Here is a 57,671-nt window from a genome sequence, read left to right as displayed (position 1 = left end):
GCGCATCAGCTGATTGAAACCATGTACCAGTTGGTGACGCGTACAGATGCAGAGACCATGAATATTCTGCAGAATGATATTATCCTGCTGACACATGCAAACCCTGACGGACAGGAACTGGTGTCCAACTGGTATATGCGGACGACAGATCCGAAGAAAAGAGCATTGAATATTCCCCGTCTGTATGAGAAATATGTAGGCCATGATAATAACAGGGACTTCTACATGATGAACATGAAGGAGAGTCAGAATATCAGCCGGCAGTTATTTGTTGAGTGGATTCCGCAGATCATGTACAACCATCATCAGCGCGGCCCTGCGGGTTCTGTATTGGCAGGACCTCCTTACCGTGATCCTTTCAATCACATTTATGATCCTCTGATAGTAACAAGTATAGATGCTGTAGGCGCAGCCATGAATAACAGGCTGAATGCAGAGAATAAACCCGGTTATACACAACGGAACGGATCTACTTTTTCCACCTGGTGGAATGGAGGGCTGCGTACTACACCTTACTTTCATAACATGATTGGACTGCTGACAGAAATTATCGGCGGACCAACACCTGAGACGGTACCATTAGTACCTGACAGGTTGATTCCCAATGGTGCAACACCCAATCCGATTGTGCCGCAGGAATGGCATTTCCGTCAGTCGATAGATTATTCTGTATCCCTGAATTATGCTGTGTTAGATTACGCGGCACGTTACAGAAGTGAGCTGTTGTTTAATATTTACCGGATGGGTAAGAATGGTATCGAGCGTGGTAGCGCTGACCACTGGACCTTTTATCCCCGTTATGTAGACTCTATTCGTACAGCCTACAAATTTGATAAAAAGAATGATTCTACCACAGAGGGAGAGACAGGCGGCGGAGAGTTTTCTTTCGGAAGAGAAGATACCATCGCGACTAAATACTATGCAGGTGTATTGAAGAATCCTGATTATCGGGATGCACGCGCGTATATTATTTCCGCAGATCAGCCGGACTTTCCTACTGCTGTGAAATTCATCAATGCTCTGAGTCGTTCCGGTATTACTATTCACAAGGCAAACGCTACCTTCAGTGTAAATGGTAAACAGTATCCGGCGGGTTCTTATGTCGTAAAGACTGCGCAGGCTTTTCGTCCGCATGTAATCGATATGTTTGAACCACAGGATCATCCTAATGATTTCCAGTATGCAGGTGGACCGCCGATCCGTCCTTATGACGCTGCCGGATGGACCCTCGCTTATCAGATGGGGGTGCAGTTTGATCGTATACTGACCGCCTTTGACGGACCACTTACAGCATTGCCTTACGGACAGGTAGAATCACCTTTATCAACAACATTACCTGTTGTGAAGAAAGGTTATTTGATTGATCCTGCTGCCAATAATGCATTTATTGCGGTGAATGATCTGCTGAAAGCAGGTGTTAAAGTATCCCGTACTGATAAAGGTATTTTCTATGTGCCGGCGGGTGCAAAGAGTGAGAGTATTCTGAGTAAGGCAACAACGGAACTGGGTATTGTTGTGAGTGCGGCAGATATTGTGCCTGCTAAGCTGAAAGGAGTGTCGCCTTTGCGCATTGGTATATGGAATACGTATGGTGGTTCTATTCCTGCGGGATGGCTAAGCTGGTTGATGGAACAGTATCATTATTCTTATGACTTTCTTTATTCACAGGAGGTGGATAAAGGTAATCTGCGTAAGAAATATGACATGCTGATCTTTGTGACAGGAGCTATTCCTGATACGGGCAAACCTAAGAAGAGTGATTACTGGTTTGGTAAATTGCCAAAGCCTGAGGAGTTATCAGATGAATTTAAACCATGGCTGGGCAGGATCAACAAGGATACGTCTATCCCACAATTAAAACAATTTCTGGAAGCAGGTGGAAAGATCGTAACGATCGGTACCAGTACCAATCTGGCTTATCATCTGAAACTGCCTGTAGAAAACGCGTTGACAGAGAAGAATAAGAAAGGTGAACTGAAGCCATTACCGGGTACAAAATATTATATACCGGGTAGTCTGTTGATTGCAGATCTTGATACCACAGCAGCGGAGAACTGGGGTATGCCTGCGAAGAATGATGTATATTTTGACAGAAGTCCTGTATTCAGATTTACCAATGGGGCTGCTGGCGCAGGTATGCGTAAACTGATCTGGTTCTCTACGGCGACGCCATTACATAGTGGATGGGCCTGGGGACAACAATATCTGAAAGATGGTATTGCGGCATTCGCTGTGCCGGTAGGAGCGGGAACACTGTATGCATTTGGCCCGGAAATCACGTTCCGTGGTCAGTCGCACGGTACATTCAAATTACTGTTCAATCAACTGTATAAATGAGAAAACTGATCATTCCCTTATTAAGTTGTTTGCCTGTACTGGCAGTTGCGCAGGACAAGGACAAACAGGCGATCACCGCTTATCTTGATAAACAGTCCGCTACCTATGCAGACATCTCAAAAAAGATCTGGGGATATGCAGAAGTAGGTTATCAGGAGGAGAAGAGTTCCGCTTTACTGGAATCTGTGTTAGAAAAGGAAGGTTTTACGGTAAAGAAAGGGATTGCTGGTATTCCTACTGCTTTTGTAGCCAGTTATGGTAGTGGTCAGCCGGTGATAGGCATACTGGCTGAATATGATGCATTACCCGGTTTGTCGCAGACAGATGAGCCGCAGCAACATGCAATAGAGGAAGGAGGTGCCGGACATGGATGCGGTCATAATCTGTTTGGTACAGCATCTGTTGCCGCAGCAGTGAGTGTAAAGAACTGGTTGAAAGCACATAATGGAAAGGGTACGATCAGGGTATATGGTTGTCCGGCGGAAGAAGGCGGTTCAGGTAAGGTATACATGGTAAGAGCAGGATTATTTGATGATGTGAATGCTGTATTGCACTGGCATCCCGGCAATGATAATTCCGCTGCCACTTATCCATGGATGTCCAACAAGAATGCGAAGTTCCGTTTCTATGGAGCTGCGTCACATGCATCAGGTGCCCCTGAAAAAGGCAGGTCTGCGTTAGATGCAGTGGAAGCGATGGATTTCATGGTCAATATGATGAGAGAGCATGTACCTGATCATACGCGTATTCATTATGTGATCACGAAAGGAGGCGACGCGCCGAATGTGGTGCCAGCTTTTGCAGAAGTGTATTATTATGTACGGCATCCGGATATGCAGGTAGTGAAGGATGTGTGGGAAAGATTGGTGAAAGCCGCAGAAGGTGCAGCCATGGGAACGGGTACGACGATGAAGTATGAAGTGATTGGTGGTGTGTATAACATGTTGCCGAATGAGGCATTGTCCAGAATAATGGATACGAATCTCAGACAGGTGGGAGGATATGTTTACACCTCTGAAGAAAGAGCTTTCGCACAAAAGATACAATCCACTTTAGTAGATAAATCAAAATTGCCCGATCTGGATAAGACGACCAGTACTGTACAGCCTTTCGTCATTGAAACGGGTATCCGTGGCGGCGCCTCTTCAGATGTGGCGGATGTAAGCTGGGTAACACCGACTGCTGGTATTTCTACGGCTACCTTTGTACCGGGATCTTCCGGGCATAGCTGGCAGAATGTGGCAGCAGCCGGTACCAGTATTGGTGCGAAAGGGATGATGATTGCAGCCAAAACGATTGCCCTTACAGCTTATGATCTGTTCAATGATCCTGCTGTATTAACAACCGCTAAAGAGGAGCTGAAAACGAGACAGGGACCTGCTTTTAAATATGAAGCCATGCTGGGTAACAGAGAACCTGCACTGGATTACCGTAAAAAATAGAGACTATGAGATATACCTTAAAGGGTTGGTTGCTGATGGCTGGCATTGTTGCCCACTCAGCACTACAGGCCCAGACTGTGCCATCACCCAAACAGCATTTCGGTTTTAATATCGGAGATGACTATCAGCTGGCGACTTATACACAGACGGCTGCTTATTTTCAGAAACTGGCAGCATCTGACAGAGTGAAGCTGACAGATATCGGACTTACAGAAGAAGGCCGGCATCAATATATGTTGGTAATTTCTTCTCCGGCGAATATCAAACAACTGGAGCAGTATAAAAAGATATCGCAGCAGCTGGCCAGAGCAGAAGGTTTAACACCAGAGCAGGCAAAGGATTTATCTGAGAAGGGGAAGGCCGTTGTATGGATTGACGGAGGATTGCATGCGACGGAAGTCGTAGGTACACATCAGCTGATAGAAACAGCGTGGCAGCTGATCAGCAGGAATGACCCCGAAACAATGCGTATACTCGATAACGTCATTATACTCATGACGCATGCAAATCCTGACGGACAGGAACTTACCAGTAGCTGGTATATGCGGAATGCAGATACTCTGAAACGTTCGACAGATCAATTGCCGGTATTATATCAGAAGTATATAGGGCACGATAACAATCGTGATTTCTATATCATGAACATGAAAGAAAGCGCCAACATGGGAAAACAATTATTCCTTGAATGGATGCCGCAGATCATGTATAATCATCACCAACGCGGGCCGGAAGGTTCTGTTTTGGCAGGGCCTCCGTATCGCGATCCTTTCAACTATTTCTTTGATCCGCTGATGATCACTGGTATTGATGCACTGGGTGCTGCCATGTATAACCGGCTGAATGTGGAAGACAAGCCCGGTTATACAAGATTGAACGGGTCCAGTTTTTCTACCTGGTATAATGGTGGTCTCCGTACGACGACACAGTATCATAACATGATAGGTTTGCTGACGGAGATCATTGGTAATCCGACACCGGAGAAAATACCTGTAGTGCCGCAGCGTCTGATTCCTAATGGTGCGACGCCTAATCCGGTAAGACCGACAGGAGACTGGCGCTTCAGGACGTCCATTGATTATTCGGTATCACTGAACTATGCTGTACTGGACTATGCTGCCCGTCAGCGGGATGAGGTATTGTTCAATATTTATAAGATGGGTAAGAATGCCATTGATAAGGGTAACACGGATTCATGGACATTGTCTCCTAAACGGGCCGATGCTATTACTGCTGCCTATAAAAAGGCGCAGAATGATACGACCAAAGATGATGGCAGTGATCCCTATGGCTGGATGAGAAGAGGCAGTAGTATTGGTATGCAATATTATGATGCGGTGTATAAGAATCCTGCAGAAAGAGATCCACGGGGTTACGTCATCCCGGCTGATCAACCTGATTTCGCTACTGCTGTCAGGTTTGTGAATGCCCTGATCAAAGCGGGCATTGGTGTGCAGAAAGCGACTGCTGCTTTTACAGTGGCCGGTAAACAATATCCTGCGGGGTCTTATATCGTACGTACGAATCAGGCTTTTCGTCCGCATGTGCTGGATATGTTTGAACCACAGGATCATCCTAATGACTTCCAATATCCGGGAGGCCCCCCTGTCCGTCCTTATGATGCGGCAGGGTGGACCCTCGCTTTTCAGATGGGTGTAAAATATGATCGTGTGTTGGACGACTTCAGCGGACCGTTCGAGAAACTGCCTTACGGGGAGTTGCAATCACCCTCTGTTTTATCTTTTACACCGGCTACCAGCGGAGGTTATCTGTTAAGTGCGCAGGTGAATAATGCTTTTATTACTGTGAATGACCTCATGAAAGCGGGCGTAAAGGTTTATCGCCTTTCTGAGGGACAGGATGGGATTGCACCCGGTACTTTCTTTGTTCCGGCAGGTGCGCAGGCAGATAATATTCTGAAAACGGCTGCTGCGCAATGGGGTGTAGCCGCAAAAGTGGTGAAGAAACGTCCGAAAGGGGCTACTGAAGCTATGCCTTTACGCATCGCGTTGTGGGATAACTATGGTGGTTCAATGCCTTCAGGCTGGATCCGCTGGATGATGGAACAGTATCATTTCCCTTTCAGTCTGGTGTATCCGAAAGATATAGATGCCGGTACGCTAAAGGAGCATTATGATGTGATTGTATTTGTGACAAGGGCTATTCCGCCGGTGGGAGGTGAAGAGAATAACCGGTATGGTTATCGTCAGACGCAGCCAGAGGCAGCTGATATTCCGGAACAATACCGGAAAATGCTGGGGCGTATTTCGAAAGACACATCGATTCCTCAGCTGAAAGCATTTCTGGAAGCAGGCGGTACCGTTATAACGATTGGCAGCAGTACCAATCTGGCGTACCATCTGGGTTTGCCTGTACATAACGCATTGGTAGAGAAGGGAAAAGATGGTAAAGAACAGTCTTTGCCGGGAACGAAGTATTTCGTGCCGGGTAGTATTCTGCAGGTAGCGTTTGACAGTACACAACGGGCCGCCTGGGGTATGCCGGCTGTAGGTGATGTCAATTTTGATAATAGTCCGGTGTTCAGATTGGACAATGATGCCGCTTCCAAAGGAGTACATCCGATCGCCTGGTTTACCACAGATAAGCCTTTGCGTAGCGGCTGGGCCTGGGGACAGTCGTATCTGAAGGATGGTGTGGCTGCTTTTGAGGCATCCGTAGGCAAGGGGAAGCTGTATGCTTTTGGGCCGGAAATAACTTTCCGCGGACAGTCACATGGTACTTTTAAGTTATTGTTCAATGGGTTGTATGGACAAAAGTAACAGAATAACAGAGTGATGAAAAAGACCGTCTCATGTTATATGGGGCGGTTTTTTTATTTTAGTACCTTAGAAGAATAACAAGCGTTCACATGGAAGAATTTTATGATGCCGCCTCTGAGAAATACAAGAAGTATTTATTGCAGGTAGTGTATAACGACGAGACTTATTATACCGTGTCCGGTGCTGACCTGTCAGACAATGAGACCACCCGGTTATTGACTGATGCGGATGGCAAGATTTGCCTGTATGCCGACCTTCCTTCACTGAGAAAGGGGATAGAAGCGGGTGTTGTCACCTTTGACACGCCGAATCTGCAGGCCTGGGGAAAAGATATTAATGAAACAGATACCGCTTATACAGGCGTTGACTTCTTTTCGTTGAAATCGGAGCACCTTGAGGCGGATGATGATCCTTTGCTGTATGAGATTTATGGCGCATTGGGCGTAGTAAGGGATTATGCTGTACAGGAGAATTCCACGGAGTTGTTAACACTGCTGGACAGTCCGATTGTAAACGAATACATGGAAATCTGTGCAGATCTCTTCCTGTGGTCTTCGGATACGGATTCTTTCAGGGAAGATTTTGATTTTGATGCATTTGTGCCAGTGTTAGGTCAGATTTACACGCTGTTGGAGCCCCGTTTGAGAGTTGTTTAACGGAAAGGGACAAACTGAACTTGCATACCATCGCTTATCAGAAATTAACATCCGATTTTTATAATCGTCCTGATGTATTGACGATTGCCCGTGAATTGCTGGGAAAGATCATTGTTACCAGCTTCAACGGAGAGCTGACTGCTGCCCGTATTGTTGAAACGGAAGCTTATGCCGGTGTAACGGATAAGGCTTCCCATGCATACGGCGGCAGGCGTACAGCGCGCACGGAAATTATGTACCGGGAGGCCGGTACTGCTTATGTCTATCTATGCTATGGCATTCACCAGCTATTTAACATTGTTACCGACGAGACAGATATACCTCATGCTATTCTGATACGCGGAGCAGAACCCATTACAGGTGTACCTGTGATGCTACGTCGTACAGGGAAGAAAGTGGCAGATTTTACGCTGACCAGAGGGCCGGGTAATGTCTCTAAAGCATTGGGCATTACATTGGCGCATACGGGGGAATCTTTGCTGGAAGATGATTTCTACGTGGCCTCAGACGGTTTTGTACCCGTTGCCAAAGATATTATTGCCACACCCCGGATCGGCGTAGATTATGCCGGTGCGGATGCTTTATTGCCTTACCGTTTTATTATCCGTAACAATAAGTATGTCAGTGGGAAAGTAGTAAAAAGTGTATAGTTGAACAGGAATGAATTATCTTTAAATTATAATTTTTTTTAAGGGACAATCTCAATACCTATATTGTTATGCGCAAATTATTACCCCTGATCGTAGCATCCTTTTCGTTTACGGTTGTATCGGCTCAGAGCAGCAATCAGGAACAGGCGATCGCCAAAATGAAAGAGGCGGTTGAATTAATGGACAATGGTAAACTGGCTGAATCTATCACATTGCTGGATGAAGCGCGTAAACTTGATCCTGCTCAAATGGACATTGTTTATGAGCTGGCGCTGGCTAAATATCAGCAGAAAGATTTTAACGGGGCATTGAAGGATCTGAAATATCTGGTTAAACAGAATGCTGCCAACGGAAGAGTATACGCGATGATGGGGAATGTACAGGATGATATGGGGAAACCGGAAAAGGCGATTGATACATATGATGAGGGCCTGAAGAAGTTTCCGAAAGAGGGTGCATTGTATGTGGAAAGAGGGGTGATGGAATTAAAAAAAGGTAATAATGATGCCGGACTGAAATTTTTTGAAGACGGCATTAAGAATGCACCGATGCATTCATCCAACTATTACCGGGCTGCAAAATACTTTCTGGATTCGAAGAATGAGGTGTGGGGAATGATCTATGGAGAGATCTTTATGAATCTGGAAAGAGGGTCTAAGCGTACAGAGGAAATCAGTAAATTGTTATACTACACGTATAAAGGAGAGATAAAATTTGAGTCGGATACGGCTGCTTCTGTGAGTTTTGCCAGTAATAATATCGAACTGCGGTATGACCCTTCGAAGAAAAAGAAAGGAGAGACCGATCTGGCAATGATGTTATTGTCCTCCATTGGCGGACTTTCCTATGGTAACACGATCTATGAGAAGACGCTTGCGCTTGCGGTGATAGGAGAAAAAGCGATCAGTGTGGCATCATTACACCGCATACGTACAAAGTTCCTTGATCAGTATATTGCAGCAGGATATGACACCACTTATAATGTTGTCTTATTTGACTTTCAGAAAAAGGTAAAAGATGCCGGTCACTTTGAGGCTTATAACTACTGGGTATTGGGTCAGGGAGATGAAGATGTGTTGAGTGAGTGGGTGGGTGATCACAAGCAGCAGTGGGATGATTTTATCAAATGGTTTAAAGAAAACAGGATTCAGATAACAGACGAAAAGAGCTTTTCCCGGATAGGACTGAATGTCCGGGAGGCATCGGAAAAGGAATAGGAACAATGACAGAACTGGAATTGCTGGAAAAGACACTTAGCTCCTTTGCGGGGATGCCCGCAAAGGAGTTCGCTATGTCTTTACCTGACTGGCAGCTGAGAGAGTATAAGAAGGGAGAGTTTTACAATGAGTATAAGAATGTATGTAAGCACCTTGGATTTATTATCAGTGGTGTATTCAGAACATACCATGTCAACATAGAGACGGGAGAAGAGAAAAACCTGCTTTTTTTCAGTGAAAAGCAATTCGTAACGTCTTATAAAAGCTTTCTGACGCAGACGCCCTGTAACTATTACACAGAATCTTTAGTAGATTCGTCTATTCTGTATATCCATATCGATGACCTGAACAGGTTATATTCCGAATCGCATCAGTGGGAACGTTTTGGCAGATTTATAGCAGAACTTGCGTTTAATGAAGTGATGGACCACACAGAGGATATGATGTTTAAAACGCCTGAACAGCGTTATCAGCAGATGTTGGAGCGGCATCCCGGTATATTTAACAGTGTTCCGTTATATCATATCGCCTCTTACCTGGGTATTCAGGGGCCATCATTAAGCCGTATACGGAAACGTCTTTCCGGTAAATAAGCTATATACCATATCTCATATCTTATCATGAACAGACAACTATGCCTTGTCCTGCTATGCACAGCTTTCATTATCAGTTTATGCAGTCTTACGGGCTGTCATTATCAGGAGGCGCCTTCAGCCAAAGCTTACTTCAAGGGTACCGTCAGTCCCAGTGTGAATCAGCAGGTATTGGAAGGAAAGGTCAGGGACTTTTTTGACTGGTATACCAGTCATGTGGATGGGCTGGTTGACATTCAGCTGGTGGATAATTCCGGTATAGAAGACACCGGGTTATACAAGGTCAATTTTGACAGTACGGCTGCCTACCTGCATATATTATCTGAAGCAGGGATTTTCACCCACGATTATGTCGAAGACAAAAACGAGTATTTCCACCTCTGTGACAGCAGGATCCGTCAGGATAGTGTGCGTACAGAAACGCCTTATGGCTTTGATGCCGATCTGATTCTGCTGAATCAGGAGTATGAGGAAGATGTTTCCAATTTCAGTCAGGCAACGTTCAGCAATTACGTAGAAACAGAAAACGGGGCGTCTATTGATGTCACGATTGTGTATACCCTCCGGATCGATTTTGTCATTCAGGGGGATAGGCTGTTGATTGACAAGATTGACGTAGTGACTCCGGAAGAGGAGACAACGAGCGGGACGGGGCAACCCTGATACTGTTTTTGATGATCAGGCTGATGATTTATGTAGGGTTATATAATAGTCTTCCTATAGTCATCCTTCGTTAATGCTACGTTTTGAACGAAGGATTAACGAAGGATGACTATAGGAAGACTATTATATAAGCAATAAAATATGGGCTTGTCCTGAATGCCCCCTATTTGCTCAAAAGCAGGTGTTGACATGGTTTATATAGGGAGTATATACGACGAATCTATGCTTCATCACGTGGGAGAGCTGGCAAATGAGGGGTAGATTTACTTGATTAAGTAGGGGGAGATATTGGAGGTCTTTTTAAAGAAAATGAGCGAAAAGGGGATAACTATGCATGGATTTCATAATATTTTGATTTTCTCCTGCTTTAAAATACCTTTGGAACGCTTACAAAAGTTGAAAAGAGAAATCATATTGTGGTAAAGTTTTTCCGCTCAGGCAACCCCCTTACGGTAGTGTTGCTGTTGATGTATACAATCCTGGTAAAATTCTATTACCTGATCCATCCGTCCTCTTATCTGGCAGATGGGAATGAAGGGCTGTTATATGACCTGCTTGTAAAATGGATGGGGATGGTATTTGGTAAAAATCCTTTCCTTTTTACTTCGTTAGCAGTGCTGTTATTATTACTGCAGGCCTTGCTGGTGACTAAGATTGTCAATCACCAGCGACTTTTTGCCAAAACTAACTATCTGCCGGCGATGGCATATATGCTTTTTACCTCTTTATATCAGGGGTGGAATGTGTTTTCTCCGGGTTTGCTGGTAAATCTGGTGATGTTGTGGGTAATTTCCAGTATTACACTGTTATATACCCGTACTTCGGCCAGAGATGTGGTATTTAACATCGGGTTTGCTCTGGGGGTATGTGGTTTGTTTTATTTCCCTGCTACCATTTTTGTCTTCTCTTATGGTTAAGTCTTCTGATCATGCGTCCTTTCCGTCTGGCGGAATGGATTATTGCATTACTGGGGCTGATCTGTCCGATATATCTGCTGGGTACTTATTTATTCCTGACGGACCAGTGGGCTTTATTTGCCCGTATTCCACGAATTGGTCTGGAGGTACCTGTGATTGGTCATTATAAGGTATGGGGAGCCATGGCGATAAGCCTGTTCTTCTTTGCTGTGGGTTGGCTGTTATTGCAGCGTACCCTTAAAAAGATGCTGATTCAGGGACGTAAGATCTGGAGTGTGATGGCGGTATATGTATTTATTGCCATATTGATTCCTTTCTTCAATGTGCATTTTTCCCCGGCTTACTGGATACTGGCCATTCTGCCACTTTCTTTGTTTGTCGCAAATGCGTACTGGTCTATTGTTAATAACACTGTTGCCAATATTGTCCACATACTGACTTTGGCCTATGTAATCGTGATGCAGTACTTCAGCAGAAACTAGCTGTAATGCTGATGAGTTGTTAAAACCGGACGAGCGGCTATGGAAATGTGCGGACGGCGTAGTAATTTTGTGCCTTTCCGGTAATTTCGATCAATGGTTCAACAGCTATTAATTGCCGGATACAGGATAGATTAATATTTAGGACCGTAACTTTCAATAAATTAACATGAAATTTGGGGTTGTCACCTTTCCGGGCTCTAACTGCGATCACGATGTGATCGATGCCCTGCGCAAAGACCTTGGGCAGGAAGTGATAGAGTTATGGCATAAAGATTCTGACCTCAGCCAGTTCAGTACAACAGACTGTATTGTGCTGCCGGGCGGTTTTTCTTATGGCGACTATCTGCGTTGTGGTGCAATCGCGCGTTTTAGTCCGATGATGCAAAGCGTGATAGAATTTGCCGGAAAAGGTGGTCGTGTGATAGGTGTGTGTAATGGTTTCCAGATTCTTTGTGAAGCGGGATTGTTGCCGGGCGCTTTATTGCAGAACGGACATCAGCAGTTTGTATGTAAGAATGTATACCTGAAAAGTGATAATACATCAGCATCCCTGACGAAAGATGTTGCGGGCCGCGCATTAAAGATACCTGTAGCACATGGCGAAGGCCGCTACTATGCTGACGACGCCACGCTGGAAAGTCTGTTTGCCAATAACCAGGTATTGTTCCGTTATTGTGATGAATTTGGTAATGTTGTGGAGGACGCCAATCCGAATGGTGCGATGCGCAATATCGCCGGTATTTGTAATAAGGAGCGTAACGTATTTGGTCTGATGCCACATCCGGAGAGAGCAACCAGTACTATACTGGGTAATACGGATGGACAGCTCATTTTCCAGAGCCTTATCAATAATAACTGATTTACGAGTGAAAAGCACTCTCAATTTTTTTGAAATCAAGCCAACCAACCAGTTAAAAAAAATCTAAGTATGAGAAAATTACTGACAGCAGTTATTCTGTTTGCCCTGCCGATGCTGGCGAGTGCGCAGATAGAAAACCCGGTAAAATGGGATTTTACCGCTAAGAAAATCGACGCAACTACCTATGAACTGCACATGACAGCTACAGTAGAAAGCAACTGGCACCTGTACGCACAGGAGGCTGGCGAAGGTCCTGTTCCTACTTCCTTCAAGCTGACTAAAAATCCGCTTGTAACACCGGTAGGCAAGATCCGTGAAGTGGGCAAACTGCACAAGGCATTTGACAAGAACTTCGATTCCGAACTGAAATACTATGAAAACCAGGTTGATTTCGTACAGAAAGTGACCGTTAAGGGTAAGGCTGCCACTAAAGTAAAAGGTAGTGTAGAGTTCATGGTGTGTGATGATCACCAGTGTCTGCCACCAAAAGAAGTGGAATTCGCAATCAGCGTAGGAGGAAAATAAAGAAATTACGATACATGATGGCATCAACCGTCTGTTTGAGTGAATTGTAAACGAGTTCCCCAAGGAGCTCGTTTACTGTTTGGAATGGTTGAAAGTCTTTAAAGCCTATTAGTTATATGAAGCATTTGCTGACGTTCCTTATCCTTATCACCTCTGTATTTGCCGTAAAAGCACAAGACACCACTGCACAGGCATCTGTAGCAAAATGGGAATACACCGCGGAGAAGAAGGCCGACAAGGAATATATTTTACATCTGAAGGGTACTGTAGAGAAAGATTGGAAGTTGTTTTCCACTACCATGAAAGATGATGAACCTAATACCCGTGTAGTGGTGGACAGTATTGCAACCATTACTGGTATTACGGAGCAGGGCACGCTGAAGAAAGCGCCCGAAGCATTATTTGACAATCTTGAAATCAAATATTTCGAAGGTCAGGTTACACTGGATGTAGCGGTAAAACTGAACGGACCGGCGACAAAACTGGAAGGTGCTGTGAATTACATGGCATTGAAAGGAGATGAAGTAGTAGGACCGGAGGAAGTAAAATTCCGTTTTAATGTGGATGCTTCCGGTAATATCGTGAATGTGGCTGCCGGATTACAGGAATCAGCTGTTGCCGGACAAACGCTGAAGCGTGCTGCAATCGATATGGCGAATCCGCTGAGTAATTGTGGTGGTGCTGATCAGGAGGCAAAGAGTCTGTGGGGATTGTTCATACTGGGTATGGTCGGAGGTTTTATCGCATTGCTGACGCCTTGCGTATTCCCGATGATTCCATTGACAGTATCTTTCTTTACCAAGAAATCACAGGATAAGAAAACCGGTGTGCTGAACGCCACTATTTATGGTTTCTTCATCTTCCTGATTTATGTGTTACTGAGTCTGCCGTTCCACTTTCTGGATACGCTGGACCCTGAAATTCTGAATAACATTTCCACCAACGTATGGTTAAACCTGATCTTCTTTGTGATCTTCATTGTGTTTGCCATTTCGTTCTTTGGATATTTTGAAATCACTTTACCAAGTGGACTGGCCAGCAAAGTGGATGCAAAAACAAGTGTAGGAGGTATCATCGGTATCTTCTTCATGGCGCTGACACTGGCATTGGTATCTTTCTCCTGTACGGGTCCTATTCTGGGTTCATTGCTGGCAGGTTCTCTGTCTACCGACGGAGGTGCTATGCAGCTGACAGTCGGTATGGGTGGCTTCGGATTTGCACTGGCACTGCCATTTGCACTGTTCGCGATGTTCCCGAATCTGCTGAAATCACTGCCAAAATCCGGTGGCTGGTTGACTTCTGTAAAGGTCGTACTGGGTTTCATCGAGATTGCGATGGCGATCAAGTTCTTATCAAATGCTGACCTGGTAACACACTGGGGACTGGTGAAACGTGAGGTGTTCTTCGCAGTATGGATTATCTGTGGATTCCTGATCGTATTATACCTGTTGGGTAAGATCCGTTTCCCACACGATTCACCATTGAAGAAGATCAGCCCAACCCGTTGGATACTGGCGGCGATCTTCCTCGCGATGACCATTTATCTGTTGCCGGGCGTGACCAACACAAAATATGCAAACCGTCAGCTGATCAGTGGTTTCCCGCCACCATTGAGCTACAGTATTTATAAAAATGCGGCAAAAGGAGTGGAAGCAAACGTAGTGAATGACTATGAGGCAGCATTGAAACTGGCGAAAGAGCAGCATAAACCGATTTTGATTGACTTCACCGGATGGGCATGTGTGAACTGTCGTAAGATGGAAGAGAATGTATGGCCTGATGAGAAAGTGAAGACGCTGATAGAAGAAGATTATATTCTGGTATCATTGTATGTTGATGACAGGAAATTATTACCGGAAGATCAGCAGTTCCTTTTCACGACTAATACCGGCCGTAAGAAAGAGATCAAATCTATCGGTGATAAATATGCAACGATGCAGACTGAGAATTTTGTGAATAACTCTCAGCCTTATTATGTGTTGATTAGTCCGGATGAGAAGCTGCTCACCAAACCTGTAGGTTATACACCAGATGCAGGCGAGTATGCGAACTGGCTGAAATGCGGATTGGATGCATTTAAGAAGAATAAATAGTTAGTAAGTATATTTATTTTAAGTGGCTGCCTTGTAATGAGGCAGCCATTTTTTGTTTATATTAGTTCTACGTGTTTTTTGCACATTGTTAATCCATAAAACCATATCTATGATTGTTCTCTTTTAGGAGAATGTATAATTGTTAACCAACCATTTTAGCCAGAACCATTGATCTGAAAGTCATGCTGCAGGATGCGGCAGGGGGCTTCATTTGTTAATCTTAATCCAACCATTTTAATGAATCATTCACAGGACGTTTATAGCGTGCGGGGAGAAAGTATTCCCGAAGAAAAAGCGCTATTTTATTCTTTTGTCAGCAAGGGGAAAAAAGACATTACCAAGATCGTGTTTTATAATTATGTCAGGCAATTTAATAACCGGCCATTATTTAATATTGGTCTGGTTGATATTGACATTAAAACGGGTAAGATATCTGATGATGCCATCTCGGATAATGAAGACCAGTATCGGGTTTTTAACACCGTATTAAGTACAATTCCCAGATTGTTTGGCGTATATAAGGATGGTGTATTGATCGTTCAGGGAAGCGATAGCGGTCCTGAGTTTATTGAAAACTGTAAAAAAGTTGCACAAGGCATTGTGATACTAATAGGTGTCGTAAAGCACATCGAAGGATCAGTATTTATCGAAATTTTGTCAATAAACACTATGAAGTGTTCAACCAGCAGTTTTCATTTTATGGTACTGACGGAATTGAAGAAGATAGTCCGACAGAACCCTATAAAAAAGGCAGGGACTATAAGGGAATCATCATTGAAAAAAGATTAAATTAGTATTATGAGAATATTAGACATCCCAAAAGAATTATTGGTCACGGATGAAGAGATGAAGACAATGTCCGAATCAGAAATCCTTGACAGAGTTGGAAAAATAATTGCAACTGGAAAGGTGACTATTCCCAGACTTGTAGAGGAAGGAAATAAAATGGCTGATAAGCTGGAAGCAATGTGGCGTAAGCAAAACAATAATAATCTTTAAATTAAAAAAGGCGGATGTGCAATATGCACATCCGCCTTTTACATTTATCTCATGCAGATCAGAACTGATAATTTGCGAGTTCAGTCATTGCTATTTTTTCCTGTTGCCCTGTCACCATATTCTTGATACTCACCAATCCTTCTTTCACTTCACTTTCACCCATAATGATCACATAAGGAATGTTACGCTTATTCGCGTATTTCATCTGTTTATCCATTTTAGATGGTTCGTGGAAAAGTTCAGATGAAACACCTTTTGCACGCAGTTGCATTAACAGCTTGAATGCAGTGCCTGCGGTTGCCTGATCGAGGTTGATGAATAACACCTGTGTACCTTGTTGTGCGGTAGCCGGGAATAACTGGAGTTCTTCCAGTACATCATAGATACGATCTACACCGAAGGAGATACCAACACCGGAGAGGCCTGGCAGGCCAAACAGACCTGTAAGGTCATCATAGCGGCCACCACCACCGATGCTACCCATTTTAACGGAGGCAGGTGCTTTTACTTCTACGATCATACCGGTGTAGTAGTTCAGACCACGTGCCAGTGTAACGTCGAGGATAGGTGTTGTTTTGAACGCATCTGGTTGTGTGTGCAATACGTAAGACAGTTCTTCAATACCTTTCTGACCGGTAGGAGCGTCTTTGAACAATACACTCAGCTGTTGCAGTTTTTCTTCATTGGAGCCGCTGATATTGAGGAATGACTCGATTTTTGCAATTTCTTCATCAGCCAGACCACGTTCCTGCAATTCTTTCTTAACACCGTCCATGCCAATCTTATCCAGTTTGTCGATAGCGACAGTGATATCTGTCAGGAGTGCAGGCTGACCTACTACTTCTGCGAGGGCGCTTAATATTTTACGGTTGTTAATGCGTACTTCATATCCTTCCATACCGAGTTTGGTGAAAACGGTATCATATATCAGGAGTAATTCGATTTCATTGAGCAGGGAGTTGCTACCTACGACATCGGCGTCACATTGATAAAATTCACGGTAGCGTCCTTTCTGAGGTCTGTCAGCACGCCATACTGGCTGCATCTGGTAACGTTTGAAAGGCAGTGCCAGTTCATGTTGATTCATCACCACATATCTCGCAAAGGGAATAGTGAGGTCGTAACGCAGCGCTTTTTCGCACAGCAGGATACCAAGTTCGCGGCTGTCTTTTGCCTGTTGGGCGCGTCCGAGGATATCGCCGTTATCAAGGATTTTGAATATCAGTTTATCACCTTCTTCACCGTATTTACCAGTAAGCGTATCCATATTCTCCATCGTTGGTGTTTCCAATGGCTGGAAACCAAACAGTTCGAATGTTTCGCGGATGGTCTGGAAAATGTATTGCCGCTTTCTTACTACAACAGGTCCGAAGTCGCGGGTACCTTTTGGTATACTGGGTTTTATCATTATTAGTCAGTTATGCTTTGAGTAATTATTTTTTTCCTGCAACGATCTTTTCGCAGGCTTCATATATCATTTTGTATACCGGTTCGAACAGGGCATCATCGTACCATGGATCGGGTACCGGTTGCTGATCATCGAGCAGCAGTTGCACTTTTGCCTTGTCGTCTTCGGTATTGGCCTTCAGAATGATATCTCTGTAATTATTCAGGTCCATTGCAAAGATGCGGTCAAATTCGTCAAAATCAGTGGTCTGGAACTGACGCCCGCGCAGGCCGGATATGTCGATACCATGGCGCCGGGCTACTTTTACGGAGCGGTGGTCCGGCGGATCACCCACGTGCCAGTTGCCTGTACCGGCTGAATCTACTTCCCAGTTCAGTCCCTGCTGAACGGCAAGGTGCCTTAAAATACCTTCTGCCAGGGGCGAACGGCAAATATTGCCCAGGCATACCATCAATATTTTCATAATTTCCGCAAACCTACAAGATTTTAACATTATTTTATCGGGAGATCTGAATCTTGAAATATCGTGTGTTAGCCTTTATCCGCTTAAAATTCCCCAAAATGTTTCTTATGGAATTTTGTGCTTTTTGCATCTATATAGTAAGAATGAATAATACCATACTTTCTTTTTTATGCGTATGTATTCTTGTGATAATGTACGACATAGCTGGGAGAGGAGGCGTATTTAACATGCCTTTAACAAGTTCTTAAGTAATTAGATGTAGATTGAATATGAAAAAATGTGTGTATGCCCGACGTTTATAAAACCAGCCGCAGTGGCTGGTTTGCCAATATAAGTTCTGGCATGCAATCGGATTTTTTTAACAATCTTCTAAAAGAACAGGTATTTATTTGGAAATATTTTTTTGTATACTTGTAATTCGCTAACAATGCTAATGCAACAAGAAAGATCTGGAAACACGCGGACTGAGGTAAATTATCGTTCGCTCGGGGAATTAATCAGGGGTATATTTTTTGTACTCTTTGGACTGTATGCAATATTTGCGCAGAAATACGGCCTGGGTGAATTTCAAATTTCTCAAACTGTACTGAATATTTTGGGCGGTGTACTAATTGCGTATGGCCTTTTCCGTGTATATAGAGGAGTAAGGTATCTATTTCATCAAAAGGGTTAAATAAGAGACGAACATATGTTTACCAGATTAATCAGGCATGGCCGGATAGCAACTATCCTGTTAGCAGCGACAGCTTTACTGGCCTCTTGCGGACAGGCCAACACGTCCGGGGAAGAGCGGGATACGCCAACTTCAGGTACCATCAGAATAAGCGTGGATGAAACCTATCGTCCATTGATGGAAGCAGAGATCAAAGTTTTCGAATCTTTGTATAAGAAAGCGCATATCATTGCTGAATACAAACCTGAGGCAGATTGCTTCAAGGACCTGTTGAATGACAGTTCAAGGCTGATCTTTGTAACCAGAGATTTTAATGAAAAAGAGACTGGCTATATAAAAGAAAAGAAGATTGCTCCACAGAGCATGTTATTAGCATGGGACGGAGTTGCACTGATTACTAATCACAGTAATCCGGATACCATCCTCACGATGGACCAGGTGCGGAAAATTATGGACGGAACTGATTCCACGCAGAAACGTCAGATAGTTTTCGATAATCAGAATTCAAGCACGGTAAGATATGTCCTCGATTCAATCAACAAGGGGAAACCGTTGCCGTCTGGTGTGATGGCTGCGAAAACTAATCCTGAAGTGATTGATTATGTGGCAAAACTGAAAAATGCGATTGGCGTAGTAGGGGTGAGCTGGATCTCCGATCCGAATGACTCTGCCTCTATAGAGTTTACAAATAAAGTGACGGTGGTAAAGGTGAGAGCAGATTATGGTTCAGAATTTGTAAAACCATATCAGGCATACATCGCTCTTGGCTCCTATCCCCTCAAACGTGGTTTATTCTTTTGTCTGAAAGAACCATATGGAGGATTAGGATCAGGGTTCGCCACTTTCCTGGGGAGTTATGAAGGACAGATGATCATTTCAAAATTCAGACTGTTCCCTGCGAGGTTGAACGTGGTATTCAGGGAAGCGAACATTAGGTAAAAAAACTAACACAACTAAAATTTAAAACCGGATTGCTCATGAACAGACGGAAAAGTTTAATTGTTGCAATGCTGTGCGTCGCGAACGGCGCAATGGCTCAATCTGTGGAAGATGGATTGAAAGACCTGTATTATGGCAAGTATGAAACAGCCAAGCAGACGCTGGAAAAAGTTATTGCAGCTAAACCTACAGAAGACAAAGCATATTATTATCTGGGTATTGCACAGTTAGGAATGCATGATGACGCCGGTGCCGCTGCTACTTTTACAAAAGGGCTGCAGGCTGTACCGACTTCTTCGCTCCTGCAGGTAGGTATGGGTCGTCTTGACCTGAAGAAAGGTGATGCAGCTGCTGCAAAACAGAAATTTGATGCAGCCAGCACAGCAACTGAAGGCCGTGATGGCGATGTAGCACGTGCTATCGCTGATGCCAGCAGCGAAATCAAAGGTGGCGACCGTGGTTATGCATTGTCAGTAATGGAAAAACTGCTGAACAATGAAGGCCGTAAGAAAAAACAGATCTACAATCCAATTGCTGCCGATTATATCGAATTAGGTGATGCTTATCGTTACCTGGGTGGTGAAAATGGTGGTAAAGCCATCACTTCCTACGATAAAGCACTGGAACTGGATCAGAACAACGCAGAAGCGGTAATGAAACAAGGTCTGGTAAACTACAACGCAAAACTGTTACAGGATGCGGTAAACGACTGGACTAAGGCTACCAACATGGATCCTAACTATGCTCCTGCTTATTTCGAACTGTATCAGTTCTATATTACTCCAACCAAAGCGCAGCTTTCTCTGGAAAACGCAGCGAAATATCTGGAGAAATATATGGCAGCAGTAGGTGAAGGTGCTGGTAAAGTGGAAAACGAGTACAACCTGGCAGCGATCTCTTTCTACAGAAAGGACTATGACGCAGCTATCAACAAAGCAAAAGGTGTACTGCCACAGACAAATGAAACTAACAAAGGTAAATTCGTTCGCCTGCTGACAGATGCTTATCTGCAGAAAGGTGATACTGCTACCGGCAGACAGGTAATCGAAGAGTACGTAAAAACTGTAGGTGACAGCAAACTGGAAGCGAACGACTACAAACTGTTGAGCGCTATCTATCAGCAACACGTTACAGATTCTGCACAGGAAGCTGTGAACGATTCACTGGCTGGTCTGTACATGGAGAAATATGCACTGGCTGATACTGCCAAAGACGCTGAAAAATACAGAACAGTTGCAGAGAACTTCAAATCTATGCACGATTTCAAACGTTCAGCTGAATGGTATGGCAGACTGGTGAATGATTTCACTGATGAGCAGAATACCGGTAAAGTACAGGATATGTTCTTCAAAGGTACCATGGAAATCTATGCACGTCAGTACGATGCAGCAGATTCAACATGGGGCGCTTTCGCTGCTAAATACCCTAACAACGAAGCGTTAGGTATCTACTGGAGAGGCCGTGCTAACATGGCGAAAGATCCGGAAGCAAAAGACGGTGCTGCAGTACCATATTTCCAGAAATTCTTTGAGATCAAAGGTGATGAGAAGATGAAACCAGCTCAGCTGATGTTCCCTTATCAGTACATGATGATCTACTACTACAACAAAGATGATCAGGCGAATATGAAGATCTGGATGGATAAAGTAACAGCTATCGATCCAGGCAATGCAACTGTAAAGGCTATCCAGGAAAACATGGATAACAAGAACAAAGCAGCAGCTGCAAAACCAGCTCAGGGTAACAAGAAATAATTACTCAGAACGTATAAAAAAAAGCCTTCTGTCTACGGACAGAAGGCTTTTTTATTGCCGGTTGGCGAAAAAAGATAATATTTTAATCCTTCATAAGATTTGATTTTTGCATTAGTTAGCCTATTTTTGCTCATTCGGAGAATTATTTTATACAGGGAAGCTTATGTTTACAGACACAGTACTATTGTCAGCGACTACTCCTTTCAGTTACTTTCCAATTGTGATGCAGCTCTTGGCTGCACTCGGCTTTGTAGGCGTTACAATGATCGCAACTCACTTTTTAGGTCCAAAGCGTAAAACAAGCGACAAACTTGCTACCTTTGAAAGTGGTATCGAACAAAAAGGGAATGCACGTCAGCCAGTAGCCATTAAATACTTTCTTACCGCCATTCTATTCGTGCTTTTTGACGTGGAAGTGATTTTCTTTTATCCTTATGCGGTGAATTTCAGGGGTTTAGGATGGGACGGTTTCATGGCTATGTTACTTTTCGTAGCGTTCTTTTTATGCGGTTTCATCTACATCCTTAAGAAGGGTGCGTTGAAGTGGGAAGACTGATTTTTATATAATTATTGCAGAGAAGATTGCCGATGGCTGGCAGTCCTGTGTGCGTTTAGGTCAAATCTGATTTTGGAAATTTTAAATCTGACATGGTATGGCACGTCCGGTTCAGTATAATGAAAAGGTGAAGACTGTAGCAGTACCCGAGGGGTACTCCGGTGAAGGTTTTTTTGCTACGACTTTTGACCAGGTAATTGGTCTGGCTCGTAAGAATTCCATCTGGCCGCTGCCATTCGCTACCTCCTGCTGTGGTATCGAATTCATGGCGACTATGGCATCTACCTACGATATGTCCCGTTTTGGCTCTGAAAGAATGGCCTTTACTCCACGCCAGTGTGATCTGTTGATGGTAATGGGTACAATCTCTAAAAAGATGGCACCTGTATTACGTCAGGTATACCTGCAGATGGCTGAACCTCGTTGGGTAGTGGCTGTAGGTGCTTGTGCGAGCAGCGGTGGTGTATTTGACACTTATTCTGTATTACAGGGTATCGATCAGGTAATTCCGGTAGACGTATACGTACCAGGTTGTCCTCCGCGTCCTGAAGCAATTATCGATGGCTTCATGCGCGTACAGGATCTGGTAGGTCAGGAAAGCCTGCGTCGCCGTCATAGCGATAAATACAAGGAATTACTGAACTCTTACGGTATCCAGTAATTCAACCAGGAGCTATTCAATAGATAGGTCAATTCTACGACTAGTCAAATCTGAAATCGAAAATCTGAAATCGTAATGTCTTTGACAAACGACTATATAAAGCAAAGGTTAGCAGAAAAGTTTGGTGAATCAATCAGCCAGGTGGAAGAATCCTTTGGGACAATGTCATTTACGGCACCCAAAGACCTGAACCTGAAAGTAATGCAGTTCCTGTACGATGAAGAGGAGCTGCAATTTCGTTTTTTAACGGACCTCACTGCCGTACATTATCCTAACAGGACGGGCGAGGAACTTGCAGTAGTATATCACCTGTACAATTTTAAAGAGCGGGTAAGACTGCGTATGAAAGTGTACACCAGCATTGAGGATACCCGCGTATTCACAGCTACCCGGCTGTTTGAATCAGCCAACTGGATGGAAAGGGAAACATACGACTTCTTTGGGGTGAACTTCGTTGGGCATCCTAACCTGAAACGTATCCTGAACGTGGACGAAATGACATATTTCCCCATGCGTAAGGAATTTCCGCTGGAAGATCAGACCCGTACCGATAAGGACGACGAAATGTTCGGCCGCGGTGGGCATATTGGCATTTAATAATTTATTCGTTTGAACATGTCAGAGCAACATATCACACTGCCGGAAGGCTCTATTGAGAGGCAGACACAAACCCTTAACCTGGGACCTACGCACCCCGCTACACACGGGGTATTCCAGAATATATTGGAAATTGACGGTGAGCGTATTGTGAGTTCGGAATCAACGGTAGGTTATATCCACCGCGCATTTGAGAAGATCGCTGAACGCCGTCCTTATTACCAGATCACTCCTTTAACAGACCGTCTGAACTATTGTTCGTCGCCTATTAATAACATGGGATGGCATATGACGGTAGAAAAACTGCTGGGCATTCAGACGCCTAAGCGTGTAGACTACCTCCGTATTATCATCATGGAACTGGCCCGTATCACTGACCACCTGATCTGTAACGGTGTGGTAGGTGTGGATAGCGGCGCCTTTACCGGTTTCCTTTACCTCATGAAATACCGTGAACTGGTATATGAGATCTATGAGGAAATATGTGGTTCCCGTCTTACTACCAATATCGGTCGTGTAGGCGGTTTTGAGAGAAACTTCACACCTGCTGCTTTCGAGAAAATAGAACGTTTCCTGAAAGAATATCCGGTAGCCCTGAAGGAGTTCGAAACCATGATGAACCGTAACCGTATCTTCATGGAAAGAACGCAGGGAGTAGGTCCTATCAGTGCTGAAAGAGCCATGAACTACGGCTTCACCGGTCCAAACCTGCGTGCTGCAGGTGTAGACTATGACGTACGTGTGGCACAACCTTATTGCTCTTACGAAGATTTTGAATTTACTATACCTGTAGGTACTACCGGCGACTGCTACGACCGTTTTCTGGTGCGTAACGCCGAAATGTGGGAGAGCCTGAGCATTATCCGTCAGGCGATGGATAAAGTGAAAGAGCTGCCGTCAGATGTATACCACGCAGATGTACCTGCATACTACCTGCCGGAAAAGAGCGCAGTATATACCAAAATGGAAGCGCTCATCTACCACTTCAAAATTATCATGGGTGAATCTGATATCCTGCCGGGTGAATTATATAATCCGGTAGAAGGCGCTAATGGTGAGTTAGGATTCTATCTTATCAGTGATGGTGGCCGTAGCCCATACAGGCTGCACTTCCGCCGCCCATGTTTCATATACTACCAGGCTTACGGAGAACTGATCAAAGGCGCTATGCTGAGTGATGCCGTTATCTGTATGAGTAGCCTGAATCTGATCGCAGGTGAACTGGATGCTTAATTTTTAATTTTTTCTTTCATAGTTATGTTTTCTGAAGAGAAGCTGAATAAAGTAAAAGAGATCATCGCCCGTTACCCTGCAGGGAAACAGAAGAGTGCCCTGATTCCGGTGCTGCATCTGGCACAGGAAGTATCTGGCGGATGGCTTAGTTCGGAGACCATGGATTACGTGGCTTCCCTGCTGCAGATCACGTCGATCGAAGTGTACGAGGTGGCTACCTTTTACTCGATGTTTAACCTGCAGCCTGTAGGCAAGTACGTATTCGAAGTATGCCAGACAGGCCCATGCATGCTGCGTGGTTCAGATAACATCGTTGACTATATTAAAAAGAAACTGGACATCGGTGTAGGTCAAACTACAAAAGATGGACTGTTCACCCTCAAAACAGTAGAGTGCCTGGGCGCCTGCGGATATGCTCCGATGATGCAGCTGGGTAAACACTACCGTGAGCACCTGACCCCTGAAAAGGTAGATGCAATCATTGAGGAATGCAGGAGTAAAGCAAACTAAAACTTTGAATGACCGGTACGCCGGTCTACAATCATAAAAAGTAAGATGGGACGCAAACTACTTTTTGACAAAGCGCACATAGAAGGTATCCGGTATTACGATGTATACCGTGCCAACGGAGGTTACGGATCGGCTGAAAAGGCGCTCAAAAGCATGAGCCCTGAACAGGTGCTGGAGGAAGTAAAGAAAAGTGGACTGAGAGGTCGTGGTGGCGCCGGTTTCCCTACCGGTATGAAATGGAGCTTCATTGCAAAACCAGAGGGTGTTCCCCGTTATCTGGTATGTAATGCGGACGAATCTGAACCGGGTACGTTCAAAGACCGTTACCTGATGGAGTTTATCCCTCACCTGCTCATAGAAGGTCTGCTCATCTCCAGTTATACACTGGGTTGTAATTCCTGCTATATCTATATCCGTGGCGAATACGCCTGGATTCCGGATATTCTGGAAGAAGCAATCGCTGACGCTAAAAAGAACGGCTGGCTGGGTAAAAATATTCAGGGTACCGGCTTCGATCTCGAAATATATGTACAACGCGGTGCCGGTGCTTATATCTGTGGTGAGGAAACTGCCCTGATCGAGTCACTGGAAGGTAAACGTGGTAACCCACGTATCAAACCACCATTCCCGGCTGTAAAAGGTCTGTGGGATTGTCCGACGGTTGTGAATAACGTAGAAACACTGGCTACCGTAGTGCCTATCCTGCGCATCGGTGGTGAAGAATATGCGAAATACGGTACAGGTAAATCTACCGGTACCAAGCTCATTTCTGCCTGTGGTAACATTAACAAACCGGGGGTTTATGAAATAGAAATGAACATTTCCGTAGAGGAATTTATTTATTCTGATGAATACTGTGGCGGTATTGCCAATGGCAAACGCCTCAAGGCCTGTATCCCGGGTGGTTCTTCCGTACCTATCCTGCCAGCTAACCTGCTGCTGAAAACAGCTAAAGGTGAGCCGCGTATGATGACTTACGAAAGTCTGGCTGACGGTGGCTTTGCAACCGGTACTATGTTAGGTTCCGGTGGTTTCATCGTACTGGACGAAGACCAGTGTATTGTGAAAAATACCCTCACGTTTGCCCGCTTCTATCATCACGAGAGCTGCGGACAGTGCAGTCCCTGCCGTGAAGGTACCGGTTGGATGAAACGCGTACTGCTGAACATCGAGAACGGTAAGGGTAAAATGAGTGATATAGACCTGCTGTGGGATATCCAGCGTAAAATAGAAGGTAACACCATCTGTCCGTTAGGCGATGCTGCTGCCTGGCCGGTAGCTGCTGCTATCCGTCATTTCCGTGATGAGTTTGAATGGCATGTGCTGCATCCTGAAGAAGCAACCAAACGGAATTACGGACTGGCTCACTATGCAGATCCACTGGAAATAGCTGCTCCTGCTGCTGTATAAGAATCAATTTAAGCGATGCAAAATGGCTGAAGAAAAGAAACTCTTTAAGGTTAAGATCGATAATATCTCCGTGGAAGTGGAGCCGGGCACTACTATTCTGAATGCTGCCCGTCAAATTGGTGGAGACATCGTGCCGCCCGCAATGTGCTACTACTCCAAACTGAAAGGTAGCGGTGGTAAATGCCGTACCTGTCTGGTGAAAGTATCCAAAGGGTCAGATGCTGATCCCCGTCCTATGCCTAAACTGGTAGCCAGCTGCCGTACCACTGTAATGGATGGTATGGAAGTGGCGAATATCACCTCTCCTGAAGTGCTGGAAGCACGTAAAGGTGTGGTAGAATTCCTGCTGCTGAACCACCCGCTGGATTGCCCTGTGTGCGATCAGGCCGGTGAATGTCACCTGCAGGACCTGAGCTATGAGCATGGCGCAGACAGCACCCGCTATGAATTCAAGCGCCGTACATTCGATAAAATCGATATCGGCGATAAGATACAGTTACACATGACCCGTTGCATCCTTTGCTACCGTTGTGTGTTCACCGCTGATCAGCTGACTGAAAAGCGTGAACATGGCGTGCTGGGTCGTGGTGAAGCTGCTGAAATCGGTACTTATATTCAACAGTCTCTGGACAACAACTTCATCGGTAACGTGATCGATGTTTGTCCGGTAGGTGCACTGACTGATAAAACCTTCCGTTTCAAAAACCGTGTATGGTTCCTGAAACCGGTAGATGCACACCGTGAATGTAATGATCCTAAGTGCTGCGGTAAAGTAGCCCTCTGGATGCGTGGCGACGAGGTGTTCCGCGTAACCGCCCGTAAAGACAAATATGGTGAAGTAGAAGAGTGGATCTGTGATACCTGCCGTTTCGATAAAAAAGAAGTGAAAGACTGGGTGATCGAAGGCCCACGTAAAATAGAGCGTCAGAGCGTAATCTCTCAGGGTCACTATGTAGGTGTACACAAGCCGAAAGATACTCTGGTAGATGTACTGGATGGCCGTCAGCCGAAACTGCTGCTGGATATCCATAATATCAGCGAAGTGAATAAGCCTACCATCGACCTGTCACAGATCAATGGTCCGGCACACTCCGACGACTTTAATAAGTAATGATTCATTCGTAATTCGTAATCGATAATTCGTATTTGATGACTATAGACTGGTTCTTTATCCTTGAAAAGATAGTGCTGATATCCGGCGTATTGGCGATATCACTGGTAGTGGCTATGTATTCTACATGGGGTGAAAGAAAAGTAGCTGGTATTATTCAGGACAGGATCGGCCCGAACAGGGCTGGTTTTATGGGTCTGCTCCAGCCGCTGGCGGATGGTGGTAAACTGTTCTTTAAAGAAGAGATCATCCCTGGCAATTCCAATCGTTTCCTGTTTATTCTTGGTCCGTCTCTGGCTATGATCGTAGCCTGTATGACCAGCGCCGTAATTCCGTGGGGAGATACACTGACCATCGCCGGTCACACTGTTTCGCTACAGATAGCGGATGTGAACATCGGTATCCTGTATATTTTCGGAGTAGTGAGTTTAGGTGTATACGGTATCATGCTGGGTGGATGGGCTTCCAACAACAAATATTCTCTTCTCGCATCTATCCGTGCGGCTTCCCAGATCATCTCCTATGAGCTGGCAATGGGCTTGTCACTGATCGCACTGCTGATGATGACAGGTACTTTAAGTCTGAAAGAAATCGTTGAGCAGCAACGCCACGATGGTTGGAACGTATTGTATCAGCCACTGGGTTTCCTGATATTTCTGGTATGTTCATTTGCAGAATGTAACCGTACACCATTTGACCTTGCAGAAGCGGAGAGTGAACTGAATGGTGGTTATCACCTGGAGTACTCTTCCATGAAACTGGGTTTTTATCTGTTCGCGGAATACATCAACATGTTCATCAGTTCTGCGCTGATGTCCAGCCTGTACTTCGGAGGTTATTCCTTCCCGGGTATGGATAGTCTGGGACTTGCGCCCAATCTGGTGACCATTCTGGGAACGGCGGCATTGTTCATCAAGATCATCTGTTTCCTGTTCTTCTTCATGTGGGTACGCTGGACCATTCCGAGATTCCGTTACGATCAGCTGATGCGTTTAGGCTGGAATATCATGATTCCGCTGGCACTGGCTAATATGTTGATCACAGGTGCGATCGTACTGTATCGCAGTACACATTAATTAACGACTTATTATAATAGCAATATGCAAGCTTTAACAAGTAGGGCAAAACAGGTAGACCGCAAACCGATGACTTTCATTGAGAGTATCTATTTGTGGAATATTATAAAGGGGATGATCATCACCTTCAAGCATATCTGGAAAAGGAAAGAAACGGTGAAATATCCGGAGCAAAAACGTGAGTTCAGTCCTGTGTTCCGTGGTCTGCACATCCTGAATAGAGATGCGGAAGGACGTGAGAACTGTACTGCGTGTGGTCTGTGTGCGGTAGCTTGCCCTGCGGAGGCTATTACCATGGAGGCAGCTGAAAGAAAAGCGGGAGAAGAGCATCTGTATCGTGAAGAGAAATATGCAGCCCGTTATGAGATCAACATGCTGCGTTGCATTTTCTGTGGTTTTTGTGAAGAGGCTTGTCCGAAAGATGCGATCTATCTGACAGAAACATTCGCACCTGCTAACTACAAACGCGAAGGTTTCATCTATGGTAAACAGGATCTGTTAATACCAACTCCTGCAGAAAAGAAAAAAGCATAATTAAAGACAGTCTTAGCAAAAAAATATAATAGTCATTTAGCAATGGGAATGAGCTTACAACAAATCGTTTTCGGGGTACTTTCAATCATCTCTATTATATCCGCTCTGGGCGTGATATTGAGTAAGAACCCCGTTACCAGTGTTCTTTGCCTGATCGTTACCTTTTTCACTATCGCCGGGCATTACATTATGCTGAATGCACAGTTCCTTGCGGTGGTACATATCATAGTATATGCGGGTGCTATCATGGTATTGTTCCTCTTTGTGATCATGTTGATGAACCTGAACGCAGAAATAGAACCACAGAAGCGTAACTGGCTGAAATATGCGGGCGCTATCAGTGGCGGTGCACTCCTGCTGGTATTGCTGGGTGCTCTCCGTGAAGCTGACGTAACTCCTCTGCAGCCCGGATCAACCGATATCGGATTGATCTCCAACCTTGGTAAAACTTTATTCAGTCAATACGTAGTTCCATTTGAAGTAAGTAGCATCCTGTTCCTGAGTGCAATGGTAGGCGCCGTTGTAATCGGTAAAAGGGAAGCGTAAACCACAACAACTGTTAATCGTCATTGATCAATTTGTAATTCTTTAAAGATGCCTGTTCAATATTACATTTTCTTAAGCATTGCACTCTTTTGTATCGGGGTGATGGGTGTGCTGATGCGCAGAAATGCCATTATTATTTTCATGTGCGTGGAATTGATGCTGAATGCAGTTAACCTGCTGCTCGTAGCCTTCTCTAAGATGTGGGCAGATGCAGGTCGTGTGGATGCCGGCGGCGCACAGATCTTTGTATTCTTTATCATGGTGGTTGCCGCGGCGGAAGTTGCTGCAGGTCTGGCCATTATCGTGATGGTGTACAGGAATTCACAGTCGGTGGATATTAATATCATGAACAGGCTGAAGAACTAAGAACTAACAGCTTGAATCGTAATTGTAAATCGTAATTAGTATTTGAATAGATGATACATCTAGTTTGGCTGGTACCATTTTTACCATTATTAGGATTCCTGGTGAATGGATTGGGAAGAAGATACCTCTCCAAATCACTGGCGGGTATAGTAGGAAGCGGAGCTGTATTAGCTGCCTTTGTGATTAGCTTACTGATTTTCCTGGAAGTGAAAGCCCCGGGATTTCAGGCGCAGGTAGTGCCGTTGTTTGATTTTATTTCTGCAGGTAGTCTGCATATTCCTTTCGCATTCCAGGTAGACCAGCTGAGCGCTTTATTCCTGCTGATCATTACCGGTGTCGGTTCATTGATCCACATTTATTCTACCTCTTATATGCATGATGAAAGCAGTGAGGGTTTTGCGCGTTACTTCGCTTACCTGAACCTGTTCGTTTTCTCCATGCTGATTCTCGTACTGGGTGCCAACTATGTGATGATGTTCATCGGATGGGAAGGTGTAGGGCTTTGCTCTTACCTCCTGATAGGCTTCTGGTTCAAGAATACCAATTATAACAATGCTGCCAAGAAAGCGTTCATCATGAACCGTATCGGTGACCTCGGTTTCCTGCTCGGTATCTTCACAATGATCGTACACTTTGGTAGTGTTTCCTTCCCCGAAGTATTTGAAAAAGCTGCGGCACTGGGAGAAGGTAGTAAAGTGATTCCGGCTATCGCTATCCTGCTGTTTGTAGGTGCTGCCGGTAAATCAGCTCAGCTGCCTTTATACACCTGGTTACCTGACGCGATGGCGGGTCCTACTCCGGTATCTGCCCTGATCCACGCTGCTACGATGGTAACAGCCGGTATCTATATGATCGCACGCAGCAACATTTTATATACTCTTGCGCCATGCATTCAGACAATCGTAGCGATCATTGGTCTGGCTACCGCTGTACTGGCAGCAACTATCGCTCTGAAACAGGATGATATCAAGAAAGTGCTTGCTTACTCTACTGTGAGCCAGCTGGGTTATATGTTCCTCGCACTTGGCGTAGGTGCTTACACCACTGCGGTGTTCCACGTAATGACACACGCATTTTTTAAAGCGTTATTGTTCCTCGGTTCCGGTTCCGTGATCCACGCAATGGGCGGAGAACAGAACATTAATAAGATGGGCGGACTGAAAAAGTATATGCCGGTTACGCACATCACCTTCCTGATCGGTTGTCTGGCTATCGCTGGTATCCCGGGCCTGTCAGGTTTCTTCTCTAAAGACGAAATCCTTGCTGAAACTTTCATATCCAATAAGATAATGTATGGTATCGCGCTCCTCACTGCACTGATGACCGCTTTCTATATGTTCCGCTTATACTACATCACCTTCTGTGGAAAATTCCGTGGTACACACGAACAGGAACATCACCTGCACGAAAGTCCTGCGGCTATCACTATTCCGCTGATCATTCTGGCGGTATTATCCGTAGTAGGTGGTTATGTTGGTTTACCGGAAGTATTCGGTACCCACAGTATCCTGAAAGAGTATCTGGCTCCTGTATTTGCGCCTTCAGCGCCTTTCATACATGAGCACGAGCACCTGACACACAATACTGAGTGGTTATTAATGGCACTGAGTTCCGTACTGGTGATCATCACGATCTTCTTTGCACGCAGCTGGTACCGCAATTATGAAGATAATGGAGAACCTCGTACCGGTATTGCCAAAGTACTGGAAAACAAATGGTACGTGGATGAGTTATACGATGCGATCATAGTGAAACCCCTGATGATGCTGAGCCGTTTCTTTGAAGAGGCAATAGAGAAATCAGGTATTGACCGTCTGGTGAATGGTGTAGGTCGTGGCGTACACTGGGGCAGCCAGCAGGTAAGACTGCTGCAGAGCGGCCAGGTAGGCTTCTACATTTTTGCTATGGTAATTGGAATGGTAGTTTTATTCGTGATAGGCTTCCTGCTGAAATAAGAAACTACCTGCACCATCATTAAAAAAGGACAAGTTTAGATATAATTATGTTGACAGTATTACTCATATTGATTCCTTTAGTTGCGGGCCTGGTTACGTTTGGTCTGAAGGGGTCTGGCCCTAAAGCGCTTGGTTTGGTGGCATCCCTGGCTTCGCTGGCAGTAACAGTTGCTGCTTTGTTCCAGTTCAGGACTGCTCCGGATGCGCTGCAACTGACTGCAAACTGGATTCCTCAGCTGGGCGCACAGTTTAGTGTCGGACTGGATGGAATGGGCCTGATGCTTTGTTTGCTGACAGCCATCTCTTTTCTGCTGATCTTTATCGTTATCTATAACAGAGAATATGAACGCGCTAACAGTTTCTATGGTCTGATGCTGTTGTCTCAGGCCGGTCTGGTAGGGGTGTTCACAGCGTATGACGCTTTGTTATTCTACGTTTTCTGGGAACTGGCACTGATTCCGGTGTATTTCCTTTGCTCACTCTGGGGGGGCGAAAAACGTATTCCGGTTACATTTAAATTCTTTGTATACACCTTCGCAGGTTCCCTGCTGATGCTCGTAGGTCTGATCTATATCTACCTGCAAACGCCGGAGCATTCTTTCAGCTACGCCAGCTTTGTAAGCGGTGCTGTTGCTCCACAGGACCAATCATGGTTGTTCTGGCTGTTCTTCGTAGCATTCGCTATCAAGATGCCGATCTTCCCTTTCCACACATGGCAGCCTGACACTTACGAACAATCACCAACCCCTGTTACAATGGTACTTTCCGGTATCATGGTGAAAATGGGTCTTTTCGGTGTGATCCGCTGGTTACTGCCTGTACTGCCGAAAGGTGCTTATATGTGGTCAGATGTGGCGATCGTACTGTCTATTATCGGTATCATCTATGCATCCTGCATCGCAATCGTACAGTCAGATATCAAACGCCTGATCGCTTACTCCTCTATCGCCCACATCGGTCTGATGAGCGCTGCTATCTTCACTAACAATGAACAGAGCTTACAGGGTCTGATGGTACAGATGTTTAACCACGGTATCAACATCATTGGTCTTTGGATCATCGTTGAAATCATCCAGAACCGTCTGAAAATTAAGAACCTGAACGAGATGGGAGGTATTGCTCAGTATGCACCGGGTATCGCCATCTTCCTCGTAACTATCAGTCTTGCCAATATCGCTTTACCATTGACCAACGGTTTCATCGGGGAGTTCCTGATGTTGAGTGGGTTATTCCAGTACAATGTCTGGTTCATGGCTGTAGCCGGATTGGGTATCATCCTCGGAGCGGTATACACGCTGAACATGATACAGAAAGTAATCTTCGGACAGAGCAATCAGCTGACCGAAACAACTACTGATCTGAAAGGAAATGAGTTGGTGGTACTGATCATCATCGTAGGTATCATTCTGGTACTGGGTTTCTATCCGAAGCCTATGCTGGAGCTGGTAAGCAGCACTACTGAATTGGTTAACAAGGTTTATTAAAAAGTTGTTCTTTCGTAACACAGGAATATGAATGCATTAATATCTACTGCTTTATCGGGCGTTGTAATGATGTTTGCGGGTTTATTTATCGGTAATAAGCAGCGCATAAAATTTGTAGCCATAGTTGTACTGCTGATTTCATTTGCAGCCAACCTGGCGGAGTTATCTACCATTGGAGCAGGCGAGCGTACCTTATATGGCATGATCACCATCAGCCACTTCAGTATCTTATTCAATGCAATCGCATTGGGTAGTACATTGATCTATTTCTTATTATCCGGCAGTGCTTTTGAAAAAGTAGGCGAACACGTTTCTGACTATTTCGCACTTATCTTCTTCATCCTGTCTGGTATCACACTGGTTTCTACTTTCAGCAGCTTATTAATACTCTTCCTGGCAATAGAGATTATGTCTATTCCACAGTATATACTGGCTGGTGCGGATAAGAAAACGCCTAAAAGCACAGAAGCTTCCCTGAAGTACTTCCTGATGGGCTCTTTCTCTACCGGTATCCTGCTGATGGGTATTGCACTGATCTACGGTGCTACCGGTACTTTCAACGTAGCTGAACTGGGTCTGGGTGCAGGTAAAGTGAATACACTGGCATTGTGCGGTATCATCCTGATGGCTTTCGCATTATCTTTCAAAGTATCTGCTGCGCCTTTCCACTTCTGGACGCCGGATGTATATGACGGTTCTCCTACCGTGTTCACTTCTTTCATGGCTACAGTGGTAAAAGCAGGTGGTTTCATCGCGTTTATCAGAGTATTCCATGGTGCATTCGTAGGTGAAAGACTGACGGCTGACTGGCAGCTGCTGCTGGCGATCATTACCGCAGCTACGCTGATCATCGGTAACTTCACCGCTGTGTTCCAGCAAAGCGTTAAACGTATGCTGGCTTACTCCAGTATCGCGCAGGCAGGTTTCATGCTGCTGGCTGTTATCTCTATGAATACTTTCGCTACACAGGGTATCATCCTGTATGCGGCAGCATATAGCGTAGCAACCATCGGTATTTTCGCTGTGATGATCAAACTGAAAGATTATACTTTCGATGGTTTCAACGGACTGGCCCGTACGCAACCAGTACTGGCTATCACCACCACGATCTTTGTATGTTCACTGGCAGGTATTCCTCTGACAGCAGGTTTCTTTGCTAAATACTTTGTACTGGCAGCAGCCGTTCAACAGGGTAACCTGTTATGGCTGGTGATCACTGCTGTGATCTGTGCAGCTATCAGTGCATACTACTATTTCCGCGTGATCATCGCCATGTACTTCAAACAAGGCGAAGCTGAAACCGCAGAGATCAGTGGCAGCTTTAAACTGATGCTGATCATTACAGCAGCAATCGTTATTCTGCTGGGTATCTTCCCTGGATTATTATTACAGTTTATCTAGTAGATAAGCGCAAGATAAAAACGGAAATACCGGCCAGTTGGCCGGTATTTTTTTTGGTGTGTTGGTGCTGCTTTTCAAGCGTTGTGACAGCTAATCTGCCGCCACTGAAGAAAGCGTTTGTTCCTGTTGCGTGATGCTGTTCAGTAGTGTCAGCTGATTACGCGCCCGCAGGAGATTATGACGTTCATATTTTGCGCCGTAGTAACTATCATTGTTGAAATAATCCGTCAGAAAACGGATGGCCTGCATATACACAAGAAACTGTCCGGCATACACCAGATGTGCTTTTTCTGCCTCACTCAGTTCATCCTTCATCTCGCTCAGATATCCCTGTACAATTGCCCGATAATAATCTGCTCTTACCTGTACTCTGCTGAAATCAGTTTCTTCTTCACTGACAGGGGAGAGATAGGTGCGCATCATATCTCCGAAATCACTGATGAAATAACCCGGCATCACAGTATCCAGATCAATTACACAGATGCCCTTATCTGCCTTGTCAAACAATACGTTGCTGATCTTTGTATCATGATGCATGACGCGCATCTTGAAATCAGGATGCTGCTGAATAGCCTCAAATGTCGCAGTGAGATGCTGATAGCTACGGATCATGTCAATATCTGCCGCAGCTTCTGCTATCCTTACCGCATTGCCTTGTTGTATAGCCTGTTCAAACTGTTGATAACGCAGGGTCAGATTGTGAAAATCAGGTAGTGTGTATTGAATCGTATTGATATCAATACCTGACAACAACTTTGTAAACCGACCGAATTGTCTGGCTGCCTCAAATGCCAGTTGTGCATTATCCACCACATCATAGCTGCGCGAATCCGCCACAAAAGGTTGCATACGGAAATAAGTTCCTGCTGCCGTGATATACATTTCCTGTCCGCCAACGGTGCGTACAGGTTGTACAAAGAAATAATCCGGATGGTGCGTATCCAGATACCGGCCGATAGCGCTGATATTATCTGCAATCAGTGCAGGTTGCTTAAATACCCCGTGATTGATGCGTTGCAGGATGTAGTGACGATCGGCCGCAGAGATCTTCCATGTGGCGTTGATAAGGCCACTGCCGAATGGCTGAATATGGCATTCGGCCATTGATAATCCATAAGCTGCCAGTATATCCTGCATTGCTGGTTGATAAAGTTGCTATGCATCAAACATAATGATAAGAATTGAGACAACAGCTGGACAAACGATTGCGCAAATTTTTACTTCCCCGCTGCAATGACCAGTTTTGAATCGATAACAACCTGTTGATAAGCATCTGGTGCCAGTTTACCAGACAACAGATCAAGGAGAATTTCGGTGGCTTTCTGTCCCTGCAGATAGGGGTATTGTTCAACGGAGGCAAGGGGAGGATATGCCATATAACTACTCAGCGGCAGGTTAGCATAACTGACGAAGCAAATGTCCTTATTGATCTGTACACCCTGTTCGGCGGCATATTGTACGGCGTCCTGTGAAACGTAGTCATTAAAGGCGACAACGGCTGTTATTTTCCTTTTATGCGACAGTAACTGTTGCATAGCCTGACAGGTTCCTTCTTTTGTAAGGTCGCTGTGTATATTGAGGGTAGCATCGTATTTCAGGCGTTGCTGCTGCATGGCTTTCTGGTAACCTGTTGTACGTTGCCGGCTGGCGATCAGCTTTTCCGGACCATTGATCATTCCGATGACCCGGTGGCCCTGTTGTAGCAACAAAGAGACTGCCTGAATCGTGCCTGATTCCATATTCGAGGCGACGTAGTGAATATCTTTCATATCGGGAATCCGGTCAAAGAACACAACCGGGATATTATACTTCCGCAGCATTTCGAAATGTGCATAGTGTACGGTATTCCTCGCGAGAGATACCAGCAGTCCGTCTACCCGGTGATTTTTCATGATTTCAACTATCTTCTGCTCTCTTGCTGTATCATCATGTGACTGCCCCAGCAGTACCATGTAATTACTTTTATTGGCAGTATCTTCTATACCGCTGATTGCTGCGGAGAAGAAGGCTTCAGACAATTCAGGAAGTACAATACCGAGGGTAAAGGTTTTTTTCTGCTGGAAGAAAATGGCTGTCTGATTGGGCTCATATTGCAGTTCCCGGGCGAGTGCCTGTACCTGCATCCTGGTTTTCAAGCCAATACGCGGATGATTGTGCAAGGCCCTGGATACAGTGGAAGGGGCCAGGTTGAGCCTTTGTGCGATTTCTTTTATAGTAGGTGGATTGGGCATCAGGCCATTTATAGAATAAAAGTAGCGGAAAAAAACTTTTTATTAACTTTAAATCATGCAGTTCCGTGACACATTTTCCCTCGCCTTTCGCTCTGTTAGCGGCAATCGTTTGCGCGCAGGGCTTACTATTGCCATCATTGGTTTTGGTATTATGGCCCTCGTGGGCATTTTTACGGCCATTGATAGTATGAAAAGCAGCATTTACAGCAGTTTTGCGAATATGGGAGCCAACAGCTTCAATATACAGAGCAGGGCACTGAAGATACGTATCGGCGGAGGAGGCGGAGCAACCAAAGGAAACAAGAAAACGAGGGTAAAAACCTCCAATAGTAATATTCCTATTACTTATAAAGAGGCAATTGACTTTAAACGGAAATATGCTTTTCCTGCCACAGTAAGTGTGTCTACCAATGCAACAGGGAACGCGACAGTGTATAAGAATGATAAGAAGACGAATCCGAATGTGCGTGTGATGGGTGGCGATGAAAGTTATCTTCAGTTATCCAATTATACTGTGCGGGAGGGACGTAACCTGAATCAGCTGGATGTCGAATCAGGCAGAAACGTGGCAATACTGGGTATGGATGTTGCGAAGAAGTTGTTTGGTGATAATCTGAAGAATGTTGTTAACAGCTCTATCCGTGTAGGAAATGTACGCTATCGCGTAGTAGGAGTAATGGCGCCTAAAGGAAACAGTGGTTTCATGAGTGCAGATAATGTGGTGATCACTACGGTGAATAATACACGTAGAGTATTTAATCTTCCCAATGCATCTTACAATATCGGCATTTCAGTAAAGGATATTACGAAGATGGACGCTGCAATCGGAGAGGCCACAGGATTATTCAGAGTGGTTCGCCGCCTGGCATTAAATGAAGAAGAGAATTTTTATATCAATAAAAGCGACAGCATTGCAGAGATGCTGTTTGGTACACTGAGTTACGTAGTGTTTGCGGCTGTGTTGATCGGCGCTATTACGTTGTTTGGATCGGCTATCGGTCTGACCAATATCATGCTGGTATCAGTAGCAGAGCGCACGCGTGAAATAGGTGTGAACAAAGCACTGGGAGCAACCAGTAAAGTAATCCGTCAGCAGTTTGTATACGAGTCTATCATCATCAGTTTACTGGGAGGTGTGCTGGGTGTCATACTTGGCATGCTGGTAGGCAACCTCGTATCGTTGCTGACAGGATCCAGTTTTATCATTCCGTGGTTATGGATAACGACCGGGATATTTATCTGTGCGGCGGTAGGGCTTATATCAGGTATTTATCCAGCCATTAAGGCTTCACGTCTGGATCCGATAGTTGCATTGCGTTACGAATAATTAACAGGCACACGCCAACATCCGAACATTCATGGCTTTATTAGTAGTATTTGTTTCCATCCTGCTGCTGGTGTTACTGGTAGCCTATTTCCGGTTAAATACATTTATTGCTTTTCTGATTGTCTGTCTCTTTATGGGACTGGCTCTGAACATGGTCAGAGTACCGGAAGAGAGAATGTCAATTGCTGAGATCACGCAATCTATACAAACAGGTATCGGGAAGACATTGGGCTCTCTGGTGATCATCATTGTATTCGGTAGTATGCTGGGTAAACTGGTGGCTGAGAGCGGTGCTGCACAACGTATTGCCAATGGCCTGATGCATGTGTTCGGCCGGAAGTATGTACAATGGTCTTTGATGCTGACTGGCTTTATCGTGGGAATCCCTTTGTTCTACAATATCGGTTTTGTACTGATGGTGCCACTTATTTTTACAGTGGCTGCCAGAACGAAACTACCGACCGTTTATCTCGGTATTCCGATGCTGGCCTCGCTGTCGGTAACACATGGCTATTTACCGCCTCATCCTTCGCCTACAGCATTGGTGGGTACATTCCATGCAAATATGGGATTAACGCTTATATACGGTCTGATTGTGGCTATTCCTGCCATTATTCTGGCAGGTCCCGTATTTACCCGCTTTCTGAAGCATTATACACAGGAACCTGCACCGTTATTTACTGTCGCACCCATGCCGGAAGATCAGTTGCCCTCTATGGGCACAAGTATTGTAGCCGCATTGCTGCCGGTATTGTTACTGGCAGGTACATCTTTGCTGAAGCTGCGTGCAGCACCTGATACTTTTCTATGGCAGATTACCACCTGGCTGGGAGATCCGGTGATTGTAATGTTACTGGCGGTATTGAATGGTGCCTATGTATTAGGCATTCGCCGGGGATTACCGGTGAAAAAAGTAATGGGAATTATGGAAGACGCTATCCGGGATGTGTCTGTTATCATCCTGATCATTGGTGGTTCCGGTGCCCTGACACAAATGCTGCTGGATAGTAAAGTGAGTCAGGTGATTACAGATAGTTTACAGGGAATGCATATGAACCCGCTGATCCTCGCGTGGAGCATTGCTGCACTGATACGCGTGAGTGTCGGGTCGGCTACAGTTGCCGGACTGACAACAGCCGGTATTGTCGCGCCACTGGTTGCAGGGACTTCCGTGCATCCCAGTCTGATGGTACTGGCTACCGGCGCAGGCAGTCTGATGTTCTCCCACGTGAATGACGGTGGATTCTGGATGTTCAAGGAATATTTTAATTTGTCAGTGAAAGATACTTTCAAGACCTGGTCAGTGATGGAAACAATTGTCTCTGTGGTAGGACTGATCGGTTGTCTGATTTTAAACCTCTTTATCTAATTCAAGAAAAACAGTGCACTATGACACCAACAGAAAATTTTAACGCATTAGGATTGTCATTACCTCCGGCTCCGACGCCACTGGGCGTTTATAAGCCATATCTGATCGATGGAAAATACCTGTATCTGTCAGGTCACGGTCCCGTGCAGGATGATAAAAGCCTGATCATTGGCCGTATTGGTGTTGAGTTTGATATGGAAAAGGGCAAACTGGCTGCAAGACAGGTTGGTCTTACCATGCTGTCTACAATTGTGGAAAACCTGGGTAGTCTGGACAAAGTAAAACGTGTGATCAAAGTATTGGGTATGGTGAACTGTACGCCTGACTTTGAACGTCATCCTTATATCATCAATGGTGCAAGCGAACTGTTCGCAAAAATATGGGGAGAAGAAAATGGGATCGGTGTGCGCAGCGCAGTAGGTATGGGTTCACTGCCGGATAATATCCCGGTTGAAATTGAAGCCTTATTTGAATTGCACTAAGAAAAATTAAGTGTTAAAAATCAGGAATTATGCATTGACTTCAATAGTCTGTATAGTGCATAACTGACGCAGTTAGTATGGCATATTTCCTGCGTCTTACCTGTGACAGATTGGAGCTGACCAATTCTTAATTCCTGATTCTTAATTGCTAATTGTATAAAAGTATGTGGTACGAACTACACAATATCAACACCATCGATACACCCGCTGTGCTTGTGTATCCTGAGCGTATGCTGGAGAATATCCGCTTACTGAAACAAACTGTCGGAGATGTACAGCGCCTGCGCCCGCACATCAAGACCAGTAAGATGATAGAAGCCGTGCAGTTGCTGCAGGGAGAAGGCATTAACAAGTTCAAATGTGCCACTATTGCTGAAGCAGAAATGCTTGGTCTGGCAGGCGCCGGCGATGTATTGCTGGCTTATCAGCCTGTAGGACCGAAAGTTGACCGCTTATTGCAGATAGTAGAGCAATATCCGGACACGAAATATGCCTGTCTTGTGGATAATAGTGCGTCTGCAATCGCTATAGCGGCCACATTCGCCACAGCACAGCGTAATCTCCCGGTTTATCTTGATCTCAATGTTGGGATGAACAGGACGGGGATCGAACCGGGACCGGGTACTGAAGCACAGGATCTCTATCAGGAACTGCTGCATTTGCCGGGTATTACACCGGTTGGCTTACACGCATACGACGGACATCTCCACGATACAGAGTTTGAGTTGCGCAGAGAAAAGTGTAATGCCGGATTTGCACCTGTCATTGCATTAGCCGCCGCTATCACGGAAGCCGGCGCTCCTGCTCCGCAGATCATCGCAGGAGGTACGCCGACCTATGCAATACATGCAGAACGTCCGGGTGTGGAATGCAGTCCGGGAACATTTATTTTTCAGGATTGGGGATATCATAAGCTGCATCCCGAACAACATTTTGATTTTGCCGCTGCCGTTATCACACGGGTGATCTCAGTGATAGATGCTAAACATATCTGTGTTGATCTGGGACATAAGGCAGTAGCTTCCGAGAATCCGCAACCCCGTATTTACTTTCTGAATGCGCCCGATGCTGAACTGCTGGGCCACAGCGAAGAACATATGGTGGTAAAGGTTCCTGATACCTCGCTATATCCGGTGGGAACAGTCCTGTATGGAATACCCATGCATATCTGTCCGACTGTCGCACTGCATGAACGTGTTGGCGTCGTAGAAAACAATAACTGTGTAGCATGGTGGAAAGTGATAGCGAGAGACAGAAAGATCATGATCTAACTTATCAAAAAAATACTCACATGTTTATAGTAGATGCGCATCTTGATCTGAGCATGAATGCGATGGAGTGGAATCGTAACCTGCGCCTGCCGGTTAACGATATCAGGAAGCGCGAAGAAGGAATGACCGATAAGCCTGACCGTGCGAAAGGCGTGGTATCCTTTCCACAATTAAGGGAAGGAAATATCGGACTGGTGGTGGCAACACAGATCGCCAGATTTGTAGCGCCTGATAATCACCTGCCGGGATGGTATTCTCCTGAGCAGGCATGGGCTCAGACGCAAGGGCAGCTCGCGTGGTATAAAGCCATGGAAGATGCCGGAGAGATGACACAGATCACCAATCTGGCCGCTTTGGAAAAACACCTCGCGCTTTGGAATGACGGTACTCCCAACACCAATAAACCGATCGGTTATATCCTGAGTCTGGAAGGGGCTGATTCCATCGTTGACCTTAATTATCTGCAACGCGCTTATGATAATGGTTTACGCGCAGTAGGACCTGCTCACTACGGTCCGGGACGTTATGCACAGGGAACTGATGCAACTGGTTTTATGGGTGAGAAAGGACAGGCATTGCTGAAGGAAATGGAACGCCTGAATATCATTCTGGATGCCACACATCTTTGTGATGATAGTTTCTGGGAAGCCATGGATCATTTTCACGGACATGTATGGGCAAGCCACAATAACGTGCGCGCATTGGTGAATCATAACAGACAGTTCTCTGATGAACAGCTGCAGGAACTGATCAGTCGTGGCGCAGTTATCGGCGGTGCGATGGATGCGTGGATGATGGTACCCGGATGGGTAAGAGGAGTGTCCGATCCGAAAGGTATGGGCGCTTCGCTGGATGTGCTGGTAGACCATATGGATCATATCTGTCAACTGGCAGGTAATGCTCTGCACGTGGGTATCGGGTCAGATCTGGATGGCGCTTTTGGTAAAGAACAGAGTCCCTATGATCTGGAAACAATTGCCGATCTGCAGAAGATCCCGGCTTTGTTTGCAAAGAGAGGATATTCAAAGGAAGATATTGACAATATTATGCACGGAAACTGGCTGAGATTCCTGCGTAAGGCCTGGAGCTAATGGCTAATAATATAATTGTGACAGGACATTGGTCATGTCATTATTCACTGGTTTCAGCTCCAGGAAGCCAGTGAATTGTTCCGGCGTAAGTGTGTGCTTCAATTTGCGCTGAAAGCTCGTCTGATACCCCTTTAATTTCGTACTGTAAGCCTTCGGATTGCTATTATTCAGCGACAGGATAGTAGCGCGCTGCTCCAGAAAGTTCATTACGGCGTCCTGTATCTTTGGTTGCTGCACATCTGTCAGGGACAATGCACTTTTCAGTTTACTGGTAATAGATTTTGCATTTCCTTCTATGTTGGAAAGAGGGCCCTGCTGCATCTGTGCCTGTGTAGCAGCTGGCATAAAGCTCAGGCCGGAGACCAGCAAAAGGGAAAACAATAGTACATTTTTCATGTATGTGGATTCTTAGCAGGAAGGTAAGATTTTTGCTGCATCCTGCTGCTAACCGATTTACGTATATCTCATCATAATCCCCAAAGAATATGCCTGTCTCATCTGTTACCGTATGCCGTATATCCGGTCCTGCATTGTTTTTATCTATATTTTCCCTGATGACGTTTGCCTGTACCAAACTGGGCTCAGCTGCACGGGACACAGCGACTGCATTACCTGCCATGGAATTATTGAATGAACATTACGGAAAAGACTCGCTACAGGTCATGGACATCTATCTGCCCGCCGGCAGGGATCCTGCCATCACGCATATCATGGTGTTTGTGCATGGTGGTGGATGGATGGGAAGCGATAAGCGGGATTATACCCCACATATTGACAATATGAAGAGCCGGGATGCAAAGTATGCCTATGTGAATCTGAATTACCGCCTCGTGAAAGATGGGAAAAACACGTTCCCCGCTGCAGAAGAAGATGTCAATACTGCATTGCAATATGTCTGGAAAATGGCCGACAGCTTTCATATTTCCCGGGCTACCGGTATAATCGGTACCAGTGCCGGCGCTCATCTGGCAGCATTACAGGCAAATAAACACAATGAGAAAGGGTATATCAAAGCGGCAGTCTATTTATTGGGTGTGTATGACATGCAACGCTTTTATGATGAAGGCAGCGCAGGTGTACCCCAACTGGCAGCAGCAGTATTAGGAGGAACCCCGGGGCAGCGGACAGATTTATACCGTACTTCCAGTCCTCTGTTGTATGTCAATGAAAAAACGCCACCTACCTTGCTGATACATGGTACCGAAGATACACTTGCACGTTATTCACAGGCAGTCGCGATGGACAGCGTACTGAAGAAAGCGGGCGTCATACATGAACTATACAGTTTCCGCGGCGGGCATGCAATACCGGCCGACAAGATAGTTGACGCTGCAGAGAAGATGTTTGATTTTATTGCAAAGTATACGAAGTAACCACCCTTATCTGATTACCAGTTTCACTGGTTTGGGCTTTTCATTCATATCATCGTCCAATACGATGTATTCTGCTTCAATACTCTGATTGTCCAGCCATTTCATCTGGCCGGGGCCCCATTTGCTGAACTCTACTTCGCCTTCCTGCGTCAGTGTATTATTAGCATAGGAGAAGAGCTGAAAACCATTGCTATTAAAGCCTGCCACCAGATCAACAGAAGGACAGATAATATACTTATGGTCGGGAGAGATGACAGGAATACCCCATACATGGGTAACCGTGCCATTGTCAGCATTGATCAGCAGATAATCGCTGGACTCGTAGTAACCGCCAAATACAAGGTATTGGTGGATGGCAGGAATATAGCCCGCGTAGAAATAGTTGGCGTATTTGCTGTCGTCTGCATCACGGGTATTATTCGCAATCAGTGTAGTCTGACCATTGTTCAGCGTGATATAAAGGGAATCACCCTGACGTTTGACATGTGCACGGTCTTTTGCGATCTGACTCTCTTCTGTACTGTCATAGTCAGGAGTAGCCAGTTTATCAAATGAGGACTGCGCAAGCGGCTGTATACTGAAATGTTTATTACCTACGCTGAAGGTATCTGTGTCGCGTAGTACCCTCCCGGTAACAGGAGGTTCTTCTATATGAGCAGTATCGCGTACGGAGTCGCTTATTTCTGTGCTTTCATTGCAGGAGAATAGGATACCTGCAGCTAGGAATAGAGATAAATACGTTTTCATAGACAGTACAAAGATAGGTAACTACATAAAAAAATCCCGCCTCATTTAAAATGAGACGGGACTTTTTGAAGAATATGTGAGTCTTATTCAGCCACAACTTCGAATTCCAGTTCAGCTTCATTGCCTTTACCGAAATCCAGTTTCGCTTTGTAAGTGCCTAATTCTTTTACATCATCCAGGATGTGGATGCGGCGACGATCGATTTCGTAACCTTTCTGCTCTTTAATAGCACGTGCAATCTGCACACCAGTTACGCTACCGAAAATCTTACCGGAAGTACCGGTTTTAGCGCCAATTTTAACGGGACCTGCTTTCAGCACTTCCACTACTTTGGCGATTTCAGCTAACATTTTCTCTTCTTTTACTTTCTGCACTTTCAGGCGCTCCTGGAGTTGCTTCAGGTTAGAAGGGCTAGCTTCTACCGCAAATTTCTGCGGGATCAGAAAATTCCTGGCGTAACCGTTTTTAACGGTAGCCAGCTCATTTTTCTGGCCCAGGTTATCTACGTCTTGTATTAAGATTACTTGCATTGTTAATTAGTTTTAAGGACCTTTAATTACCCGGCTTACACCGGAAACCTAGGTGGTTTGTTTATTTTAAAAGGTCAGTAACGTAAGGTAACAAAGCCATTTGACGGGCTTTCTTAATAGCCTGCGCTACTTTACGCTGGAATTTCAGAGAGTTACCGGAGATACGACGAGGTAACATTTTACCCTGATCGTTCAGGAATTTCTTCAGGAACTCAGCGTCTTTGTAATCTACATACCGGATGCCTAACTTCTTGAAACGGCAATATTTCTTTGCGCGCTTCTCAGTCTTTACGGCCGTTAAATACTTAATTTCTTGTTTTACTGCCATAATTTTAAGCTTCTGCGGTTTTAGAATCAGCGTTTACGCCATTTCTCTTACGGTTGTTGTACTGAACAGCATATTTGTCTAATGCTGTAGTCATGTGACGAAGTACATTCTCATCACGGTTCAGCTGAATTTTCAGCTTCTCATTGAGGTCGGATGGCGCGCTGTACTCCAGTACCAGGTACATGCCCGTGGTTTTCTTCTGGATTGGGTACGCCAGTGATCTTAATCCCCAGGGATTTTCGTGCGTTACTTCTCCGCCATTCTCTTTAATGAAATCAGCGAATTTTTTCTGAGCAGCTTTGTAGTCTTCCTCAGACAGCACAGGGGTAAAGATCACCATCAATTCGTAGTTCATAATTTCCCTGTTTTTAATTGTTTGAAAAAATTAGGAGTGCAAAGATACTTAAATTGCTGACACCAGCAAATAAAAAGGCCGCTCTGTGGTGAACAGAGCGGCCGGATCGTTCAAGGTTTCTTCAAAAAAGATCAGTGGCTAACAAGTATTTTGCTTACCTGCGTACCTTCCACGCTCGTTACGCGAAGAATATAGATACCGTTAGATAAGTTACTGATATCCAGTGATTTGATATTTCTGCCTTTGTTCAGGATGGTTTGTCCCTGATACCTTACACGGCCTTGCATATCAACAAGTTGTAACTGTGCCGGACCAGCCTTCTGCATGTCTATCCACATCTGCAGCTGGTTGCCAAAAATACACCAGAAGAGTTTCTGTAAAAGATCTCGCACCGTTACCACAACTCTCTGATTCTCACTGTAACTAACCTTGCCGTCCAGACTCGTGATCTTCAGTCTGTAGTAGGATACGCCTAACCACGGACGGGTATCATAAGTCGTATAACTAACCGGTTGTGACGTAGTTCCATGCGCGGCCACAGTATCTACGGATTCAAATTGAGATTGGTTTCTGGACCTTTGAATAATATAATCTCTGAGATTCAGTTCATAAGGCGTGCTCCAGGTCAGTTTAACATCTCCGGTGTCCACCGATGCAGCAAATTCAAGCGCAACCGGATGGGCCAGCACATGCAGATTGTAATTGGTCTGAACCGGATAGTGGTCGGTCGTCGTGCTGCTATAGCTGTTTACCAATGTCTCCACTTCCTTTCGTACACGGGCAGATCCCGGCAGATAACTCAGTGCCATCTCATCAGAGATCAGCACATTGTCAATTACTGTGTTAAAGGAGGCGGTCGACTGCTGCCCCTGCAGGCTCAGCGGCAGTGTTACCGGTTTATAATGAATACTGTCATTGATAAAGTCAATATATGAGGTGGTTGTGTCAGGCGCCAGCTCAGTCGTAATGGTCTTGTCAAATGCATCATTAAAATCACCCAGTACGATCAGATTAGCTGTCGGATACTGCACATCCAGCGAATCCTTCAGTTCCAGTGCACCGTTTCTGCGTCTGCTCCATGATTCGATCTTGTCTGAAGCAGTACCCGTATTCGCTTTGGCATGTAACAATACAAAACGGATCAGGGCGCTGTCATTGTTCAGCTTAGCCCGCGCTTCCAGCAGGAAAGGGAAACGACCGGAAGACCAGTTATAATAGGCATTACTGCTGCCACCCTGACGCAATACACCATAAGAGCGCAATCCTTTGATAACAGAAGTCTTATACAGGAAGGCCAGTTTTTGTGCAGATACATAATCCACATCCTTTATACTGTCAGCATAAGAACCAAAGTCAGATATAATATAACTATAGCCCGGCATCTGGTTGGCTACCGCTCTGAAACGGGCAGTATCTACTACTTCTGCCAGCGCAAAGATGTCCGCATCCATTTTTTTGAGGATGGTGGTCACATTCGCCTGTTGCAGACTGTCATTCGCCGGATTCTGTACCGGACTGCCAAACCATTCGATATTCCAGTTCACCACTTTCAGCGAACGAAGAGATGTACCTGACAGTCTGATCGTTGGAAGTGCTACGCTATCTGCAGCGAAAGTAATGCTGCCGGTATAGTTCTGATCCGCGCTGGTCGGCTGGAATTTTACCCATACGGTCTTCGGACCGGCATTTAAAGCAGCTGGCTGGTAAGTCAGTGTATGACTGAATGCAGCTGTACTGTCAGGCGCAATGGTAAAGTTGCCGGTTGAGGTAATTGTCAGCGTTTTAGTGAAGTCATTGGCCTGGAAGGTAAATGGCAAGGGCGCTGATGATTGTCCGGCCGGTACATAATCAAAGTCAATGCTGCTGCTGCTAAGGTCCAGCGAAGGTTTAGGTGCTTCCGGACTATTTGTGATAAATACATCATCTAATGTCCAGCGGGCAGCACCTGTCGCAGGAGAGGAGGTATATACAAAGGCGATATAAACGCCGGCTTGTTTAAAGGCAGCCAGATTAACACTGTCTGAAAGTGTCCAGGCATCCGACAGCAAAGCAGGGAAGCGACCGTTTACAGTTGTCCAGTTGGCAGTATTTGGATGGCTGACACCGTCATAGTTGGTAGACACCTTCAGCTGCAGCGACGGACCAGAAAATGCGGTACGGCTATAGAAATTCAGCAAAGGATAGTCAAAACCGGAGAAATCAAAAGCCGGAGAAATAAGCCAGTCTTCGTTTTCGATCGGACCGCCACTATAACCATTGATCTGTATACCATTACTGTTTCTGCCAAAAGTGGTGCAGTCCCAGCGTTGTGCGCCAGTCACGCTATATTGTTTGAAACCCTGTGAGATATTGCCGGTAGCACAACCATTAAAGTCGAAACTCAACTGCTGTAAACCAGTCGTAAACGACCATGCACTGGTGTCGGTCAGTCCGCCGAAAGCATTATCACTCAGATCCAGCACTGCACCGGGTTCAATCGTAATATAATAATGTTGCTGCGCTTGCAGACTGGCTGCAATCGTCACATACTGTGCTGCATAAGACACAATTGAGCTATCAGCCGGGATAAACAGCGCTGTACCGGTCGTACTGTTGTGGATAACCAGTCTGCCATTACCAGCCTTTACAGGTTCCGAAAATATAATAATCGGCTGTGCGGCTGGTGAGACGTCAATACTGCCGTTTGCCGGCCATAAGCTGTCAGCAACTGGTGGTGTTACATCTGCCGCACCGCTGCCTACCTGAATATTATCAATAGCGAAAGACGGCCGGGAACCGCCACCACTGATCTGTCTGTTCACCCAGCGCAACTGTACCAGCGGCTGATTGTCACAGAGGGAAGGCAGTACCAGTGTCCTGTGGGCAGAATCCAGCGGTGTTGTCACGCCCGACCCGGTTTGCTGCGTCGTTGTATTCTGATATTCAATACCGGTAATGTTGGTGAAGTTGCCGGTATTGCCAATACGGTACTGGAGCGTCACCTCATTAATACGGGTATTGGAGGTCCCGTCATAAGGGTTACGAAGGGTCATTACATCGTATTGCACAGCCACATTGGTCTGACCACTGGTCGTTACGGCCAGTACCAGACTGTTATCCACACTTCCGCTATTGAGAAAACCCAGTTTCCCGTTGTAATTATACACACCATTGGTGGTACTGGATGCACCTCCTGTGATCAGTGCCTTGTCTGATGCCGGAGGAAGCACATTAAAATTGCCGGAAGGAGAGCCGGAAAGAGTCCAGCCCTGCCAGCCGTCAGGATAGGTCGTGGAGGCTGGCGACAGGCTATTGAATGACTGCTGGTAAGGCAGTACCTGTGTTGCAGGCTGTGTCTGTGCATACGCACCGGCAAAGCTGGTAACAGCAAGGAAAAGGAGTAGATGTCTTTTCATGTACAATGAGGTTTAGAAAGAAGGGTGTCGGGTAAAAAACATTAGGTCTCAACACTCACCGGGGTCAGGAAGATTAAATCTACAACATTTGTGTTACAGTTAAGGGGCTGCCTGTATGATTTATTTGTTAAGCCGGCGGGAAGACTGCCATTTTGTAAGCCGGAGGGATAGGGACGAACAAGCGACGGCTTAGCGACGAATCTGCGACGGCCAAGCAAAAGCCAGAAAAGCGTATTTTTTGATGCAGTTGCCGACACTTTGTCAGCAAAATGTCTGCTGGCATATCCTTTGTCCGGAAATCCAAAAAAATAAGATACCCATGCAGAAAGGAGCAATACGTGTTCAAACAGAGAACATATTCCCCATTATTAAGAAATTCCTCTATTCAGACCATGAGATCTTCATCCGCGAACTGGTAAGTAACGCTGTGGATGCTACTCAAAAATTAAAGACGCTGGCCAGTGTTGGTGAGTTCAAAGGTGAGCTGGGCACCCCGGAAATTACAGTGACATTAGACAAGGAAAAGAAGACATTGACCATATCCGATATGGGTGTGGGTATGACTGCAGAAGAAGTAGATAAATACATTAACCAGGTTGCGTTTTCAGGTGCTGAAGAGTTCCTGAATAAATATAAAGGACAGACTGACGGTGCTAATATCATTGGTCACTTTGGTCTCGGTTTTTACTCCTCATTTATGGTGAGTAACAAGGTGGAGATCTTTACAAAATCTCATAAACCTGATACAGCAGCTGTACGTTGGGAGTGTGATGGCAGCCCTGAATACGAACTGGAAGAAACCAGCAAAGAAAGCCGTGGTACCGATATCGTACTGCACATCAATGAAGAAAGTGAAGAGTTTCTGGATGACAGCCGTATTCAGAACATCCTCGAAAAGTTTTGTAAGTTCCTGCCAGTGCCTGTAAAATTTGCAGACAAACAACTGAATAACACCAATCCGGCGTGGACAAAGAAACCTGCTGAACTGACTACTGAAGACTATCAGAACTTCTATAAAGAATTATATCCTTACGCAGAAGCACCTTTATTCTGGATCCACCTGAATGTTGACTATCCGTTCAACCTGACCGGTATCCTGTATTTCCCTAAGATCGGTAAGAGCTTTGAAGTACAGAAAGACAAGATCAGTCTGTATTCCAATCAGGTATTTGTGACAGATGAAGTGAAGGATATCGTACCGGAATTCCTGATGTTACTGCACGGTGTGATCGACAGTCCGGATATTCCGCTGAACGTGAGCCGTAGCTATCTGCAGGGTGATCCGAATGTGAAAAAGATCAGCTCTTATATCACAAAGAAAGTGGCTGACAAACTGGATGAAATCTTCCGTAACGATCGTAAGAGCTTTGAAGAGAAATGGGAGTCTATCGGACTGTTTGCCAAATACGGCATGATGACCGATGATAAATTCTCTGAGAAGGCAAACAAGTTCCTGCTGCTGGAAGAAATCACCGAACCGGGTAAGTTCTATACACTGGAAGAATATAAGACAGAAGCAGCTGCACTGCAGACAAATAAAGACAACAAGCTGGTAGTACTGTACGCTACAAACGCCGTACAACAGGATAGTTATATTCAGGCAGCTAAGAACAAAGGCTACAAGATTGTGAAGCTGGATAATATTGTGGATGCAGCATTCATCAACAATATGGAGCCAAGATGGGATAGCATGATGTTCACCCGTGTAGATGCTGATATCGCTGATAATCTGATCAATGTTGATGAGAAGAATGAAAGCGTATTATCTACTGATCAGGAATCAAAACTGAAGGAACTGTTCGGACATATTCCACAGGAACATGTGAAAGTAGAACTGAAGGGATTGAGCGCCGATGCACAACCAGTGATCGTAACACGTCCTGAGTTTATGCGTCGTATGAAAGACATGGCTGCTGTTGGTGGCGCAGGTATGAGCTGGTATGCAAATATGCCTGACGAAATCAACATGACGGTGAATGCTAATCACCCGATCTATCTGCAGATCCTGGGAGAAACAGATAATGACAGACAGCAGAAACAGGTGCGTAACTTGGCAGATCTGGCACTGTTATCACAGAACCTGCTCACCGGTGCTGATCTGACCGCATTCGTGAACAGAAGTGTGGAGTTAATGAGTGCAGAAAAGAAAAATTAATCAGCTCAAAAAGCAAACATTATAGTAGGTTTGCAATAACATTGGCAACCGGAATCCCGTCTCAGTAAGCTTGAGACGGGATTTTTCATTTTACCTAAACATATGAAAAGAAGAGCAATTAACAGATTTATTTATGTACTACTTATTGCAGTATTGTGCAATATAGTAGCCTGTTCCAAAAGGAATGAGTCCGCGGTACCCGGCGGCGGCAATGGAACAGACACCATTCCTGACCCACCCAAAGAAGATGTTTTTACCCCGCAGATACCTGGTATTACCGTACAGCCGGCTGATTATAAGCAGGGCAACATCAATGAATACCTGTTGTACATTCCGGATACTTATAATGACATGAAAACCTATAAATGGCCGGTAGTGATCTTTCTGCATGGTGTAGGAGAAATCGGTAATGACATCGATGTGATCAGAGAAGTAGGGTTGCCTAAAGTAGTAAAAGGAAAGCAGTTTGTGATGATTGCGCCGCAATGTACAGCTGTTTGGTGGAACACAGATGTATTACAACAGTTGTATAAAGAAGTGTTGAAGAAGTATCATGTGGATTCGTCCCGGATATATTTAACAGGATTGAGCATGGGGGGCTTTGGTACATGGAACTGGGCACAGTCAAGTCCTGAGAAGTTTGCAGCTATTGCCCCGATCTGCGGTATTGGTACACCCTCACAGGCCTGTGTTCTGAAGCAGATGCCGGTATGGGCTTTTCATAATGCAGATGATCCTACAGTAACTGTAGCAGGATCGAGAGATATGGTGAACGCATTAAAAGTATGCGGCAGTAATCTGGTGAAGTATACGGAGAGTCCGACGGGAGGGCATGATGCGTGGACGAAAGCTTATGCAGATACAGCTTTATACAGCTGGATGCTGAAACAACATAAATAACCGTTGCAATAGCAACAGTCATAATTGCGATAAATAATAGGTAGTATTACTTAGTGATGAGCCCTGATATCAATGACTTTCAGTTGCAGGTTCATCTTGCCGTTCCATTCATTTTCATCAATAGTAAAAGCCATGTCAAAGGGCTGTTTACTGCTCACGATGTGGAATTTTTCAGACATGTAGAATCCTATGCCCGTTAATGCGTTAGGTGATTTTCCCTGTTTAACGGAGAACTTAATATGTTCATCTTTGACAAGACGTGAATATCCGCTATCAACCACGTTCCTTACAAGGAAAACAGGACGCAGGTTTTCCGGTCCCAATGGTTCGAATTGACGAAGTATATTAAAGAAGGCGGGTGTTATATCTCTTAATTGAATTTCGGTATCGATTACAATCTCGGGTACGAGCAGGTCCGGGTTGATGGTCGTTGCTACTACTTCTTCAAACTTTTGCTGAAAAGCTTCTACATTCTCGGGTTTCAGCGTCATACCTGCTGCATAGAAATGTCCGCCATAGTTTTCCAGCAGATCTTTACATTGATGTATGGCTTCGTATACATTGAAGCCGGTCACTGAACGTGCGGAGCCAGCCACTTTATCATTACTGAGTGTAAGAATAATGGTGGGGCGGTAATAATATTTATCGATCAGTCTTGATGCTACAATCCCCACTACACCTTTGTGCCAGTCAGGTTTATAGAGTACGGTAGACTTTTTATCTTTTAATGTAAGATCATTCTGCAGTAATTCAACCGCTTCTTTGGTGATATTGCCGTCAATTTCTTTTCTGTCGAAATTATCTGCGTGTAATACTTTGGCAATCTCCATTGCTTTGTCTTTGTCTGTTTCAACAAAGAGGTTCACAGCTTTTCTGGCATCGTCCATACGACCGGCAGCGTTAACCCTTGGCGCAATAACGAATACAAGATTGGAGATGGTCAGTTGTTCTTTTAGTCCGCTGAGTTCTATCAGGGCCTGTATACCCGCGAGCGGAGCGGAGTTCACCTTTTTTAATCCGTGAAAGGCCAGCACTCTGTTCTCGCCTGTCATGGGGACAATATCAGCTGCGATACTGGTTGCCACGAGGTCAAGGTAGCGATGTACCTGTTCATCCGGAATGCCTTTTTTCTGCGCGAAGGCGGAAATGAGCTTGTATCCTATACCACAGCCACTTAGTTCCTTATAAGGATAAGGGCAGTCATATTGTTTTGGATTCAGTATGGCTACGGCCGGAGGCAGAATAGCATCAGGCAGGTGATGGTCGCATATAATGAAGTCAATTCCATGATCGGCGGCCCATTTTATCTGGTCGATGGCTTTGATTCCACAATCCAGTGCGATGATGAGCGTGAATTCGTTATCTCTGGCATATTCGATGCCTTGTGTGGAGATACCGTAACCTTCTTTATACCGGTGAGGAATGTAAAACTCTATATTATTATATAAGGAGTGCAGAAAATCATATACAGTAGCTACTGCGGTAGTCCCATCCACATCATAATCTCCGAACACCAGTATTTTTTCCCGGTGGAAAAAAGCCTGTTCTATACGGGATACTGCTTTATCCATGTCTTTCATGAGCCATGGATCATGCAGGTCGGCGAGGGTAGGTCTGAAAAAAAGCCTTGATTCGTCGTAAGTGTGCATGCCTCTTTGTACGAGCAGGCGGCACAGCAGTGGGTGTATACGCAAAGACGACTGGAGCAATGCTTCCTGTTTAGGTTGATAAGATCGGACTGTCCAGCGTTTCTGCATTAATGAGTTAGTATCTAAAGTGGTTGAATGAGTTCAGTTTCGGAAGATAGGTTTTTATTGGTTAAAAAGTACGATCTGTTGTATATCGAACCAATGTTTCCAGTCCGGTACGGATATCATTTTCCGGGAAACTATGCAGAATAGCGAGTGCTTCATCGCGGTACTGGAACATTTTTTCCTGTGTATATTCAATACCCCCTGATTTTTTTACCAGTTCGATCACTTCTGCGACCTTGTCTTTATCGGTGTTATGGTTTTTGACAATATTAATAATACGTCTGCGGATATCAGGAGTCGCGTGTTCGAGGGTGTAGATGAGCGGGAGGGTCATCTTTTTCTCGCGGATATCGATACCGGTGGGTTTACCAATTTTATCGGAGCCATAATCGAAGAGGTCATCTTTGATCTGGAAGGCAACACCTACTTTTTCACCGAACAGGCGCATCTTTTCGGTTGTTTCATCGTCATTGGTGGTGCTCCACGCGCCGGCTGCACAGGCTGAGGCGAGGAGGGAAGCCGTTTTACGACGGATGATCTCAAAATAGATATCTTCTTTAATATTCAGTTTACGGGTCTTTTCGATCTGCAGCAGTTCACCTTCACTCATTTCCTTTACGGCCTCAGAGAGGATCTTAAGAGATCTGAACTCATTATTATCTACTGAAAGCAGTAGTCCTTTAGAAAGGAGGTAGTCACCTACCAGTACGGCTATTTTGTTTTTCCACAGTGCATTGATAGAAAAGAAGCCACGTCTTTCGTTGGCGTCATCCACTACGTCGTCGTGGACGAGGGTGGCTGTATGTAGCAGTTCAACAAGGGCCGCAGCTCTGTATGTGCTTTCCTGTATATTATTATTAAAGAGTTTTGCTGATAAGAGCACAAACATGGGTCTGATCTGCTTGCCTTTACGTTTAACGATGTAATGCATTATCCTGTCCAGCAATGGGACATGACTTTTTACAGCGTCAGAGAATTTGCTTTCAAAATCCTGTAATTCCTTACTGATCAGGTGTTTAATTTCGTCCATAGGTGCTTTAAAAAGATTGCTAAGCTATGCTTTAAAAGTCAAATTTTAACAAATTGGCCCTTAATTTGTATATATCGGTGTAACATAACTTTAACATTACATTGTTTTAGTTATAACAAATATGCTTATTCGTTATGTGCCGGGCCAAGTTAAGGTATAACATTTGTTTTGCCTAAGCACTAATAGTTAAGTAGTTATCAATGAAAATAATATTGTAACAAAAATTTGAATATTCATCTGAGAATTTTACCTTTGCTGGGTAAAAAACGGGTTATTAGTAAATTTTTAACAGTTTTTAAATAGAAAACAATTATGGCAAGCAAAAAGTACTTATTACTGGCAGGCGCTATGAGTCTCCTAGCGGCGTCCTCCAGTTTTGCACAAGTTACCCCTGTTTATGATGCCCTGGATTCAACCAAAGTTCCAGCATCCAGACAGGCGCAACAGAACAATTTCTCTAACCACCAGTATGACTTCCCTGCTAAACCACGCGATATGTGGGAATTAGGTTTCCACGGTGGTCTGCACCTGATCAATGGTACTATCCCTGCCAGACCAGGTTTCGGTGGTGGTGTTTCCCTGAGAAAATCACTGGGTCATACTTTCTCCATCAGAGGTGAATACACTGGTTCCTTTGATAAAGGTATGGATTACAGATTAAGACCTGCAATCTATAACAACAGCACTGCATGGGGTGCAACAGCAGCAAACAACGGTGGTAACATCGTAGCTAACTACAAAACTGCTACTCACCAGCTGTCATTAGATATGATCGCTTCCCTGAGCAACATCCTGTTCTACAAAGCACAGCCAAAAATTAACTGGTACGTGTTTGCAGGTTATAGCCTGGGTCTGATCGACGTTGACGTTGATGCGTTAAACGGTACTGCAGCTTACGATTTCTCTGGTATCAACTTCAATGCTCCTCGTAAGGACATTAAAGACCAGCTGAAAAACCTGTTCGACGGAGATTATGAGCAGAACGCTCCATCTCAGGGTAACAGAGGTAACATCGGTCGTAGAGATGACAACGCTCTGCTGCGTCATGGTGCTGATTTCGGTACTGGTATCGCTTTCAGAGTTTCTAAACGTTTCAACATCGGTATTGAAGAGAAATATACTTTATACTTTGATGACTATCTGGACGGTTATTCCAGCCCATATAGCAACCACAAAGATGCATTCAGCTACACCAGCGTTCGTCTGAACTTCAACCTGGGTAACTCATCTAAACGCGTTGAGCCATTATGGTGGGTAAATCCGCTGAATTACGCTTACAACGAACTGAGCGCTCCTCGTCACATGAAGCTGCCTACTCCGGTACTGCCTGATGCTGATGGTGATGGCGTTACTGATCAGTTCGATCGTGAACCAAACACTCCAGCTGGTGCTCCAGTTGATGTTCACGGTGTAGCTAAAGATACAGATGGTGATGGTGTTCCTGACTACAAAGACAAACAGCTGGTTACTCCAACTTACTGCCAGCCAGTTGACGCTGATGGTGTTGGTAAATGCCCAGATCCTGAGTGCTGCAAGAACCCACCAGCAACTGCTAATTGCTCTACACTGGTTCTGCCTAGCGTAAGCTTCAAAGGTAGCTCTACTAAAGTTGCATCTGACAACGAAGCTATCCTGGCTAGCGTTGCTGCAACCCTGAAAAGCGCTCCATCTTGCAACATCCTGGTTACCGGTCACGCAGGTGCTAAAGGTAAAAAAGGTGGTGTTGACCTGAGCAGCAGAAGAGTTGACGCAGTTATCGACTACCTGGCTGATAAACAAGGTATCGATCGCGGTCGCTTCATCAAACAAAACACTCCTGGTGAGTCTTCTACTGTTGATTTAGCTCCAGCTAACTAATAGTGTCTCACTAAGAAGATATAAGGCCCCGTCTCGATTTATCGAGACGGGGTTTTTTAATGCCCCGATATTTTTGATAATTTTGTAGATCTTCTCAAATCCACCTACCTTTGGTGGCTTTTTTATTAAATACATATTTCGTGAGAAAAGACATTAACAGGATTAGCCTGGCCGGTTTAGTAGTAGCTTTAGGTATTATTTACGGTGACATTGGAACCTCTCCGTTATACGTTTTCAAGGCCATTGTAGGTAATAATCCCGTAAGCGATCTCCTGGTTATCGGTGGTATATCCTGTATCATCTGGACCCTGACTTTACAGACAACCATCAAATACGTAATTCTGACCCTCAGAGCCGATAACAAAGGCGAAGGCGGGATTTTCTCTTTGTATGCTCTGGTCAGAAGGCATGCCAAATGGGCGGTCATATTCGGGATGATCGGAGGGGCCGCACTACTGGCTGACGGTATCATCACCCCACCTATTACTGTTACATCTGCCATTGAAGGCTTACGTACCCTGGAGGTATTTAAAGACCTTAGCCAGTGGGCTATCGTCAAGATCGTACTTACTATTATCACCTTATTGTT

At 45.1% G+C, this 57,671-nt stretch carries 53 protein-coding genes (2 of these 53 only partly in view); 41 read left to right on the top strand and 12 right to left on the bottom strand.

All coding sequences use genetic code 11. The features are described from left to right. From FEF09_RS03140 to FEF09_RS03070, 15 genes are all read left to right on the top strand, one after another. Nucleotides 1–2,337, top strand: the 3' portion of a protein-coding gene (locus FEF09_RS03140) for a M14 metallopeptidase family protein (RefSeq protein ID WP_146303661.1). 396 nt of this gene lie to the left of the window's left edge; only the last 2,337 of its 2,733 coding nucleotides appear in the window; its start codon lies beyond the left edge, outside the window; its stop codon occupies nt 2,335–2,337. Continuing rightward, entirely contained in the window at nt 2,334–3,779 is a 1,446-nt protein-coding gene (locus FEF09_RS03135) for an amidohydrolase (RefSeq protein WP_146303660.1), read from the top strand. Before FEF09_RS03140 ends, FEF09_RS03135 begins: the two co-directional genes overlap by 4 nt. 5 nt (nt 3,780–3,784) lie before the next feature. Beyond that, a complete protein-coding gene (locus FEF09_RS03130) occupies nt 3,785–6,556 on the top strand; it encodes a M14 metallopeptidase family protein (protein ID WP_146303659.1) in 2,772 nt (923 codons plus the stop codon). Between the two features lie 89 nt (nt 6,557–6,645). Continuing rightward, entirely contained in the window at nt 6,646–7,212 is a 567-nt protein-coding gene (locus FEF09_RS03125) for a hypothetical protein (RefSeq protein ID WP_146303658.1), read from the top strand. A gap of 20 nt (nt 7,213–7,232) precedes the next feature. Beyond that, nucleotides 7,233–7,862 (top strand): DNA-3-methyladenine glycosylase, encoded by a 630-nt coding sequence (locus tag FEF09_RS03120; protein ID WP_146303657.1) that lies wholly within the window; start codon nt 7,233–7,235, stop codon nt 7,860–7,862. 68 nt (nt 7,863–7,930) lie between these two features. Next, nucleotides 7,931–9,079, top strand: coding sequence for a tetratricopeptide repeat protein (locus FEF09_RS03115; RefSeq protein ID WP_146303655.1), 1,149 nt, complete (start codon nt 7,931–7,933; stop codon nt 9,077–9,079). 5 nt (nt 9,080–9,084) lie between these two features. Continuing rightward, the gene (locus FEF09_RS03110; RefSeq protein WP_146303653.1) at nt 9,085–9,672 is read left to right on the top strand and encodes a Crp/Fnr family transcriptional regulator; all 588 of its coding nucleotides are present in this window, start codon (nt 9,085–9,087) and stop codon (nt 9,670–9,672) included. Between the two features lie 27 nt (nt 9,673–9,699). After that, nucleotides 9,700–10,335 (top strand): hypothetical protein, encoded by a 636-nt coding sequence (locus tag FEF09_RS03105; protein ID WP_146303651.1) that lies wholly within the window; start codon nt 9,700–9,702, stop codon nt 10,333–10,335. 416 nt (nt 10,336–10,751) lie between these two features. Then, nucleotides 10,752–11,252, top strand: a complete 501-nt coding sequence (locus FEF09_RS03100) for a hypothetical protein (RefSeq protein WP_146303650.1) — start codon at nt 10,752–10,754, stop codon at nt 11,250–11,252. 11 nt (nt 11,253–11,263) lie between these two features. Further along, nucleotides 11,264–11,734, top strand: coding sequence for a hypothetical protein (locus tag FEF09_RS03095; RefSeq protein WP_146303648.1), 471 nt, complete (start codon nt 11,264–11,266; stop codon nt 11,732–11,734). 166 nt (nt 11,735–11,900) lie between these two features. Continuing rightward, nucleotides 11,901–12,593: a phosphoribosylformylglycinamidine synthase subunit PurQ gene (gene purQ / locus FEF09_RS03090; RefSeq protein ID WP_146303646.1), complete on the top strand. Its 693-nt coding sequence runs from the start codon at nt 11,901–11,903 to the stop codon at nt 12,591–12,593. Nucleotides 12,594–12,662: 69 nt separating this feature from the next. Then, nucleotides 12,663–13,118: a protein-disulfide reductase DsbD domain-containing protein gene (locus FEF09_RS03085; RefSeq protein ID WP_012794594.1), complete on the top strand. Its 456-nt coding sequence runs from the start codon at nt 12,663–12,665 to the stop codon at nt 13,116–13,118. Between the two features lie 116 nt (nt 13,119–13,234). Continuing rightward, entirely contained in the window at nt 13,235–15,211 is a 1,977-nt protein-coding gene (locus FEF09_RS03080) for a protein-disulfide reductase DsbD family protein (RefSeq protein WP_146303644.1), read from the top strand. 237 nt (nt 15,212–15,448) lie between these two features. Beyond that, nucleotides 15,449–16,000: a DUF6934 family protein gene (locus tag FEF09_RS03075; protein WP_146303642.1), complete on the top strand. Its 552-nt coding sequence runs from the start codon at nt 15,449–15,451 to the stop codon at nt 15,998–16,000. Nucleotides 16,001–16,009: 9 nt separating this feature from the next. After that, entirely contained in the window at nt 16,010–16,210 is a 201-nt protein-coding gene (locus tag FEF09_RS03070) for a hypothetical protein (protein ID WP_146303640.1), read from the top strand. A gap of 58 nt (nt 16,211–16,268) precedes the next feature. Here FEF09_RS03070 and hisS read toward each other — a convergent pair whose 3' ends face one another. Both hisS and FEF09_RS03060 read right to left on the bottom strand, forming a co-directional pair. Next, nucleotides 16,269–17,618, bottom strand: coding sequence for a histidine--tRNA ligase (hisS, locus tag FEF09_RS03065; RefSeq protein ID WP_186774176.1), 1,350 nt, complete (start codon nt 17,616–17,618; stop codon nt 16,269–16,271). 25 nt (nt 17,619–17,643) lie between these two features. Beyond that, nucleotides 17,644–18,081 carry a low molecular weight protein-tyrosine-phosphatase gene (locus tag FEF09_RS03060; RefSeq protein ID WP_146303637.1) on the bottom strand — a complete coding sequence of 146 codons (438 nt, stop codon included), beginning with the start codon at nt 18,079–18,081 and terminating at the stop codon, nt 17,644–17,646. A 688-nt stretch (nt 18,082–18,769) separates the two neighbouring features. Here FEF09_RS03060 and FEF09_RS03055 point away from each other — a divergent pair. The 16 genes from FEF09_RS03055 to FEF09_RS02980 all read left to right on the top strand — a co-directional run bounded on the left by FEF09_RS03055 (nt 18,770) and on the right by FEF09_RS02980 (nt 34,887). Beyond that, on the top strand, nt 18,770–19,693 hold the full coding sequence (locus FEF09_RS03055) for a substrate-binding domain-containing protein (protein ID WP_146303635.1): 924 nt from the start codon (nt 18,770–18,772) through the stop codon (nt 19,691–19,693). A 38-nt stretch (nt 19,694–19,731) separates the two neighbouring features. Next, the gene (locus FEF09_RS03050; RefSeq protein ID WP_146303633.1) at nt 19,732–21,447 is read left to right on the top strand and encodes a tetratricopeptide repeat protein; all 1,716 of its coding nucleotides are present in this window, start codon (nt 19,732–19,734) and stop codon (nt 21,445–21,447) included. 163 nt (nt 21,448–21,610) lie between these two features. Then, on the top strand, nt 21,611–22,003 hold the full coding sequence (locus tag FEF09_RS03045) for an NADH-quinone oxidoreductase subunit A (RefSeq protein ID WP_089811761.1): 393 nt from the start codon (nt 21,611–21,613) through the stop codon (nt 22,001–22,003). A gap of 97 nt (nt 22,004–22,100) precedes the next feature. Then, on the top strand, nt 22,101–22,664 hold the full coding sequence (locus FEF09_RS03040) for an NADH-quinone oxidoreductase subunit B (RefSeq protein WP_146303631.1): 564 nt from the start codon (nt 22,101–22,103) through the stop codon (nt 22,662–22,664). A gap of 162 nt (nt 22,665–22,826) precedes the next feature. Continuing rightward, nucleotides 22,827–23,261 (top strand): NADH-quinone oxidoreductase subunit C, encoded by a 435-nt coding sequence (locus FEF09_RS03035; RefSeq protein ID WP_261387307.1) that lies wholly within the window; start codon nt 22,827–22,829, stop codon nt 23,259–23,261. Nucleotides 23,262–23,279: 18 nt separating this feature from the next. Beyond that, nucleotides 23,280–24,494 (top strand): NADH-quinone oxidoreductase subunit D, encoded by a 1,215-nt coding sequence (locus FEF09_RS03030; protein WP_146303627.1) that lies wholly within the window; start codon nt 23,280–23,282, stop codon nt 24,492–24,494. 24 nt (nt 24,495–24,518) lie between these two features. Beyond that, nucleotides 24,519–25,004: an NADH-quinone oxidoreductase subunit NuoE gene (nuoE, locus tag FEF09_RS03025; protein WP_146303625.1), complete on the top strand. Its 486-nt coding sequence runs from the start codon at nt 24,519–24,521 to the stop codon at nt 25,002–25,004. Nucleotides 25,005–25,049: 45 nt separating this feature from the next. Continuing rightward, nucleotides 25,050–26,414 (top strand): NADH-quinone oxidoreductase subunit NuoF, encoded by a 1,365-nt coding sequence (nuoF, locus tag FEF09_RS03020; RefSeq protein WP_146303623.1) that lies wholly within the window; start codon nt 25,050–25,052, stop codon nt 26,412–26,414. A gap of 22 nt (nt 26,415–26,436) precedes the next feature. Next, nucleotides 26,437–27,525: a 2Fe-2S iron-sulfur cluster-binding protein gene (locus FEF09_RS03015; protein ID WP_146303621.1), complete on the top strand. Its 1,089-nt coding sequence runs from the start codon at nt 26,437–26,439 to the stop codon at nt 27,523–27,525. A 38-nt stretch (nt 27,526–27,563) separates the two neighbouring features. After that, complete coding sequence (gene nuoH, locus FEF09_RS03010) at nt 27,564–28,601, top strand: NADH-quinone oxidoreductase subunit NuoH (protein ID WP_012794576.1); 1,038 nt, start codon at nt 27,564–27,566, stop codon at nt 28,599–28,601. A gap of 24 nt (nt 28,602–28,625) precedes the next feature. Beyond that, nucleotides 28,626–29,135, top strand: a complete 510-nt coding sequence (gene nuoI / locus FEF09_RS03005; RefSeq protein ID WP_012794575.1) for an NADH-quinone oxidoreductase subunit NuoI — start codon at nt 28,626–28,628, stop codon at nt 29,133–29,135. Nucleotides 29,136–29,183: 48 nt separating this feature from the next. Beyond that, nucleotides 29,184–29,681, top strand: a complete 498-nt coding sequence (locus FEF09_RS03000; protein WP_089811756.1) for an NADH-quinone oxidoreductase subunit J — start codon at nt 29,184–29,186, stop codon at nt 29,679–29,681. A gap of 48 nt (nt 29,682–29,729) precedes the next feature. Continuing rightward, nucleotides 29,730–30,047, top strand: a complete 318-nt coding sequence (gene nuoK, locus FEF09_RS02995) for an NADH-quinone oxidoreductase subunit NuoK (protein WP_012794573.1) — start codon at nt 29,730–29,732, stop codon at nt 30,045–30,047. A 50-nt stretch (nt 30,048–30,097) separates the two neighbouring features. Continuing rightward, complete coding sequence (gene nuoL / locus FEF09_RS02990; RefSeq protein WP_146303619.1) at nt 30,098–32,002, top strand: NADH-quinone oxidoreductase subunit L; 1,905 nt, start codon at nt 30,098–30,100, stop codon at nt 32,000–32,002. Between the two features lie 47 nt (nt 32,003–32,049). Further along, on the top strand, nt 32,050–33,486 hold the full coding sequence (locus tag FEF09_RS02985) for a NuoM family protein (RefSeq protein ID WP_146303617.1): 1,437 nt from the start codon (nt 32,050–32,052) through the stop codon (nt 33,484–33,486). A gap of 27 nt (nt 33,487–33,513) precedes the next feature. Continuing rightward, nucleotides 33,514–34,887: an NADH-quinone oxidoreductase subunit N gene (locus FEF09_RS02980; RefSeq protein WP_146303615.1), complete on the top strand. Its 1,374-nt coding sequence runs from the start codon at nt 33,514–33,516 to the stop codon at nt 34,885–34,887. A gap of 90 nt (nt 34,888–34,977) precedes the next feature. Here the strand turns inward: FEF09_RS02980 and FEF09_RS02975 are convergent, their stop codons facing one another. Together FEF09_RS02975 and FEF09_RS02970 are read right to left on the bottom strand one after the other, a co-directional pair. Beyond that, nucleotides 34,978–36,024, bottom strand: a complete 1,047-nt coding sequence (locus FEF09_RS02975) for a phosphotransferase enzyme family protein (RefSeq protein WP_146303613.1) — start codon at nt 36,022–36,024, stop codon at nt 34,978–34,980. Between the two features lie 80 nt (nt 36,025–36,104). Further along, nucleotides 36,105–37,118: a LacI family DNA-binding transcriptional regulator gene (locus tag FEF09_RS02970; RefSeq protein WP_146303611.1), complete on the bottom strand. Its 1,014-nt coding sequence runs from the start codon at nt 37,116–37,118 to the stop codon at nt 36,105–36,107. Nucleotides 37,119–37,173: 55 nt separating this feature from the next. On the opposite strand from FEF09_RS02970, the gene FEF09_RS02965 reads away from it, so the two are divergent. The 5 genes from FEF09_RS02965 (at nt 37,174) to FEF09_RS02945 (ending at nt 42,658) form a co-directional block, all read left to right on the top strand. Beyond that, a complete protein-coding gene (locus FEF09_RS02965; RefSeq protein ID WP_146303609.1) occupies nt 37,174–38,445 on the top strand; it encodes an ABC transporter permease in 1,272 nt (423 codons plus the stop codon). Between the two features lie 31 nt (nt 38,446–38,476). After that, nucleotides 38,477–39,814: a gluconate:H+ symporter gene (locus FEF09_RS02960; RefSeq protein ID WP_146303607.1), complete on the top strand. Its 1,338-nt coding sequence runs from the start codon at nt 38,477–38,479 to the stop codon at nt 39,812–39,814. A 20-nt stretch (nt 39,815–39,834) separates the two neighbouring features. Beyond that, the gene (locus FEF09_RS02955) at nt 39,835–40,296 is read left to right on the top strand and encodes a RidA family protein (protein WP_146303606.1); all 462 of its coding nucleotides are present in this window, start codon (nt 39,835–39,837) and stop codon (nt 40,294–40,296) included. A 164-nt stretch (nt 40,297–40,460) separates the two neighbouring features. Beyond that, the gene (locus tag FEF09_RS02950; RefSeq protein WP_146303604.1) at nt 40,461–41,567 is read left to right on the top strand and encodes a D-TA family PLP-dependent enzyme; all 1,107 of its coding nucleotides are present in this window, start codon (nt 40,461–40,463) and stop codon (nt 41,565–41,567) included. Nucleotides 41,568–41,587: 20 nt separating this feature from the next. Next, nucleotides 41,588–42,658 carry a dipeptidase gene (locus FEF09_RS02945; protein WP_146303602.1) on the top strand — a complete coding sequence of 357 codons (1,071 nt, stop codon included), beginning with the start codon at nt 41,588–41,590 and terminating at the stop codon, nt 42,656–42,658. A gap of 3 nt (nt 42,659–42,661) precedes the next feature. On the opposite strand, the gene FEF09_RS02940 is transcribed toward FEF09_RS02945, so the two are convergent. Beyond that, on the bottom strand, nt 42,662–43,054 hold the full coding sequence (locus tag FEF09_RS02940; RefSeq protein WP_146303601.1) for a hypothetical protein: 393 nt from the start codon (nt 43,052–43,054) through the stop codon (nt 42,662–42,664). Nucleotides 43,055–43,143: 89 nt separating this feature from the next. On the opposite strand from FEF09_RS02940, the gene FEF09_RS02935 reads away from it, so the two are divergent. Then, nucleotides 43,144–44,031 carry an alpha/beta hydrolase gene (locus tag FEF09_RS02935; protein ID WP_146303600.1) on the top strand — a complete coding sequence of 296 codons (888 nt, stop codon included), beginning with the start codon at nt 43,144–43,146 and terminating at the stop codon, nt 44,029–44,031. 6 nt (nt 44,032–44,037) lie between these two features. Here the strand turns inward: FEF09_RS02935 and FEF09_RS02930 are convergent, their stop codons facing one another. The 5 genes from FEF09_RS02930 to FEF09_RS02910 all read right to left on the bottom strand — a co-directional run bounded on the left by FEF09_RS02930 (nt 44,038) and on the right by FEF09_RS02910 (nt 49,386). Continuing rightward, nucleotides 44,038–44,778: a hypothetical protein gene (locus FEF09_RS02930; RefSeq protein WP_146303599.1), complete on the bottom strand. Its 741-nt coding sequence runs from the start codon at nt 44,776–44,778 to the stop codon at nt 44,038–44,040. 83 nt (nt 44,779–44,861) lie between these two features. Then, nucleotides 44,862–45,308 (bottom strand): 50S ribosomal protein L9, encoded by a 447-nt coding sequence (rplI, locus tag FEF09_RS02925; RefSeq protein WP_012794559.1) that lies wholly within the window; start codon nt 45,306–45,308, stop codon nt 44,862–44,864. Nucleotides 45,309–45,369: 61 nt separating this feature from the next. Next, entirely contained in the window at nt 45,370–45,636 is a 267-nt protein-coding gene (gene rpsR, locus FEF09_RS02920) for a 30S ribosomal protein S18 (RefSeq protein ID WP_012794558.1), read from the bottom strand. Nucleotides 45,637–45,640: 4 nt separating this feature from the next. Beyond that, nucleotides 45,641–45,991 carry a 30S ribosomal protein S6 gene (rpsF, locus tag FEF09_RS02915; RefSeq protein WP_261387306.1) on the bottom strand — a complete coding sequence of 117 codons (351 nt, stop codon included), beginning with the start codon at nt 45,989–45,991 and terminating at the stop codon, nt 45,641–45,643. 131 nt (nt 45,992–46,122) lie between these two features. Further along, the gene (locus FEF09_RS02910) at nt 46,123–49,386 is read right to left on the bottom strand and encodes a choice-of-anchor J domain-containing protein (protein ID WP_146303597.1); all 3,264 of its coding nucleotides are present in this window, start codon (nt 49,384–49,386) and stop codon (nt 46,123–46,125) included. 319 nt (nt 49,387–49,705) lie between these two features. Between FEF09_RS02910 and htpG the strand changes: the two genes are divergently transcribed. Together htpG and FEF09_RS02900 are read left to right on the top strand one after the other, a co-directional pair. Further along, a complete protein-coding gene (htpG, locus tag FEF09_RS02905; RefSeq protein ID WP_146303596.1) occupies nt 49,706–51,541 on the top strand; it encodes a molecular chaperone HtpG in 1,836 nt (611 codons plus the stop codon). A gap of 102 nt (nt 51,542–51,643) precedes the next feature. Next, entirely contained in the window at nt 51,644–52,441 is a 798-nt protein-coding gene (locus tag FEF09_RS02900) for an alpha/beta hydrolase-fold protein (RefSeq protein ID WP_146303595.1), read from the top strand. A 50-nt stretch (nt 52,442–52,491) separates the two neighbouring features. Here FEF09_RS02900 and recJ read toward each other — a convergent pair whose 3' ends face one another. Then, nucleotides 52,492–54,198, bottom strand: a complete 1,707-nt coding sequence (gene recJ / locus FEF09_RS02895; RefSeq protein WP_146303594.1) for a single-stranded-DNA-specific exonuclease RecJ — start codon at nt 54,196–54,198, stop codon at nt 52,492–52,494. Between the two features lie 61 nt (nt 54,199–54,259). Continuing rightward, nucleotides 54,260–55,225 (bottom strand): polyprenyl synthetase family protein, encoded by a 966-nt coding sequence (locus tag FEF09_RS02890; RefSeq protein ID WP_146303593.1) that lies wholly within the window; start codon nt 55,223–55,225, stop codon nt 54,260–54,262. Nucleotides 55,226–55,537: 312 nt separating this feature from the next. Between FEF09_RS02890 and FEF09_RS02885 the strand changes: the two genes are divergently transcribed. Continuing rightward, nucleotides 55,538–57,082, top strand: coding sequence for an OmpA family protein (locus tag FEF09_RS02885; protein ID WP_146303592.1), 1,545 nt, complete (start codon nt 55,538–55,540; stop codon nt 57,080–57,082). A gap of 140 nt (nt 57,083–57,222) precedes the next feature. Then, a protein-coding gene (locus FEF09_RS02880) for a KUP/HAK/KT family potassium transporter (protein WP_186774175.1) crosses the window boundary here: on the top strand, nt 57,223–57,671 show its start. 1,507 nt of this gene lie beyond the right edge of the window; 449 of the gene's 1,956 nt are visible here — the first part of the coding sequence; the start codon lies at nt 57,223–57,225; its stop codon lies off the right edge, out of view.

Origin of the sequence: Chitinophaga pinensis (assembly GCF_007896845.1) — a bacterium.
Classification (GTDB): domain Bacteria; phylum Bacteroidota; class Bacteroidia; order Chitinophagales; family Chitinophagaceae; genus Chitinophaga; species Chitinophaga pinensis_C.
Note: the sequence above shows the minus strand (reverse complement) of the source record. Positions and strands in the feature narration are given on the sequence as shown.

Coding starts and splice junctions, on each gene's coding strand:
- FEF09_RS03045 (WP_089811761.1), top strand. CDS start 21,611: ATGTTTACAGACACAGTACTATTGTCAGCGACTACTCCTTTCAGTTAC.
- FEF09_RS03030 (WP_146303627.1), top strand. CDS start 23,280: ATGTCAGAGCAACATATCACACTGCCGGAAGGCTCTATTGAGAGGCAG.
- rplI (WP_012794559.1), bottom strand. CDS start 45,308: ATGCAAGTAATCTTAATACAAGACGTAGATAACCTGGGCCAGAAAAAT.
- purQ (WP_146303646.1), top strand. CDS start 11,901: ATGAAATTTGGGGTTGTCACCTTTCCGGGCTCTAACTGCGATCACGAT.
- FEF09_RS03125 (WP_146303658.1), top strand. CDS start 6,646: ATGGAAGAATTTTATGATGCCGCCTCTGAGAAATACAAGAAGTATTTA.
- FEF09_RS03130 (WP_146303659.1), top strand. CDS start 3,785: ATGAGATATACCTTAAAGGGTTGGTTGCTGATGGCTGGCATTGTTGCC.
- FEF09_RS02940 (WP_146303601.1), bottom strand. CDS start 43,054: ATGAAAAATGTACTATTGTTTTCCCTTTTGCTGGTCTCCGGCCTGAGC.
- rpsR (WP_012794558.1), bottom strand. CDS start 45,636: ATGGCAGTAAAACAAGAAATTAAGTATTTAACGGCCGTAAAGACTGAG.
- FEF09_RS03050 (WP_146303633.1), top strand. CDS start 19,732: ATGAACAGACGGAAAAGTTTAATTGTTGCAATGCTGTGCGTCGCGAAC.
- FEF09_RS02890 (WP_146303593.1), bottom strand. CDS start 55,225: ATGGACGAAATTAAACACCTGATCAGTAAGGAATTACAGGATTTTGAA.
- FEF09_RS02975 (WP_146303613.1), bottom strand. CDS start 36,024: ATGCAGGATATACTGGCAGCTTATGGATTATCAATGGCCGAATGCCAT.
- FEF09_RS02935 (WP_146303600.1), top strand. CDS start 43,144: ATGCCTGTCTCATCTGTTACCGTATGCCGTATATCCGGTCCTGCATTG.
- FEF09_RS03095 (WP_146303648.1), top strand. CDS start 11,264: ATGCGTCCTTTCCGTCTGGCGGAATGGATTATTGCATTACTGGGGCTG.
- FEF09_RS03055 (WP_146303635.1), top strand. CDS start 18,770: ATGTTTACCAGATTAATCAGGCATGGCCGGATAGCAACTATCCTGTTA.
- FEF09_RS03080 (WP_146303644.1), top strand. CDS start 13,235: ATGAAGCATTTGCTGACGTTCCTTATCCTTATCACCTCTGTATTTGCC.
- nuoI (WP_012794575.1), top strand. CDS start 28,626: ATGCAAGCTTTAACAAGTAGGGCAAAACAGGTAGACCGCAAACCGATG.
- nuoH (WP_012794576.1), top strand. CDS start 27,564: ATGACTATAGACTGGTTCTTTATCCTTGAAAAGATAGTGCTGATATCC.
- FEF09_RS03075 (WP_146303642.1), top strand. CDS start 15,449: ATGAATCATTCACAGGACGTTTATAGCGTGCGGGGAGAAAGTATTCCC.
- FEF09_RS02900 (WP_146303595.1), top strand. CDS start 51,644: ATGAAAAGAAGAGCAATTAACAGATTTATTTATGTACTACTTATTGCA.
- hisS (WP_186774176.1), bottom strand. CDS start 17,618: ATGATAAAACCCAGTATACCAAAAGGTACCCGCGACTTCGGACCTGTT.
- FEF09_RS02910 (WP_146303597.1), bottom strand. CDS start 49,386: ATGAAAAGACATCTACTCCTTTTCCTTGCTGTTACCAGCTTTGCCGGT.
- htpG (WP_146303596.1), top strand. CDS start 49,706: ATGCAGAAAGGAGCAATACGTGTTCAAACAGAGAACATATTCCCCATT.
- FEF09_RS02955 (WP_146303606.1), top strand. CDS start 39,835: ATGACACCAACAGAAAATTTTAACGCATTAGGATTGTCATTACCTCCG.
- FEF09_RS02985 (WP_146303617.1), top strand. CDS start 32,050: ATGTTGACAGTATTACTCATATTGATTCCTTTAGTTGCGGGCCTGGTT.
- FEF09_RS02950 (WP_146303604.1), top strand. CDS start 40,461: ATGTGGTACGAACTACACAATATCAACACCATCGATACACCCGCTGTG.
- FEF09_RS03000 (WP_089811756.1), top strand. CDS start 29,184: ATGAGCTTACAACAAATCGTTTTCGGGGTACTTTCAATCATCTCTATT.
- FEF09_RS03015 (WP_146303621.1), top strand. CDS start 26,437: ATGGCTGAAGAAAAGAAACTCTTTAAGGTTAAGATCGATAATATCTCC.
- FEF09_RS02960 (WP_146303607.1), top strand. CDS start 38,477: ATGGCTTTATTAGTAGTATTTGTTTCCATCCTGCTGCTGGTGTTACTG.
- FEF09_RS02965 (WP_146303609.1), top strand. CDS start 37,174: ATGCAGTTCCGTGACACATTTTCCCTCGCCTTTCGCTCTGTTAGCGGC.
- FEF09_RS03040 (WP_146303631.1), top strand. CDS start 22,101: ATGGCACGTCCGGTTCAGTATAATGAAAAGGTGAAGACTGTAGCAGTA.
- FEF09_RS03135 (WP_146303660.1), top strand. CDS start 2,334: ATGAGAAAACTGATCATTCCCTTATTAAGTTGTTTGCCTGTACTGGCA.
- nuoF (WP_146303623.1), top strand. CDS start 25,050: ATGGGACGCAAACTACTTTTTGACAAAGCGCACATAGAAGGTATCCGG.
- FEF09_RS02930 (WP_146303599.1), bottom strand. CDS start 44,778: ATGAAAACGTATTTATCTCTATTCCTAGCTGCAGGTATCCTATTCTCC.
- FEF09_RS02970 (WP_146303611.1), bottom strand. CDS start 37,118: ATGCCCAATCCACCTACTATAAAAGAAATCGCACAAAGGCTCAACCTG.
- FEF09_RS02980 (WP_146303615.1), top strand. CDS start 33,514: ATGAATGCATTAATATCTACTGCTTTATCGGGCGTTGTAATGATGTTT.
- FEF09_RS03070 (WP_146303640.1), top strand. CDS start 16,010: ATGAGAATATTAGACATCCCAAAAGAATTATTGGTCACGGATGAAGAG.
- FEF09_RS03105 (WP_146303651.1), top strand. CDS start 9,700: ATGAACAGACAACTATGCCTTGTCCTGCTATGCACAGCTTTCATTATC.
- recJ (WP_146303594.1), bottom strand. CDS start 54,198: ATGCAGAAACGCTGGACAGTCCGATCTTATCAACCTAAACAGGAAGCA.
- FEF09_RS02945 (WP_146303602.1), top strand. CDS start 41,588: ATGTTTATAGTAGATGCGCATCTTGATCTGAGCATGAATGCGATGGAG.
- FEF09_RS03085 (WP_012794594.1), top strand. CDS start 12,663: ATGAGAAAATTACTGACAGCAGTTATTCTGTTTGCCCTGCCGATGCTG.
- FEF09_RS03035 (WP_261387307.1), top strand. CDS start 22,827: ATGTCATTTACGGCACCCAAAGACCTGAACCTGAAAGTAATGCAGTTC.
- FEF09_RS03060 (WP_146303637.1), bottom strand. CDS start 18,081: ATGAAAATATTGATGGTATGCCTGGGCAATATTTGCCGTTCGCCCCTG.
- FEF09_RS03110 (WP_146303653.1), top strand. CDS start 9,085: ATGACAGAACTGGAATTGCTGGAAAAGACACTTAGCTCCTTTGCGGGG.
- FEF09_RS03115 (WP_146303655.1), top strand. CDS start 7,931: ATGCGCAAATTATTACCCCTGATCGTAGCATCCTTTTCGTTTACGGTT.
- nuoL (WP_146303619.1), top strand. CDS start 30,098: ATGATACATCTAGTTTGGCTGGTACCATTTTTACCATTATTAGGATTC.
- nuoE (WP_146303625.1), top strand. CDS start 24,519: ATGTTTTCTGAAGAGAAGCTGAATAAAGTAAAAGAGATCATCGCCCGT.
- nuoK (WP_012794573.1), top strand. CDS start 29,730: ATGCCTGTTCAATATTACATTTTCTTAAGCATTGCACTCTTTTGTATC.
- rpsF (WP_261387306.1), bottom strand. CDS start 45,991: ATGAACTACGAATTGATGGTGATCTTTACCCCTGTGCTGTCTGAGGAA.
- FEF09_RS02885 (WP_146303592.1), top strand. CDS start 55,538: ATGGCAAGCAAAAAGTACTTATTACTGGCAGGCGCTATGAGTCTCCTA.